General features: G+C 62.0%; 49 protein-coding genes and 6 pseudogenes (1 of these 55 only partly in view). 34 read left to right on the forward strand and 21 right to left on the reverse strand.

The features are described from left to right. Positions 1-198: 198 nt before the first annotated feature. Positions 199-1014 carry a serine protease gene (locus tag AC56QP_RS13705; protein WP_497100451.1) on the reverse strand — a complete coding sequence of 272 codons (816 nt, stop codon included), beginning with the start codon at positions 1012-1014 and terminating at the stop codon, positions 199-201. Positions 1015-1255: 241 nt separating this feature from the next. Further along, positions 1256-3046 carry a nif-specific transcriptional activator NifA gene (gene nifA / locus AC56QP_RS13710; protein WP_497100450.1) on the reverse strand — a complete coding sequence of 597 codons (1791 nt, stop codon included), beginning with the start codon at positions 3044-3046 and terminating at the stop codon, positions 1256-1258. Positions 3047-4347: 1301 nt separating this feature from the next. On the opposite strand from nifA, the gene AC56QP_RS13715 reads away from it, so the two are divergent. The 3 genes and pseudogenes from AC56QP_RS13715 to AC56QP_RS13725 form a co-directional block, all read left to right on the forward strand. Beyond that, positions 4348-5646, forward strand: a complete 1299-nt coding sequence (locus AC56QP_RS13715; RefSeq protein ID WP_497100449.1) for a dicarboxylate/amino acid:cation symporter — start codon at positions 4348-4350, stop codon at positions 5644-5646. A gap of 288 nt (positions 5647-5934) precedes the next feature. Next, complete coding sequence (locus AC56QP_RS13720) at positions 5935-6999, forward strand: LacI family DNA-binding transcriptional regulator (protein ID WP_497100448.1); 1065 nt, start codon at positions 5935-5937, stop codon at positions 6997-6999. A 167-nt stretch (positions 7000-7166) separates the two neighbouring features. Further along, positions 7167-7943: pseudogene (locus AC56QP_RS13725) on the forward strand (TIM barrel protein); the annotation flags it as partial. A 76-nt stretch (positions 7944-8019) separates the two neighbouring features. Here the strand turns inward: AC56QP_RS13725 and AC56QP_RS13730 are convergent. Further along, the gene (locus tag AC56QP_RS13730) at positions 8020-8937 is read right to left on the reverse strand and encodes a LysR family transcriptional regulator (protein ID WP_489859445.1); all 918 of its coding nucleotides are present in this window, start codon (positions 8935-8937) and stop codon (positions 8020-8022) included. A 170-nt stretch (positions 8938-9107) separates the two neighbouring features. Here AC56QP_RS13730 and AC56QP_RS13735 point away from each other — a divergent pair. From AC56QP_RS13735 to fabG, 5 genes and pseudogenes are all read left to right on the forward strand, one after another. After that, positions 9108-9351, forward strand: a pseudogene (locus AC56QP_RS13735) (GNAT family protein); the annotation flags it as partial. A 70-nt stretch (positions 9352-9421) separates the two neighbouring features. Next, positions 9422-9679, forward strand: a complete 258-nt coding sequence (locus AC56QP_RS13740; RefSeq protein ID WP_497100447.1) for a GNAT family protein — start codon at positions 9422-9424, stop codon at positions 9677-9679. 250 nt (positions 9680-9929) lie between these two features. Continuing rightward, positions 9930-10211, forward strand: coding sequence for an acyl carrier protein (locus AC56QP_RS13745; protein WP_489859443.1), 282 nt, complete (start codon positions 9930-9932; stop codon positions 10209-10211). Continuing rightward, on the forward strand, positions 10212-11417 hold the full coding sequence (locus tag AC56QP_RS13750; protein WP_489859442.1) for a beta-ketoacyl-[acyl-carrier-protein] synthase family protein: 1206 nt from the start codon (positions 10212-10214) through the stop codon (positions 11415-11417). Positions 11418-11436: 19 nt separating this feature from the next. Next, positions 11437-12150, forward strand: a complete 714-nt coding sequence (gene fabG / locus AC56QP_RS13755) for a 3-oxoacyl-[acyl-carrier-protein] reductase (protein ID WP_489863606.1) — start codon at positions 11437-11439, stop codon at positions 12148-12150. 187 nt (positions 12151-12337) lie between these two features. Here the strand turns inward: fabG and AC56QP_RS13760 are convergent. After that, positions 12338-12483 (reverse strand): annotated as a pseudogene (locus AC56QP_RS13760) (LysR family transcriptional regulator); the annotation flags it as partial. A 50-nt stretch (positions 12484-12533) separates the two neighbouring features. Between AC56QP_RS13760 and AC56QP_RS13765 the strand changes: the two are divergent. Continuing rightward, complete coding sequence (locus tag AC56QP_RS13765; RefSeq protein WP_489859441.1) at positions 12534-12680, forward strand: hypothetical protein; 147 nt, start codon at positions 12534-12536, stop codon at positions 12678-12680. Positions 12681-13057: 377 nt separating this feature from the next. On the opposite strand, the gene AC56QP_RS13770 is transcribed toward AC56QP_RS13765, so the two are convergent. Then, positions 13058-14032 carry a LysR family transcriptional regulator gene (locus AC56QP_RS13770; RefSeq protein ID WP_489859440.1) on the reverse strand — a complete coding sequence of 325 codons (975 nt, stop codon included), beginning with the start codon at positions 14030-14032 and terminating at the stop codon, positions 13058-13060. Between the two features lie 333 nt (positions 14033-14365). Here AC56QP_RS13770 and AC56QP_RS13775 point away from each other — a divergent pair. From AC56QP_RS13775 to AC56QP_RS13790, 4 genes and pseudogenes are all read left to right on the forward strand, one after another. Further along, positions 14366-14893: pseudogene (locus AC56QP_RS13775) on the forward strand (NodA family N-acyltransferase); the annotation flags it as partial. Further along, a pseudogene (locus AC56QP_RS13780) lies at positions 14883-15551 on the forward strand (ATP-binding cassette domain-containing protein). The pseudogenes AC56QP_RS13775 and AC56QP_RS13780, both read left to right, overlap by 11 nt. A 343-nt stretch (positions 15552-15894) precedes the next feature. Next, positions 15895-16026, forward strand: coding sequence for a hypothetical protein (locus AC56QP_RS13785; protein ID WP_489859439.1), 132 nt, complete (start codon positions 15895-15897; stop codon positions 16024-16026). Then, positions 16023-16656: pseudogene (locus AC56QP_RS13790) on the forward strand (alpha/beta hydrolase); the annotation flags it as partial. The gene AC56QP_RS13785 and the pseudogene AC56QP_RS13790, both read left to right, overlap by 4 nt. A 30-nt stretch (positions 16657-16686) precedes the next feature. Here the strand turns inward: AC56QP_RS13790 and AC56QP_RS13795 are convergent. Together AC56QP_RS13795 and AC56QP_RS13800 are read right to left on the reverse strand one after the other, a co-directional pair. Further along, a complete protein-coding gene (locus AC56QP_RS13795; RefSeq protein WP_489859438.1) occupies positions 16687-17820 on the reverse strand; it encodes a trans-sulfuration enzyme family protein in 1134 nt (377 codons plus the stop codon). Positions 17821-18390: 570 nt separating this feature from the next. Next, positions 18391-19014 carry an MBL fold metallo-hydrolase gene (locus AC56QP_RS13800; RefSeq protein ID WP_489859437.1) on the reverse strand — a complete coding sequence of 208 codons (624 nt, stop codon included), beginning with the start codon at positions 19012-19014 and terminating at the stop codon, positions 18391-18393. Positions 19015-19208: 194 nt separating this feature from the next. On the opposite strand from AC56QP_RS13800, the gene AC56QP_RS13805 reads away from it, so the two are divergent. Then, a complete protein-coding gene (locus tag AC56QP_RS13805) occupies positions 19209-19676 on the forward strand; it encodes an SRPBCC family protein (RefSeq protein WP_497101039.1) in 468 nt (155 codons plus the stop codon). On the opposite strand, the gene AC56QP_RS13810 is transcribed toward AC56QP_RS13805, so the two are convergent. Together AC56QP_RS13810 and AC56QP_RS13815 are read right to left on the reverse strand one after the other, a co-directional pair. Continuing rightward, complete coding sequence (locus AC56QP_RS13810; protein WP_489859435.1) at positions 19660-20502, reverse strand: acyltransferase family protein; 843 nt, start codon at positions 20500-20502, stop codon at positions 19660-19662. The two genes, AC56QP_RS13805 and AC56QP_RS13810, sit on opposite strands and share 17 nt — an antisense overlap. Further along, positions 20484-20675 carry a hypothetical protein gene (locus tag AC56QP_RS13815; protein WP_489859434.1) on the reverse strand — a complete coding sequence of 64 codons (192 nt, stop codon included), beginning with the start codon at positions 20673-20675 and terminating at the stop codon, positions 20484-20486. Before AC56QP_RS13815 ends, AC56QP_RS13810 begins: the two co-directional genes overlap by 19 nt. A gap of 505 nt (positions 20676-21180) precedes the next feature. Here AC56QP_RS13815 and AC56QP_RS13820 point away from each other — a divergent pair. The 4 genes from AC56QP_RS13820 to AC56QP_RS13835 all read left to right on the forward strand — a co-directional run bounded on the left by AC56QP_RS13820 (position 21181) and on the right by AC56QP_RS13835 (position 24558). After that, positions 21181-22281, forward strand: coding sequence for a DUF4432 family protein (locus AC56QP_RS13820; protein ID WP_497100446.1), 1101 nt, complete (start codon positions 21181-21183; stop codon positions 22279-22281). A gap of 178 nt (positions 22282-22459) precedes the next feature. Beyond that, entirely contained in the window at positions 22460-22900 is a 441-nt protein-coding gene (locus AC56QP_RS13825; RefSeq protein WP_489859432.1) for a hypothetical protein, read from the forward strand. A 218-nt stretch (positions 22901-23118) separates the two neighbouring features. Next, complete coding sequence (locus AC56QP_RS13830; protein WP_489859431.1) at positions 23119-23607, forward strand: hypothetical protein; 489 nt, start codon at positions 23119-23121, stop codon at positions 23605-23607. Between the two features lie 603 nt (positions 23608-24210). Next, a complete protein-coding gene (locus tag AC56QP_RS13835; RefSeq protein WP_489859430.1) occupies positions 24211-24558 on the forward strand; it encodes a hypothetical protein in 348 nt (115 codons plus the stop codon). A gap of 58 nt (positions 24559-24616) precedes the next feature. On the opposite strand, the gene ggt is transcribed toward AC56QP_RS13835, so the two are convergent. The 3 genes from ggt to AC56QP_RS13850 all read right to left on the reverse strand — a co-directional run bounded on the left by ggt (position 24617) and on the right by AC56QP_RS13850 (position 30016). Then, positions 24617-26356 carry a gamma-glutamyltransferase gene (gene ggt / locus AC56QP_RS13840; RefSeq protein WP_497100445.1) on the reverse strand — a complete coding sequence of 580 codons (1740 nt, stop codon included), beginning with the start codon at positions 26354-26356 and terminating at the stop codon, positions 24617-24619. A 115-nt stretch (positions 26357-26471) separates the two neighbouring features. Further along, complete coding sequence (gene rhaI / locus AC56QP_RS13845; RefSeq protein ID WP_489859429.1) at positions 26472-27764, reverse strand: L-rhamnose catabolism isomerase; 1293 nt, start codon at positions 27762-27764, stop codon at positions 26472-26474. Between the two features lie 149 nt (positions 27765-27913). Then, entirely contained in the window at positions 27914-30016 is a 2103-nt protein-coding gene (locus tag AC56QP_RS13850) for a bifunctional rhamnulose-1-phosphate aldolase/short-chain dehydrogenase (protein WP_489859428.1), read from the reverse strand. Positions 30017-30200: 184 nt separating this feature from the next. Here AC56QP_RS13850 and AC56QP_RS13855 point away from each other — a divergent pair, with 184 nt between their 5' ends. The 8 genes from AC56QP_RS13855 (at position 30201) to AC56QP_RS13890 (ending at position 38041) form a co-directional block, all read left to right on the forward strand. Further along, on the forward strand, positions 30201-31010 hold the full coding sequence (locus AC56QP_RS13855; RefSeq protein ID WP_256753955.1) for a DeoR/GlpR family DNA-binding transcription regulator: 810 nt from the start codon (positions 30201-30203) through the stop codon (positions 31008-31010). A 55-nt stretch (positions 31011-31065) separates the two neighbouring features. Next, entirely contained in the window at positions 31066-32061 is a 996-nt protein-coding gene (rhaS, locus tag AC56QP_RS13860) for a rhamnose ABC transporter substrate-binding protein (protein ID WP_065005696.1), read from the forward strand. Between the two features lie 114 nt (positions 32062-32175). Further along, positions 32176-33732: a sugar ABC transporter ATP-binding protein gene (locus AC56QP_RS13865; RefSeq protein ID WP_489859426.1), complete on the forward strand. Its 1557-nt coding sequence runs from the start codon at positions 32176-32178 to the stop codon at positions 33730-33732. Next, positions 33729-34706 (forward strand): ABC transporter permease, encoded by a 978-nt coding sequence (locus AC56QP_RS13870; RefSeq protein WP_489859425.1) that lies wholly within the window; start codon positions 33729-33731, stop codon positions 34704-34706. The genes AC56QP_RS13865 and AC56QP_RS13870 overlap by 4 nt, the downstream gene beginning before the upstream one ends. Further along, the gene (locus AC56QP_RS13875) at positions 34703-35698 is read left to right on the forward strand and encodes an ABC transporter permease (RefSeq protein ID WP_489859424.1); all 996 of its coding nucleotides are present in this window, start codon (positions 34703-34705) and stop codon (positions 35696-35698) included. Before AC56QP_RS13870 ends, AC56QP_RS13875 begins: the two co-directional genes overlap by 4 nt. Further along, positions 35698-36015: an L-rhamnose mutarotase gene (gene rhaM, locus AC56QP_RS13880; protein WP_489859423.1), complete on the forward strand. Its 318-nt coding sequence runs from the start codon at positions 35698-35700 to the stop codon at positions 36013-36015. Before AC56QP_RS13875 ends, rhaM begins: the two co-directional genes overlap by 1 nt. After that, on the forward strand, positions 36012-37376 hold the full coding sequence (locus AC56QP_RS13885) for an FGGY-family carbohydrate kinase (protein ID WP_489859422.1): 1365 nt from the start codon (positions 36012-36014) through the stop codon (positions 37374-37376). Before rhaM ends, AC56QP_RS13885 begins: the two co-directional genes overlap by 4 nt. Positions 37377-37534: 158 nt before the next feature. Then, entirely contained in the window at positions 37535-38041 is a 507-nt protein-coding gene (locus tag AC56QP_RS13890) for a hypothetical protein (protein WP_489859421.1), read from the forward strand. Between the two features lie 83 nt (positions 38042-38124). Here the strand turns inward: AC56QP_RS13890 and AC56QP_RS13895 are convergent, their stop codons facing one another. The 3 genes from AC56QP_RS13895 to galE form a co-directional block, all read right to left on the reverse strand. Beyond that, positions 38125-39945 (reverse strand): alanine racemase, encoded by a 1821-nt coding sequence (locus tag AC56QP_RS13895; protein WP_489859420.1) that lies wholly within the window; start codon positions 39943-39945, stop codon positions 38125-38127. Position 39946: 1 nt separating this feature from the next. Beyond that, a complete protein-coding gene (locus AC56QP_RS13900; protein ID WP_489859419.1) occupies positions 39947-41197 on the reverse strand; it encodes a D-amino acid dehydrogenase in 1251 nt (416 codons plus the stop codon). Positions 41198-41303: 106 nt separating this feature from the next. Continuing rightward, a complete protein-coding gene (galE, locus tag AC56QP_RS13905) occupies positions 41304-42299 on the reverse strand; it encodes a UDP-glucose 4-epimerase GalE (protein WP_489859418.1) in 996 nt (331 codons plus the stop codon). 267 nt (positions 42300-42566) lie between these two features. On the opposite strand from galE, the gene hemA reads away from it, so the two are divergent. Next, positions 42567-43844, forward strand: a complete 1278-nt coding sequence (hemA, locus tag AC56QP_RS13910) for a 5-aminolevulinate synthase (protein ID WP_489859417.1) — start codon at positions 42567-42569, stop codon at positions 43842-43844. 155 nt (positions 43845-43999) lie between these two features. Here the strand turns inward: hemA and AC56QP_RS13915 are convergent, their stop codons facing one another. After that, complete coding sequence (locus AC56QP_RS13915) at positions 44000-45166, reverse strand: pyridoxal phosphate-dependent aminotransferase (RefSeq protein WP_489859416.1); 1167 nt, start codon at positions 45164-45166, stop codon at positions 44000-44002. Positions 45167-45277: 111 nt separating this feature from the next. Continuing rightward, the gene (mscL, locus tag AC56QP_RS13920) at positions 45278-45700 is read right to left on the reverse strand and encodes a large conductance mechanosensitive channel protein MscL (RefSeq protein WP_489859415.1); all 423 of its coding nucleotides are present in this window, start codon (positions 45698-45700) and stop codon (positions 45278-45280) included. Positions 45701-45789: 89 nt separating this feature from the next. On the opposite strand from mscL, the gene AC56QP_RS13925 reads away from it, so the two are divergent. Next, positions 45790-45912, forward strand: coding sequence for a hypothetical protein (locus AC56QP_RS13925; protein WP_489859414.1), 123 nt, complete (start codon positions 45790-45792; stop codon positions 45910-45912). 52 nt (positions 45913-45964) lie between these two features. After that, positions 45965-49453: a PAS domain-containing hybrid sensor histidine kinase/response regulator gene (locus AC56QP_RS13930; protein ID WP_489859413.1), complete on the forward strand. Its 3489-nt coding sequence runs from the start codon at positions 45965-45967 to the stop codon at positions 49451-49453. Here the strand turns inward: AC56QP_RS13930 and AC56QP_RS13935 are convergent, their stop codons facing one another. Both AC56QP_RS13935 and AC56QP_RS13940 read right to left on the reverse strand, forming a co-directional pair. Then, the gene (locus tag AC56QP_RS13935) at positions 49454-50113 is read right to left on the reverse strand and encodes a response regulator transcription factor (RefSeq protein WP_489859412.1); all 660 of its coding nucleotides are present in this window, start codon (positions 50111-50113) and stop codon (positions 49454-49456) included. It abuts the gene before it with no gap. 125 nt (positions 50114-50238) lie between these two features. Then, on the reverse strand, positions 50239-50673 hold the full coding sequence (locus tag AC56QP_RS13940; RefSeq protein WP_489859411.1) for a hypothetical protein: 435 nt from the start codon (positions 50671-50673) through the stop codon (positions 50239-50241). Between the two features lie 108 nt (positions 50674-50781). Between AC56QP_RS13940 and AC56QP_RS13945 the strand changes: the two genes are divergently transcribed. Together AC56QP_RS13945 and AC56QP_RS13950 are read left to right on the forward strand one after the other, a co-directional pair. Further along, entirely contained in the window at positions 50782-51132 is a 351-nt protein-coding gene (locus AC56QP_RS13945; RefSeq protein WP_489859410.1) for a DUF952 domain-containing protein, read from the forward strand. After that, on the forward strand, positions 51129-52208 hold the full coding sequence (locus AC56QP_RS13950) for a quinone-dependent dihydroorotate dehydrogenase (RefSeq protein WP_489859409.1): 1080 nt from the start codon (positions 51129-51131) through the stop codon (positions 52206-52208). Before AC56QP_RS13945 ends, AC56QP_RS13950 begins: the two co-directional genes overlap by 4 nt. Here the strand turns inward: AC56QP_RS13950 and AC56QP_RS13955 are convergent. Further along, the gene (locus AC56QP_RS13955) at positions 52201-53541 is read right to left on the reverse strand and encodes an MATE family efflux transporter (RefSeq protein ID WP_489859408.1); all 1341 of its coding nucleotides are present in this window, start codon (positions 53539-53541) and stop codon (positions 52201-52203) included. The genes AC56QP_RS13950 and AC56QP_RS13955 overlap by 8 nt on opposite strands. A gap of 121 nt (positions 53542-53662) precedes the next feature. On the opposite strand from AC56QP_RS13955, the gene AC56QP_RS13960 reads away from it, so the two are divergent. Continuing rightward, positions 53663-54565, forward strand: a complete 903-nt coding sequence (locus AC56QP_RS13960; protein ID WP_489859407.1) for a histone deacetylase family protein — start codon at positions 53663-53665, stop codon at positions 54563-54565. Positions 54566-54569: 4 nt separating this feature from the next. On the opposite strand, the gene AC56QP_RS13965 is transcribed toward AC56QP_RS13960, so the two are convergent. Then, positions 54570-54833 (reverse strand): DUF6460 domain-containing protein, encoded by a 264-nt coding sequence (locus AC56QP_RS13965; RefSeq protein ID WP_256754505.1) that lies wholly within the window; start codon positions 54831-54833, stop codon positions 54570-54572. A 417-nt stretch (positions 54834-55250) separates the two neighbouring features. Here AC56QP_RS13965 and AC56QP_RS13970 point away from each other — a divergent pair, with 417 nt between their 5' ends. Further along, complete coding sequence (locus AC56QP_RS13970) at positions 55251-56240, forward strand: glycosyltransferase family 2 protein (RefSeq protein WP_489863605.1); 990 nt, start codon at positions 55251-55253, stop codon at positions 56238-56240. Continuing rightward, positions 56233-56590, forward strand: partial view of a class I SAM-dependent methyltransferase gene (locus AC56QP_RS13975; RefSeq protein WP_489859406.1) — the 5' portion only. 344 nt of this gene lie beyond the right edge of the window; the window shows 358 of its 702 coding nt (coding positions 1-358); its start codon is at positions 56233-56235; the stop codon falls past the right edge of the window. Before AC56QP_RS13970 ends, AC56QP_RS13975 begins: the two co-directional genes overlap by 8 nt.

Below are 56590 nucleotides of genomic sequence, written 5' to 3' on the forward strand. Positions count from 1 at the left end.
AACAACGGAGTGTTCTCGCTCGCATTCAGCCTGACGCAACTCACATCCCGCGCCGTTTGTCGGACAGCAGAACATCTAGCCTGCACGCCATTCATGGAACGCGGTGAGGGCACCCGGTTAAGCGAACTCCGGTTAGCAGACATTCTGCGCGTTCAGACGCGGCAACGTGACACGCTGCCCGCATCCCGACTCGCCGCCTCAGTCACCGTATCGTGACATAGTCTCCATGATCCACTCGCGATAATATGACACGCGCGTATACACACCGTATGTCTTTCCGCATTCCTCCCCATTCGATACAATTCCAACCAAGATGGCGCTGCCTTCGCTATCGTATTTGATCAGAGGACCTCCACTGTCCCCTTGGCAAGCATCGGTCCCGCCGCTTTCGGTTCCGGCGCACATCATCCCAGGAAGGATCCCTTTATATTTGCGGCTGCACGTTTTGTTGTCGACGTACGGGACCTTGCCCTCCCGGAGCTCGTCTGATGGCTCTCCACGATATTGTGTAGCTCCGAAACCCGTCACGGTAAGGGGCTCGCCAATACGAATGTGCGTCCTGGGGGTAGCAAGGCGAATGGCCACAGCGGGTCGCGTACTGTGCACCCGAACGAGCGCCACATCATGTTCGCATGTGTTCGCTTTATATCCTGGATGAACAATAAGCTCCTTTACATCTAACGAAACGCCACCGATTACAATGGCCTCGACCTCGTTGACTCTTGCATCCGCTAAACAGTGCGCCGCTGTGAGGATCCATCGCTTTCCGATCACCGATCCACCGCACACAGCTGAGCCAATGGTGAGTTCGGCCTGCCAAGGATGATCTTCGAACGTGGTCGGCTTGCCGAGAACGATTTTCTTTCGAAAAGGACTCGTGGGCTCCAGCGTTGAGTCGGCTGGCTCGCAAGATACAGAATTTTGAGCATGGGCGTGTTTTCCACCAAAAAGGACAGCGAGCGCGCAGAGGGCAGCGAGCGCGCAGAGGGCATGACGACGGGTGAGCGGTAGCATCGGTTCCTCGTACTATTTTGCTTTTGGGGCCAACTAGGTCGAAATAGCTAAATTGGCCCTCCTGCCCGCCCATCTCATGGCTAGGTAGCAACGCCTCATCTCGGGTGAGACCCCAATGTTCTTGCCTGGGATCAAGGCGGGCTGGTTCGATCGAATCGGAATTGGCATTGACGCGGGGGGCCCACATCACTCGTCTCAAGGGGCCAAAGCACCAAGGCTTGATGTGGTTCGGTCGATTGTTTCACAGACGCTTGATCTCGATACCGTATTTCCTCAGCATGTAGCCAATCTGGCGCGGCGTCAGTCCAAGCAGGCGTGCCGCCTTTGCCTGGACCCAGCCACATCTTTCCATGGCCGCGATGACACCTTCAGCATCGATCATTCTCGCACCGTTTAAGTGGGCTGTCCCGGTAGGGCCCAGCGGCGGCTGTCCTGTGCTCTCAGACGGGAAGGCGACGGCGGCAGAACTGCCGGCAGCCTGCGGTATGGCCCGAACAGGTGGCATCGGCACGAACGGCTGGGTTTGCGGCGCGAGGTTGTCAGACCTGATCTTATGCAGCGCCGCAGCGAAGCATTGGCCCCGGCAGCATGCAAAGTCGCCTCTCCCGATTGATGCTCCCGCGGCCAGAACCGCTGTCCGATACACGCAGTTTTCGAGCTCGCGAATGTTGCCGGGAAAATCACAGTTTGTCAGTACTTCAATCGCACTGGGATCGAAGGTCAGCATACCGCCGTTCTCATCGTTGAACTTCTTGAGAAACTCGGCTGCGAGGAGCGGAATATCAGTGCGCCTTTCGCGTAGTGCCGGCACCAGCAAAGGAACCACATTGATGCGGTAATAGAGGTCGGCACGGAACTCATTCCTGGCAACTGCTTCTTCCAGGTTCTTGTTCGTGGCGGCAATGATGCGAACATCGACTTTAATGGTCTGGTTGCCGCCGACGCGCTCGAACTCCTGCTCCTGCAGCACGCGCAAGAGCTTTACCTGGAACGATGGCGAGATCTCGCCGATCTCATCCAGGAACAACGTCCCCTTGTCGGCGAGCTCAAAGTGCCCTTTACGTGAGTTGAACGCGCCTGTGAATGCACCCCTCTCATGACCGAATAATTCGGATTCCAGGAGTGTCTCGGACAGCGCCGCGCAATTGACCTTGATCAAGGGCCGCTTGGCGCGCGGCGAAAACTCGTGGATAGCCTTGGCGACCATCTCCTTCCCGGTACCGGATTCGCCTCGCAACAGAACCGCAATCTTGGCCTTGGCTACGACCGCGACCTCCCCAAGCAGATCGCGGAACACCAAGCTGTCGCCGATCATCCCCTCGACGTGAATCTTGTTACGCTGCCGCGCCGGGTGGTTCTGCTTTGGTAGCAAGTCCTGCTGTGCCATCGGTTGCTCGCGGTCGCCCACGAAAGAGCGATGCAACTTCACTGTCTGTCCTACCAGGTTGGCGATTAGGTTGAGCAGATGGAGGGTGTAATCGAGCCAAACTCTTGAGCCGTTGTCCAGTACGTGGTCGATGGTCAGTGTGCCCACGACATTCGCATCGACGCGAATGGGAACGCCGATGAAGGACACTGGTATGTTGTCGGAGACCCCGAGCACGTCCATGTCGGCGGCGGTGAAAGCCGAATGAACCGCGATGTTCTCGATGACCAGAGGCGTTTCCGTCGTCCTAATCTGGTCGATTGCCTTGCGCGGCAGAGACAGCCGGCGGCCCTCACTGCAGCTCTCGCTCCAGCCGGCGCCGACGGCGATATCCACTTCGCCATCACTGTCGACGAGAGAGATGATGCCGTGCCGCATCGGCAGAAACGATCGCAGAATATCCACGACCTTCGCCAACGTGACTTCGAGCCCGGAGGGGGCGGTGAGCGCTGTCGATATTTTCGATATGCCGGCGAGCTCGCTCTCGCGCGACGGCAGAATAGCGGATTCTACGTCATCCCTTTTCGCGTCGTGAAGCGCTGTGCCGCATGACGGCGCCTGCTCAGCACTTTCTTCAGATTGGCGATTCTTGTCCTGATCTAGCATGTCATCCTCGATTTCGGGCCGCGATATCAACTTCGCGCCATGTGGGCCTGCGACGTCGCTGGGCGTAGACGCCCTCGTCAAACGGTAATCTGGGCCCCAGCCACCGTTGGCCGGAGCCAGCATGAGTTTCTTCGCCGCGCAGGCCGCCGCGGATTGGCGCGCTTGCTGGCGCGTGGAAGCCACTCATCGAAGTGCTTAGACGTTGCTAGAGACAATCGGACGCAGCGTTGGCGGCAGCACGCCGGACTTCCGCAGCCGGCATAAGATGAAAAATGGGTCTCACGGTTTTGGGCGTCGGTCAGGCCCCCATGAGTGGCAAGCACGACCAATGCCGGAGGCGATGGTTGATCCACGGCTTGGCTATCCTTCCTGAAGCGGGCGCCGATCAGGCTCCTCACGAACGCAACACACGTAGCCCTACAGAGCGGCTAGTCAATTGGGCCGTCCTTTCATTTCTGATAGGGAAGAAACAGGCTATGATAGAATCCCATCAGTCCAGATTTTTACCAGCAGGTCGATTCGGAACGGCACAGATGTTTGCCCCGACGCTCTACGGGAGCCTGGCGCGCTGAGCGTACCGAGCGCATTGCGCGCTTCTATCGCCCCTAAGTGGTGCGGAAGCGGCAATCGCTGCCGACGCCCTCCTGGTCGGCTCGCTGAGTGGATCGCGACAATCGTTCTTTCCCTCGCTATTGATGCCATGGCAAGAGAACAGGCTACGGCGCGTGCCATGGCGCGAAGTTGTCGTCGTGCGGGGCTTCAGTCTTGCTCCGAAGTATCTCCTCAATCACACCATTGCGCCATGACCGGCGGGATCAATCGGTCTGTCGACGGCGGCGCCTTTGAGACGCTCAGCTTCGGCGGGAGCGCGGCCAGAGCACGCTCGTGTAGGGAATCCTCCACTCCGGTGCTCGGTCCGTCGCAAATACGACAAGGAAGCGAGGGGCGTCGGGGCGCCAGAGACACGAACGGCGACCGCTCTACCAGGCAAAGCAATTAGTGCACGGCGCCCTGTCAATCCTCCTCCCTCTTCTACCGGACAGCATTGCTTCAGACATGGAACAATGCCGAGCCTTAAGTACGGGATTTCGCCCAGAATGGAGGCAGCCAGTGCGGAAACCCGCACAAGCCTCGCGGACACCGGGTGGCCGAGCGTATGAACACGCATGATTGGGCGCGGGATTTCCACTTGGCACGACGCTTGCGGCGGAGACGACAGCAGCGCTCGACCGGAGCGCCGCGATGGGAGAAGGCGCGGGAAGGGGGAGGCCCACCCGGTCCGGTCAGGGAGAGAAAAGCTGTTGGCTCCACCAATTCGAAGCGCGGGTCCCCCAGCCCGCAAGGCCTTCTACGCCCAACTGTACGTGCAGGTGCTTGCCGCCATAGCCCTCGGTGTCGCAGTCGGCTATTTCTATCCGGGCACCGGAGAGGCTCTGAAGCCGCTCGGCGATGCTTTCATCAAGCTCGTGAAGATGATTATCGCACCTGTGATCTTTCTAACCGTAACGACCGGCATTGCAGGCATGAACGATCTCAAGAAGGTCGGCCGGGTCGCCGGCAAGGCGATGATCTATTTCCTCACCTTCTCGAGCCTCGCATTGATCGTCGGTCTCGTTGTCGCAAATGTCGTTCAGCCAGGTGACGGCCTCAATATCGATCCGGCCTCGCTCGATGTCCAGGCGGTGCAGGGTTATGCCGCCAAGGTCCACGAGCAGTCCGTGACCGGCTTCCTGATGAACATCATCCCGTCAACGATCGTTGGTGCCTTCGCCGAAGGCAACATCCTGCAGGTCCTGTTCTTCTCGATTCTGTTCGGCAGCGCTCTGGCGATGGTCGGAGACACGGGCAAGCCTGTGCTTTCCTTGCTTCAAGCGCTCCTCGCGCCGGTGTTCAAGCTGGTCGGCATTCTGATGCAGGCCGCGCCTGTCGGCGCTTTCGGCGCCATGGCCTTCACCATCGGCAAATATGGCATCGGTTCAGTGGCCAACCTCGCCATGCTGGTCGCGACGTTCTATTTCACCGCCTTCCTTTTCGTGTTCGGGGTCCTCGGCGCGGTCTGCCGGTACAACGGCTTCTCGATCTTTTCACTCGTCCGGTACATCAAGGAAGAGCTGCTTCTGGTCCTGGCCACGTCCTCCTCCGAGGCTGCGCTGCCCTCGCTCATGGAGAAGATGGAGAAGGCCGGCGCCAAGCGTTCCGTCGTGGGTCTCGTTATTCCGACTGGGTATTCCTTCAATCTGGACGGCACCAATATCTACATGACGCTCGCCGCCCTCTTCATCGCCCAGGCGACGAACACGCATTTGTCGGTTACCGATCAGATTTTCCTGTTGCTCATTGCGATGCTTTCCTCGAAGGGTGCGGCAGGTATCACAGGGGCCGGCTTCATCACCTTGGCCGCTACGCTCTCCGTAATACCAAGTGTTCCCGTTGCTGGGATGGCTCTAATCCTTGGAGTGGACCGCTTCATGTCCGAATGCCGAGCGCTGACCAATGTCGTCGGCAACGCAGTGGCCTCGCTCGTTGTCGCCCGCTGGGAAGGCGAATTGGACGAAGGGCGCATGAAAGCCGCCTTCTACGGGAGCCTGCCGAGGGATTGAACGGGCTAACCCCGGCCCAGCAAGATGCAGCAGCACGACCTATCGAGGCGCCGGCTGTCACCAGCACGAAACAATCGGCTCGCTGGCTCCAACAGCGCTTCGCGGGCCAATGAATCAGAAGCGCCAAAATGCGGTGAGTACAAGAAACATGGACGCCTTATGCAAACGAACCGTAGATCGACACGCGCCCGGTTGCGCCTGGAGCGCGGTTCATCGGATAGGCTGTCGCTCGTCGAGAATGCCGAAATCTCCACTTTGCCGCCCCGAACCGTCGCGGGGATGCCCCCGATGACCGAGAGACCGCCGATCGGAACTGGAGCGACGACCAAGCGCCCCACAATTGCCGATCTCGCCCGCGAAGCCGGGGTGAGCGTGGCAACGGTCGATCGGGTGCTGAACGCTCGCCTTCCAGTGAGGGAGGAGACCGCGCGGCGGGTCCACGAAGCCGCTCACGCGATCGGCTATCAAAACGCGGGTCTCATCAAACAGCGCTGGCGACCGGACCTGCCGCGGTATCGGCTGGGCTTCATCCTGAGAAAGCCGGCCCAGCATTTCTACCAAGAATTCGTGCGCGAGGTCGAAGCAGCGGTTAGTTCGGCCGAGTCCTTCGTTGGCAGGCCTTCCATCGAATTCGCGCGCTCACATTTGCCCGAGGACCTGGCGGCTACCCTCAAGGATCTTGGTAGGCGCTGTCACGCGATAGGCATGGTGGCTCCGGACCATCCTAAGATCACGGCAGCAGTCGAGGAGCTCAAGGCTAAAGGCATCCCGGTTTTCTCTCTGCTTTCTGACTTCGCCGCTGGCGTGCGCGAGGGTTACGTCGGTCTCGACAACCGCAAGGTCGGGCGCACGGCAGCTTGGATGTTCTCCAAAGCCGCCAAACGGCCTGGCAAAGTGGCGGTGTTTGTCGGCAGCCACCGTTTCCAGAGTCATGGCCTGCGGGAAAGCGGCTTTCGTTCCTATTTCCGTGAGAACCAGCCAGCATTCGAGGTGCTCGATACGCTCGTGAACCTTGAGAAACGAGAGATCACTTACGAGACGCTACTGGATCTTATGCAGCGGGAACCTGATCTCGTCGGCTTCTACATGGCCGGCGGTGGCATGGAGGGTGCCATCTCCGCGCTCCGGGACGAGGGCAAAGGTCAAGATCTCGTCGCGATCGTGAATGAAATCACGCCGGAGTCACGGAGGGCCCTCGCCGACGACGTCATTACGATGGCGCTCGCCACGCCACTGCGCCGACTTTGCCAGGAGCTGATGCCGCTTATGGACAACGCCATCAAGACCGGCACGGCGGAGACAGCGGGGCAGACATTGCTGCCGTTTGAGATTTATGTATCGGAAAATATCTGAATGACGTAATTCTATCAGAGGCTGGGACATTTCTATCATAAATGCAAGAATCGCGCAATTGACTCGCCTGCTTCATTCAGGTTTGTGCATCGGCCTGTGGTGGGGGCGCGCGGAGAAGCCAGACAAAGCGAAACTGGCGCCGCACTTCTGGAAGGAAAGCCAACCCTATGCGCCAGGTATCTCCCCGCTTTGCGCTCGACCACATGACCGCGCCCTCACTAGACGTCAGTGCAATTTTCGCACTTGCTCGTGACCACGGCCTGACCGAGGTTCAAATTCGTGACCATCATTTCAGCAATCCTGTTACACGCGCCATTCCGGCTGCGGACGTCCGGTCTGCTGCTACCAAAGCCGGCGTCACGATAATCTCCATCAACGCCTTGCAGCGCTTCAACGACTGGACTCCCACGCGTCAGGCCGAGGCGAGCAAGCTCGCCGACTATGCGGCGGCGTGCGGGGCTAAGATGGTCGTGCTGGTGCCGGTCAACGACGGCTCGTGGGCCGGCAACGGCGAGCGCCATGACAATCTCCGCGTCGCTCTAAATGCGCTCAAGCCGATCCTCCAGTCGCGCGGTCTAATCGGCCTCATCGAGCCGCTGGGCTTTCGAACCTGCTCGCTGCGATCAAAGAAGGAAGCGGCCGAGGCCATTGCCGCAGTTGATGGCCAGTCCGTCTACCGCCTCGTGCACGACACGTTCCACCACACACTGGCCGGGGAGATATCCTTGTTCTGCGAGCTTACTGGCCTGGTGCACATTTCAGGCGTGAACGACCCGACCTTCTGGATTTACCCGGATCGCTTCCTTGGAGGGTCCGACAATGGCAGCCAGATCCAGGCGCTGCTTGATGGCGGCTACGCGGGACCCTTCTCATTCGAGCTGGTCGAGGAAGTCCGCACGCTGGACGATCTCGCAGGCGCACTTGCCGCCAGCATTGACTTCATCAAACGCGCTATGTTGACGCAAAAGCAAGTGCTGGCAGACGTAGTAAATCTAAGTGCGCCTAGAGCCTCCCGTGGTGTCACAGCGGAGCAGCCATCCGAGATGCCTCCTGCATCATTATCTCCCGCATCCAGATGCTTGCCGGATCGCTATTGTGCAGAGCCGGCCATCGGACGGTTTCGGTGAAAGCGGGGAGCGGCAGCGGAAGTTCGACGACCTGAAGGGGGAACGTTTTTTCGAAATGCCTGACCAGCCGCAAGGGCATGGTCGCTATACGAGCCGTGCCGGACACCATAGGCGGGATCATGCTGAAGCCCTGCACGACGACCTCGACACGTCTCTTAAGACCATGCTCAAGCAAAAACCATTCCTCGATGGAGGGCTTCAGCAAACGTCCGAACCTGACGCAGACGTGCCTCATCGACATGTATCTCTCGAATGTAAGCTGCCGTGGCAGCTGCTTGTTCGTGGGACAGCCTACGCAAACGAGCCTCTCGTTGAACAGCGGCACGCTTGAATGCGCACTCGACGTGAACAAATCCGGGAGAATTAGAAAATCGACGTCACCGCGCCGGAGGAGCTCATCGGGGCTATCGTCGAGAGGCAGCAATTCGAAGTTGACGGCGGGGGCTTCCCGGGCAACACGCTCCACGACTTTTTCAAAAAACACGAGCGTGGCGAAATCGGAAACAATGATCCTGAAGCGGCGGTCGGATCGAGCTGGGTTAAACGGATCCGAAGAAATAATCGAGGACTGGATGTGCAGGAGAGCGTCGCGGACTGCGGGGGCAAGTGCTGCTGCACGTGATGTCAGAATACGTTCTCGGCCGCTCATGCTGAACAGTTCATCGCCGAAAAAATCGCGCAGCCGGGCGACGGCCGAACTCATGGCCGGCTGACTGAGGTTGATGCGGCGTGCCGCCGCCGAGAGATTGCGCTCGGCCAGCAGCGCGTCGAGCACGACGAGAAGGTTCAGATCCAGCCCTTTGAACCGCATGTCGTCAGCTATCCATAGCGTGAATGCGTTTCATCGAAACAAACGATTTTATCATCGTTCTGAAATCTTGCATGGACAAACACCTGACGCATCGATCACCCGCTGCCTCTATGCCGTGATGAGCGTCTTAAGGACAACACGAAAGGAGAAATTCTTCCAGGCGCTCTGAAGTGCGGTGGAGGTTATGCTGGGAAAACGACCTGCAATTGGCCGACCATATCGAACTCTCCGACTTCTTGCGAAACACCCATGGACGGACTTGCGCCTTCCACGCAAAGCCATTCGAAGGCGGCCGCAGTTGGGCTGGCGCGAGGTCGGAACTTCGGCTAATCGCCAGCGACGCGGATGGTGTAGCAGCACACATCGGCATACTACGCCGCTTCATCAAGGTTGGCGAAGCTTTTAGTGGCTGAGCTGGGGCTGTACGGCGTTCGTCCGAATCTTGAGAAGCTCGGATCAGCTTTTCAATGCGCGTTCTGTACCCATGCTGCAGAAGCTGGCCGTTCCATTTGCTTCGGCACGGTTCGGCACGCAATGCGTAACCATGTGGAGAGGTTCTGCAGAGGGGGGCGTGGCGACCATAGTGTCGGGCGTTCGCGTACGGTCGAGCTGCCCAGATGTGCATCCCGACCTGCCGTCCACGCGCCTGGAGGACGTGCTCGTCTTTGTTTCGCCGATTGGACGCTCAATGGACGAGTGGCCCTCCGGCACCCTGATCGACCGCAACGGTCCGGAGCTATGAAACTCCGGGACTGCATATCTGTCCCGAGTGGCTGCGTGGGCGGCACGGTACCAATCCACGTTTCGTGCCGCAGATCATTATGTGCTTGCTCAAAATTGGGCCCCAGCGACGTTCCTCGTCATCGGAGCCTACTCCGCAGACCGGCCGGACTCATCCGGTTCAAGTTGCACAAGCCTAATGGCTAATTTTCGCGACTCAAGGAGTTGAGTCGCGTCCACGTCAAAACAAGTTGAAATGGAAACAAACAGAAATGGCTGATCAACTCACAACGGAAATCATAGAGATAATGAGGAAGCGCGTCGAATCGGAGCGAGCCGAGGGGACGACTGCACCATCCGTCGGCGAAATAACGACTGCGACGGAAGTGACTGGGCTCGGCATCGATTCACTGGGATTAGCGGACGTTCTCTGGGACCTGGAGCAGGCCTACGGCATCAGGATAGAAATGAACACGGCCGAGGCGTGGTCTGATCTCCAAACTGTCGGCGACTGGGTGGAAGCCATCCGCGGCTTGCTTGCTCAGGAGGTGTGAATGGACCGCCGCGTCGTGATTACTGGGATCGGCGGGCTCTGCGGGCTTGGGACCGACGCAGCCTCCATCTGGACAGGGATGCGCGAAGGCCGCTCCGCCATCGGCCCAATCGTCAACTCCGAGCTCCATGAATTGAGGGTCAGGATCGGTGCCGAGATCAAGGCGCTGCCGGAGCATGACATCGTCGGCAAGCAGCTCGTCTCCATGGACCGTTTCAGCCTGCTCGCTGTGATTGCGGCGCGCGAAGCCATGCGTCAGGCCCGACTTTCCTCCAAAGTGGGAAATAGCTATCGCTTCGGTGCGACGGTGGGCGTTGGCGGCTGCGGCTGGGATGCGATCGAGCAAACCTACCGCGCCCTGCTTCTGAGTGGTAAGCGTGCCGCCCTCTTGACTGTACCCAAGGCGATGCCGGGCGCCGCTGCCGGCCAGGTCAGCATGAGTCTCGGCCTGCGCGGGCCGGTCTTCGGCGTCACGTCCGCCTGTTCCTCGGCAAACCATGCGATTGCTTCCGCGGTGGACCAGATCAGGCTCGGCCGGGCCGACGTGATGCTTGCCGGCGGTAGCGAAGCGCCGCTCATATGGGGTGTGCTGAAGGCATGGGAAGCGATCCGCGTGCTTTCGCCCGATACTTGCCGGCCATTCTCGGCCGACCGCCAGGGCCTGTCGCTCGGTGAAGGCGCCGGCATGGCGGTGCTGGAAAGCTACGAGCATGCCGTGGCTCGGGGCGCCACCATCCTTGCCGAAATTGCCGGTGCCGGCCTTTCCGCCGATGCCTCCGACATCGTCGCGCCGACTGTCGAGGGGCCGGAGGCAGCAATGCGCGCCTGCCTTGCCGATGCCGGGCTGAATGCCGAGGATGTCGACTATCTCAACGCGCACGGCACCGGCACCAAGGCCAACGACCAGATCGAAACGGCAGCGATCAAGCGCGTCTTCGGCGCCCATGCCTACAAGCTTTCGGTGTCCTCGACCAAATCGATGCATGCCCACTGCCTCGGCGCGTCCGGCGCGCTGGAAATGATCGCCTGCGTCATGGCGATCCGCGAAGGCATCGTGCCGCCGACCGCCAATTATCGGGAAGCCGATGCCGACTGCGATCTCGACATCACGCCGAACGTGGCCCGCGAGCGCCCGGTGCGCGTGGCACTGAGCAACTCCTTCGCCTTTGGCGGCACGAACGCGGTTCTGGCATTCAGGCAGGTGTAGAAGCCATGAGAGATGCCTTCTGCAAAGTCCTTCCGGTCGCGGCGGCATCGGCGAGGCGATCGCCCGGGTATTGCATGCGCAAGGCGCTATCATCGGCCTGCACGGCACACGCATCGAGAAACTGGAGGCGCTGGCGGCCGAGCTCGGCGAGCGGGTTAGGCTGTTCCCGGCGAACCTTTCCAATCGCGACGAGGTCAACGCGCTCGGCCAGAAGGTCGAGGCCGACCTCGAAGGCGTCGACATTCTCGTCAACAATGCCGGCATCACCAAGGACGGTCTGTTCATACGCATGGCGGACGCCGACTGGGATACGGTGCTCGAAGTCAATCTGACCGCCGTGTTCCGGCTGACCCGCGAACTGACCCATCCGATGATGCGGCGCCGGCATGGCCGCATCATCAACATCACTTCAGTGGTCGGCGTCACCGGCAATCCCGGCCAGACCAACTACTGCGCCTCCAAAGCCGGCATGATCGGCTTTTCCAAATCACTGGCGCAGGAGATCGCCACCCGCAATATCACCGTCAACTGCGTCGCCCCGGGCTTCATCGAATCGGCGATGACCGACAAGCTCAACGACAAGCAGAAAGAGGCGATCATGGCGGCGATCCCGACGCGCCGCATGGGCACCGGTGCCGAGGTCGCCTCTGCCGTCGCCTATCTCGCTTCCAACGAAGCGGCCTACGTCACCGGCCAGACCGTTCATGTCAACGGCGGTATGGCGATGATTTGAGCACGGGATGACCGGAGCCTACCTGTTATGAGGCGGTCGCGACCTACGCAACCACACTACCTGCCACGTGATCTGGGAGTCATTCAGCATCAGGGCCGCCGGCCGCCTATGGCCAAGAAACCACCGGTGGTCGCGGACGAGATTGTGCGTGAGATGGCTTGTTGGCATCACGCGAGGTCTCACCGCCGCGGACTGCGGGGCACGTGCTGCCGCAATGCGGATAAAAACGTTCGCGGCCACTTGTCGTAAATAGTTCACCGCCGAACAATAGCGCAGCCGGGCGACGGCTGCACTCATGGCCGGCTGACTGAGTTTGATGCGGCGTGCCGCCGCCGCGCAAAAGGGAGACTCAAAGCCGGGCCATAGGCCGCTCCAATGGCGGCATGACTACCAGGATTCTTGCGCTGACCGATGCGCTCGGCAGCCAGGACATCGTTTCGATACGGGGGGCGTCGCCCCACTCGTCGACGGTCTCGCCTTCGGCGGGCTACTCGCTGGCCTTCGACGGCAACACCATCATTGCCATCTGAACGAGCGCGGCGCCAAGATCGTCATCTCGCAGCATCCGAGGCGCGCCTTGCCGCTGTCTCTCGATCTCGAACTCTACAAATGGCGTCATCTCATCGAGAACTTCTTCTGCAAACTCAAGGAGTTCACATATTCGCCATGCGAGCTGACAAGACTGACCAGAGCTTCAACGCAATCGCCCATCTCGCAGCCGCCGTCATAAAGTCACGATGGATCTCGACAAGCCTTAGATCAGGGCCAGCCCGAGCTGAAAATCCGGATGCGGTAGCCGACCTGCGGATGAGAGACCGTGGTCTCTGAACTCCACTCCTCGCCTGGTGAGCCTCAAGGGCTCCAAGCGCAACACCTGCCAATCAGCTGATCTCTCGATCTGTCGCCTTCATTCTTGACAGAGAACATGAGGGCGGGCGGTGACAGCCGGAGTAAATCCAGGAGCACCGGGAGCCTCCCGTGGCCGAGATGCCTCCTGAATCATTATTTCTCGCATCCAGATGCTTGCCGGATCGCTATTGTGGAGAGCCGGCCACTGGGCGGCTTCGGTGAAACCGGGAAGCGGCATCGGAAGTTCGACGACCTGAAGGGGAAACGTGTTTTCGAAATGCCTGACCAGCCGGAGGGGCACGGTCGCTATACGAGCTGTGCCGGACACCATAGGCGGGATCATGCTGAAGCCCTGCACGACGACTTCGACACGTCTTTTAAGACCATGCTCAAGCAAGAACCCTTCCTCGATGGAGGGCTTCAGCAAACGTCCGTACCTGACGCAGACGTGCCTCATCGACATGTATCTCTCGAATGTAAGCTGCCGTGGCAGCTGCTTGTTCGTGGGACAGCCTACGCAAACGAGCCTCTCGTTGAACAGCGCCACTCTTGGATGCGCGTTCGACATGAATACATCCGGAGTGACTAAAAAATCGACCTCACCACGCCGGAGGAGCTCATCGGGGCTATCGTCGAGAGGCAGCAATTCGAAGCTGACGGCGGGGGCTTCCCGGGCAACACGCTCCACGACCTTTTCAAAAAACACGAGCGTAGCGAAATCGGAAATCATGATCCTGAAGCGGCGGTCGGATCGAGCTGGGTCAAACGGATCCGACGAAATAATCGAGCCCTGGATGTGCAGGAGAGCCTCGCGAACTGCGGGGGCGAGTGCTTCCGCACGCGGTGTCAGAATGCGTTCGCGGCCGCTCATCGTAAATAGTTCGTCGTGGAAATAGTCACGCAGTCGCGCGACGGCCGCACTCATGGCCGGCTGACTAAGGTTGATGCGGCGTGCCGCCGCCGTGAGGCCGCGCTCACTCAGCAGCGCGTCGAGCACGACGAGAAGGTTCAGATCCAGCCCTTTGAACCGCATGTCGTCAGCTATCCATGGTGTGGATACGTTTGATCGAAACACGATTTTACCGATTTTGCATAACGCCGCATAGGGGAATTCAAGGAAGCGCTAAAGGAAGTTTGTTTATGTTTGCGTTGGCTCCGAAGAGCACTTTCCGGTGTAGGCCTTCCCATGTGCGCCGAACATCAACCAAATTGCATGTTGGTGATCTGCGCAAGCAGCATCGCGTCAGCTCGACGCGACAAGTTCCCCAATGATTCGGCGCTTACCTCAAGAAAACACGAACAAAGATGAGGTCTTTCCATGCGCTCTGACGTGCAGTGGAGGTTGTGCTGGGAAAATGAGTTGTAACTGGCCGACCATATCGAACTCTGCGACTTCTTCCGAAAGACTTATGGACGGACTGGGGCCTCCAACGCAAAGCCATTCGAAGGCGGTCGTAGTTGGGCCGGTGCGAGGCCGGAATTCCGCGCAATCGGCTACGATGCGCATGGCATAGCGGCCCACATTGGCGTGCTGCGCCGCTTCATCAAGGTTGGCGAGGTCGATCTGTTAGTGGCCGAACTGGGGTTGTACGCGGTGCGTCCGGATCTTGAAGGATTTGGAATCAGCTTTTCACTGGGCGTTGTCTATCCAGTACTTCAGCAGCTTGGGGTTCCATTCGTCTTCGGCACGGTTCGGCACGCGATGCGGAACCATGTTGAGAGGTTCTGCCGAACCGGCCTGGCGACCATTGTATCGGACGCTCGCGTACGGTCGACCCGGCCGGAAGTGTATCCCGACCTGCCGCCCACGCGCTTGGAGGACGTGCTTGTCTTCGTTGTGCCGATTGGACGCTCGATGAGCGAGTGGCCGTCCGGCACCCTGATTGATCGGAGTGCCTGTGCCGGCACGGGCTCGCTTGGCACGCCAGGGCATCGGCGTGGTTCCGCAGTTCGACAACCTCGACCTGGAATTCACGGTACGCGAGAACCTGTCGGTGTTCGGGCGCTACTTCGGCATGAGCACAAGCAAGATCAAAGCGGTCATCCCATCTCTCCTCGAGTTCGCCCGCCTCGAGAGCAAGGCGGATGCACGTGTCGCCGAACTATCGGGCGGCATGAAGCGGCGCCTGACGCTGGCACGTGCGCTGATCAACGATCCCCTTCTACTCATAATGGACGAGCCGACCACGGGCCTCGACCCGCACGCGCGACACCTGATCTGGGAGCGCCTGCGATTCCTGCTGGCGCGCGTCAGATTGTCAATCGCTGACTGCGAGGCTTACTTCAAAGCCGCGGACGATTTTTCACGCTCGCGTCGAGCACTCGTTCACGTCGACCAACCTGCACGTCGTCGAATACGAGAGCCTTCTTCACGAACCCGCTGCTTGCTTAGGAAAAGTTTGGGATTTCCTGGGCGCTCCAGCGCTAGAGCTATCTGATCGCGCCACCCTTCGCGCCAGGAAACGCGACCGCTGGACCAAACGGTGCAGAATTTTGATGAGTTGCGGCTCCACTTCGCGGATGGACCTTACGCGCGATTCTTTGACGTCTGACTGGCCTTCGCAGCCAGAAGCGTTCTTCGGTGTCTCCGCCAGCCACACAACGCCGGAGACATGATCCAAATGCACCCTCCATGGCCGCCATGCTGCGCAAAGCCGCCATCCCTTCCAATTTAGTCGTTAGCGTTCACAGACGGTCCTCGTATCCCAGCCCTAGCCCTCGCTTGCCCGTATCTGCAAAGCTCTATTTTTCAGTCCCATAGGGACGAGGTCGAAAGACGTGGATGCTGCTGGACGAGCATCGCCATGGTCCTCGAGACATCATTGCTTGCAGCGGCGACTGCTACTTTGAAGCGCCACTTCGCCGACTTTGGTTCAAGCCGCCGTGAGAGTTTTCATGACAGAAGAAGCCGATAGTAATATCGACACCCTCATCGAACTCACCGCCGATGTCATTCTTTTGCTTTTGGCGCATCTGCGATTGTATCTGACCTGCGCCCATGCCGGCACCCGGTCAAATACCGTATGACCGATCTGTTTCATCAGACCCCAGGCAATCCGCTGCCGGAAAACGCAGCCGGCGGCTTCTTCACCACGCGCGACGGCAAGAAGATCCGCTATGGGCTGTTTGCCGCGGTTAGCCGTCCGTTGACGGGCACCGTGGTCGTCCTGACCGGCCGCAACGAGTCCATCTAGAAGTATTTCGAGACCATTGGCTTGCCGACCGGGCTTTGGCGTGGCAACCCTCGACTGGCGCGGCCAGGGCGCTTCCGACCGGCTGATCGGTGACCGACAGCGCGGTTACGTCCGGAGCTTCTTCGACTATACCGGCGATCTGGAGCAGTTCTTCGAAGAGATCGTGCTGCCCGATTGCCGGGGACCCTACTATATACTGGCCCATTCGACCGGGGCGCTGATTGCGCTGCTCGCTGCGCCCTCGATGGCGAACCGCGTGCGCCGCATGGTGCTGATCGCACCGTTCTTCGCCGTGCCCGACCTGTCGGTTTCGATAAAAACCGTTCGCCGCATCTGTTCGCTGTTCTGTCTTCTCGGCCTCGGCCGGCCCTATGCCGCATGGGGTCCGCCACCAAAGGAATCATGCACGGCTCTCTGGCCGTTCTTGAAGCGCGTTCTGCTGAAGCGATTGTGTCAATGGGCTTCTGTGCCGCGGGCGAAGTTCAGAGCGTCGTCATTTGACCACCGACAAAGCCTGATAGAGGTCGTCAATGATATCCTGTGGATGCTCGAGCCCGACGGAGATGCGCAGCAGCCCCGCCGGCGCCAGCGACTTTGGCCCTTCGACCGAGGCCCGATGTTCGATAAGCGTGTGCGTACCGCCCAGACTTGTGGCCCGCGCCACGATTTTAAGGCCGGCGGCAACCAACATGGCTGCTTCAGCGCCCCCATTTACGACAAAAGAAAACATGCCGCCGTACCCGGACATCTGCGCTGCAGCCAGGGCATGGCCCGGGTCGTGGGGCAATCCCGGATAGAGAACACTGTCAACAGCCGGATGCATGCTGAGCGCTTCGGCCACCTTCTGGGCGCCGTCGCAGTGGGCGCGCATCCGCACCGGAAGGGTTTGGAGCCCGCGCAACGCGAGCCAGCAGTCAAAGGGAGCGGCGACGCTGCCCTTGTGCTTCTGGATCATGCGCAACGGGCGTTCGAACGGCGATGCCTCCGGCACGACAACAATCCCTGCCATCAGATCGGAATGGCCGCCAATGTATTTCGTCGCCGAATGCATCACCGCATCGGCCCCGAGCTCGAACGGGCGCTGGAGGATCGGCGTCGCCCAGGTATTGTCCACCACCGCGGGGGCACCGGCCTCGTGCGCGATTTTGCAAGCCGCCCGGATATCCACGACGCGTATGAGCGGATTGGAGGGGGTCTCGATCCAAACAAGGCCGGTGGGCGCGGCCCCGACGGCTGTGCGCAACGCCCCCAGGTCGCGCATGTCAACGGCGACGAAGTCGAACCGGTGCCCGATGTCGGTCTCCTCGATCAGCGACCGGATGCCGAAATACATGTCGTCCGGCACGACGATGCGATTACCCCTGCTGGGACGCGCCTCGAATACTGCGGTAATCGCGGCCATGCCGGAGGAAAAGGCTACCGCAGCGCAACCCCCTTCGAGCGCCGCCATCGCCGTCTCGAACGCGTGGCGAGTCGGGTTGTCATCCCGGATGTATTCGTAGCCGGAGGGAAAGGATCCGTCCGGACCGCGCTCGAAGGTCGTACTGGGATGCAAAGGGATGGTGACGGCCCCTGTGGAAGGGTCGACATCCCGACCCGCATGTACTGCCTTGGTTTCTATGTGCATCGGAACCTCCTTACGTGGAGTTGAGAAGAAGATTGCAGGGATGACTGGAGCAGCCCGATTTCTCTAGGATGAAGCCCTCCCGCGGCCAAGCTGGCGATCATCACGCTCACGCGCCGAACAATAGGAATAAAGTTCGCCCGAATGGCGATGCTCGCCCGCTCGCCCGATTTGCGGTCGAGCATCCTGCTGAAACGTCATGGCCTTGCCGGCGCCAGGCGGGGCCATCCTTCATCAATCCCTCGGCTCGAGAGGCGCGGCTGAATGGTGTGCACCGGTTATCATAGTCACCATAAGGGATCGAGAACTCTGCCCGGGAACTTGCTCCGATCAACTGTGCCATTTTTTTCATATCTACCCGGTCCAGTGTCCGTGGTTGGCTGTTCACAGTCACACGTGCACGGCCGTTGGCCGTGTCGAGATCTCGTGCGCCTGACCGGGTCTGCACCGGTCAGCAATGCTGGTTACGAGTTCATAGCCGGCCAACACCTCATTCAGCGGTGCCGAGAAATCGAGTGTTGACTCAATGCTGCGACGTGACAGCCACTGAGTAGAGAAACCTAGTTCTGCTTCCTATCCTTCAACAGGAACTGCGCCGAGGTCAGATAGTAGTTTCGGGCGGTAGCGTTGAGTTGGCGTTCGCCCAGTCCGCGTTTCGCTCTCCCCGCTGAAAGTGCGTGTCGGCGGCAGGAACCCTCCCCGCGTGTGCGGCGTCACCCGGCCGTATTCGAGCTGCGTCGCTGCATTGATGAACAGATCATCGGGCAGCTTTGTGCCGAATACGTCGCCGCCGCCGCGTGGCCCCCTTCCGAACTCTGGGTCGGAATCCACCAGCGTCCTATGACTGTAAATTTCCGGACTGTCGTTTCCGGCAAACACCTGCGCGCCGCCCGAATGGTCCGGATGGTTGTGCGTGTAGATGATCGCCCGGACCGGGCGCACCAGGCCATCGCCGAAAGCGTCTACGATCGCCTTCGCGTCAACAGGGTTCGCGGACGAGTCGACAGTGATCGAACCGCGGTCGCCCTGAATCAGCGTGACATTGCTTGCCGAGTACCCCACCGCGGCAAAAACGCCGTCCGTGACTTCGATGACTTCCTTCCGGAACTCTGCCGAACTTGCACGCAGTTGCTCACGGCCGGCAAACTCACCTGCCAATGCGGGCGACGACAGACCCAGATCTGACACGACCATCATAGCATTCTTCCTCACGGCTCCACGAATCGAGTGACGTGAACCAGCGATGTCCGGTCCACGCTTCGGGGCAGCGTCGCAGCCCGACCGGCATCACCACTGCCCGGACACTGGCCTGATAGACAGAGCCAGTTTTGGCGAGTCTTCCTGATCCAGTTGGCGATTCCGCGACGGCTCGGCGGCGTCCCCGAAAACACATCCCCGACCGCACGCCACTGGAAGTGTGGGAGGTGCTCTCGGATGCCGAACTGCTGCCGCTCTGGTGGGGTGACGTCTACAAGGAAGTGGTGCCGCTGGACAGGAAGGGAAAGGCGACCGTTGGCTCACGCGCCAAAGCACGGGCTCGCGGCGCCCTGCCCTATGAGCTGAACTTCATCATCGAGGCAGCGGAACTCGACCCCGGCCGGCTGGTGGTGGTCAAAACCCTCGGCGATTTCGACGGGCTGTGGCGAGCGGAATTGTCTCTGTCGGGCACCGGCACCCATGTGCAGTTGACCTGGCAGGTCACGGTCGGGAGGCCGATCCTCAAATTCCTCGCACCGTCGCTACGCCCGGCCTTCGCCTGGAACCATCGCTGGACAACGCCGCGCGGCGAAGCCGGCCTGCGACGCAATCTTAGGGCGCGGAAAACAGCGCCTCGGCCTGACTTCACCAATTGCGGTTGAGCCATTCGCGCGATGGTCGCTCGATGACGTAGTAGCTGCAGAGCGCGCAAGCGAAGACGCCGGCCAGCATCGGGATCGGCGCGCTGCCTTGCTCATAAACGAATTTGTAGAAAGGCTGCTGCCACAGATAGAGCGAATACGACCACAGCCCCAGCGTCGCCATCGGCCAGGAAGACAGCAACCCGGTCAGATGCCGGGAGCTGAAATCGAGCGCGTTGACGGCCAGCGCCAGCAGCGGCACCGCGAACAGATAGTGGATCGGCGTCGGCACCGGATCGAGGAACAGCACAATCGCGCAGATCGATGCTGCCAGTGCCACGTACTTGCCTCTGAAGACCGCCGGCAGCCTGTTATCGGCCTTGAGCAGGCAGATCGAAGCCGACAGCAGGATCGAGGCGATATGCACATCGGTGCGCCAATAGGTGGTTTCGTAGTCCATCCCGAACACCCAGTACGAAACCGCGCCGTTGGCCATGGCAAGCAAGGCCAACGCCAACAGCAGCAGGATGACGCGGGAGCGGCTTGAAACGATGACGCTGATCAGCGCCAGGATGATATAGGCGTGCTCCTCGATGCAGAGCGAGCAGATATGGTCGAGCGCCCCCGCCCGCGTAACGAGAATGCCGGCATAATTGTAAGGGAATGTCAGCGCGGTCAGCGCCGCCTTCCATTTGAAGGCGATGAATGTACCGGAGAGCGCAATCGTCGCAACGACGACGACAACCAGAAGAGCCGGGTAGATGCGGGAGAAGCGGCGTTTGAAGAACTTCTTCAGCGGATAGCGCTCGACAAACAGAATCTCGCCCATCAGCCGGCCGCTGAGCACGAAGAGACACCCAGCACCCCGAGATTGATTCCGGGAACGGGAAAGAAATGGCCTATCAGCACCAGGGCGATCGACAGGCCGCGCCAACCGTCGAGATAGGCTAGCCTTGTTCTGGCCGACCTGTCGGCGACGGATCGGGATGGGACGACATGCGCCGCGGAGATGTCGGTCATGCTGATCCTTTCGCATTGGTCACGCGAAAGGGCACAGCGGTATGCATTCCGAACCCGACTCGCATTCCCGCCCGAAATCATATTGCAGTGCAAGATAAGTTTGTGCAAGTGCGAGATTGCCGCCGGGGCAGTTTCAGGGGCAGTACGCGGCCGGAACTGCCTCAAGCAAAGGAGGCTAGCTAGGTGGCGTCGCCAGGCGAACAATATGCGGGAATAGAACCAATCCAAAGAAATATTTTGTTGGTATTTTCGTTGGATAAGATCGCCGGGGGCGAATAGTCAACTATCTGGAAACAAAAGCAGATTTCCTTCACTTGGATTCCGCCTCTGGGCACCATCACCATCCTGGTCCATTCCGGACACACGGGTTACAGTTTATACCGGAGACATGGGTAACACTCGCGCGTCGGCAAGCGAGACGCACTGCCGTTGATTTCCGGACGTTTCCTGCGACTATCGGCAAGTCCATGCAACCCGAACGCAGTCCGCGCGCGGAGTCGAAACAGTGTCCCCCGAGCATTCAGATTACGTCTTCATCGACCTCGTGCCGGAGCAGTTTGGCCCATCGGAAACGGTCGTCGCGCGATATGCCGGACTTGTCGCCAAGGCCTTTCGCTACCGATCTGGCGTCGCCGGCCTTCGGATCAGCTGCGAAAAGGGCGAAATCGTCATGCTGCCGTTCCAGGGGCAGCAAATCTGGGACGCAACGTTTCTCGGCCGCTCCTTGACCATGCGCTCGATGTTCGACGAGCCGGTTGCCACCCGCGACTATCTCTCCAACTACGGCGCGTTCTTCCTTCACTGCGGTGCAACCGCGATGGGTAACCCGGCTCCGAATGACAGCCACCCGCTTCACGGCGACCTGCCCAATGCGCCCTACAGAGATGTGCAACTCATAGTCGGGGATAATTCGGAAGGGCCTTTCATGGCCCTGACCGGCCGCTGCCGCCAGACCGTCGCCTTCAGCCACGACTATGTGATGAAGCCGACCGTGCTGCTGCAGCGCGATGCCACCAGCGTGGCCGTCGACATCGTCATCGAGAACCGGAAGCACTCGCCCATGGAACTGATGTATCTGGCGCACATCAATTTCAGGCCGGCGGATGGCGGGCGTCTGGTCGACAGCGTGGCCGATGATCGCACCGACATCGTCGTGCGCCAGGTGCTTCCACCCTTTTTCACGCCGAGCGAAAACTACCTTGCCTACCGCGATGCGATCGTCGCCGATCCGTCGCGGCATCGCAAATTGACCAAAGGCGAGCCGGTCGATCCCGAACTCGTGCTGACGATGAAGGCGAAGGCGGATACCGAGGGCTGGGCGCACGCCTTGCAGATCCATCCAGACCAGACGGCGGATTTCGTCAGCTTTCGTCCCGCCGAGCTCAACTATGCCGTTCGCTGGATCACGCGCGGCGCCGACCAGGATGCACTTGGGCTGGTACTGCCAGCGACCGCCGAGCCCGACGGCTATCTCGCGGCCAAGGAAAGGGGCCGCCTGGTTGTTGTCGCTCCGGGGGAAGCATTCCGCTGTGCCCTGCGCTTTGGCGCGATGAACAGGGACGCAGCCGCAAAACAAGAGCAGGCCATCGCGAAGATGAGGGGCTGAAGGCGCCTGGCCGGTGCCGGAACGGGTCCAAAGAGTTCAGCCTGATGGGATCGCTCCCGACACGTCACAGATCGCCGAGCGAAATCACTTTGCTCGCGTCGGGTTGCCAGCGGATTTGATTTGCTTGGTGATCCCCCATCCTTAGGGCAAACTGCCTGTCGGGGCTGCAGGAGGAGAAATGAGAGCACGCGCAGCAACGCTCGGGGATCTGGAGGACGTCTTTCGTGATCTGTCCAAGCGGATGTCGGACGAGTACGCGGCGGCGGGCAAGGACAGCAAGATCGCCTACGACAATCTGATGATGAACTTGAAGGAAGGCCGCGCTCACGCGCTTGTCGAGGGCGAGAAGGTCGTGGCGATCATCGCCTGGCATGAGAACGGCGACGCAGCCGATACGCTGTTCGCCGCGCAGGAGGATTTCTTCCGGGCCTCCACCGTCCGTTTCTGCAAGCAGCACATTCGCCACATTCAGGCGCTTGCCGGCAACCTTCCGATCCATTCGCGCAGCTGGCTCCCGGGACCTGACGTCGCCAGATGGTTTCGCGTGATCGGCTACATCGAGCAGGGTCGGGAGAATGGAGCCACTCTATTCGAACTGCCGCCGGTTCGCTCCAGCTAAGGAACCCTGGCTGGTAGAGGTCTTCCTCCTTGCCGCAAACGCGGCCTGCACCATCGCCCGCGCAAATTCATCGATACGGGTCACCGTCTTCGGCTCCAGGCTAGGCGGGCTTATGGACTGCTCAGCAAGCTGCTTGCGCCAGGCGTCGATTGGCGGGATGTTATAGGAGGGCAACCGGGGGCAAACCGGCACGCCGAGATCGATATGGCTGCTGGAAAATGTCGCGAGCTTGCTTCGCCTTTCTTGCCTTTGTTGCCTTGATGAAGCCGGTAGAGGCAGGCGAGCGGATGTCTCATCTGCTTGACCGCTCCAGCCTGACGACGGCCTATTTTCGCCAAGCGGATCTTGTGACCGCATACACTACCGCAATGGCGCGTTTCCGTCTGCAGCTCGCAGGGCGCACCGGCGAAGCCAACCTTGCCGTTCCTCTCGAACCGCTGCTTTTGCGGACGGAATTCCGTGCGCGGACATGGCGCTCGGCGGATGGCAGCCTATTGCAAGGCTTCGCCGGCAAGGGCGGCTTCCGGCTGACTGTCGGGAACTGCCTGGCGCGCATCTGTGCTGCCAGCGAATGCAGCGATGCCGGTTGGCCCGTTTATACCTGCAGCGACGGAGGCAAGCGCAAGATGTCCCTCACGGATTTTGTGACGGCAAGCTTCGGCGGCGTCTCTTACCGTCGATTGAGCGCCTCCCCTTCACAGGAATGATGGCGCGAGGCGCCGACCATCTTGCTGAGTCAGGCATTCGGCAAAGAGCGGTATCCTTTTCCCTCACCGCAAACGCTGCCTGCACCGCACGGTTGACCGTCACCGGCAGCATAGACATGCGGTTCTCGCCGGCATGCAGCTCTGGCGTGCACGCCAGGGAAGGTGCCAAGGCGCTCCGCCATTGCCCGCGCTGATTCGTCAGTGCGTGTCAGAGCAATGCCGGGAGCGGCGATGAGAGCGGCCGGAATCTGGCGCGGAAAGATCGCGGCCGCGCAACTCGTTGACGCTAGCGGCAAGGCGATTCGGCCCGTCACGCCCCCTGTGCGACGTCACGCCCCACTGAAAATCTCCATCGGTGCCGCCAACCCCACCCGGCATCATCTTTCTTCCACGAATAGGCGCCATATTAATGGTACACGGTCGCCTTCAGGCAGGCGCGCCTTGGGTTGCCTTGGACAAAAAAGACGATAGGGCAGGAACCAAAAAGCAGGCTGCAGGCTTCGGTCGGAAGGTGTTGAAGACCGTGCCGAACGCATCAAGCGCAGTGCGATCGGGTTGCGCTCGGCAAGGCTTGATGATTTGTTGCCGCTATACGGAGAACGAATGATGCGAGAGCCTGTCGGTCAAGACGAATATGGGTCGACCAGCCCCTTCGACCCGGACGACCTTTCGAGGTTGAACGCGATCGGTCCAAGCATGGGAAGCGGCAACGATTTCGAGAAGTACGCCGTCGCGGTGATCATCGTGTTCGGCGCACTGATCATTGGCGGGCTGATGGCGGCGTCGATGACCTTCGGGCACCGCAATGGCTTCCTCTACGCGCTTGGCGGCGCCACGTCAGCCTGGATATCCGGAAACGCGCTGCTGCTCGACCGGCCGCGCATCTATGCGCTGTTCGTCGGCATCGCGGCCCTGATGCTGGTTGCGTCGACCATCACGCTGGTCTTGTGACGATCCCCTGGAGCAGCGGGCGATCAACCCCAATCGCCGCGCTCCAGCCTTTCCGATCCTAATATCCCAGCGCCTCGCCTGACGCGGCGCGGCTGTCGATGGCGCCATTGTAGCGGGCGCCGCCACCCTTCTCGATTTCCGCCAGGCTCTTGCCGCCGACCAGTATGCCGGCCGCCTGGCCCCAGGTCGCGTCGCTTGGATCGAGGTGGTAGCCCATGCCGGCGAGCAGCTTTTCGGTGTCCGGCGAGAGTCCAAACGGCTCGATGTAAACCGTGTCGGGCAACCACTGGTGGTGGATGCGCGGCGCGTCGATCGCCTCCTGGATGTTCATGCCGTGATCGATGACGTTGACGATGGCCTCCAGTGTGATGGTGATGATGCGCGAGCCACCCGGGCTGCCAATGACCATGAACGGCTTGCCATCCTTGGCCACGACTGTCGGGCTCATCGATGACAGGGGGGTCTTTTTCGGCTGGATGGCGTTGGCCTCGCCCTGGACCAGACCATAGAGGTTGGGCACGCCGGGCTTCTGGGTGAAATCGTCCATCTCGTTGTTGAGCAGGATGCCGGTGCCATCGGCGACGACGCCGGCGCCGAAGGAACCGTTCAGCGTATAGGTGACGGCGACCGCGTTGCCGTCATTGTCGATGATCGAATAATGCGTGGTCTCCTTGCTCTCGCCAAAGCCCTTCGGCATCAGATCCTTCGACACGCCAGCCCGGAACGGATCGATCTTTTCCCGGATGTCCTTGGCATAGGTCTTGTCCAGGAGTTTCGAGACCGGATTGTCGACGAAATCGGGATCGCCGAGCGCCGAATTGCGGTCGACATAGGCATGGCGCATCGCCTCGACCATGACATGGACGGTCTCGGCCGAGCCGGCGCCGAGATAAGACAACGGATAGCCCTCCAGCACGTTGAGGATTTCGCAGATGATGACGCCGCCGGAGCTCGGCGGCGGCGAGGATGTGATCTCGTAGCCGCGATAGGAGCAGGTCACCGGCTTGAGTTCACGGACCGCATATTGCTCGAAATCCTGCCGGGCCAGGATGCCGCCCTTGGCGCCGCTCGCCTTGACGATGGCGTCCGCAATGGCGCCTTTGTAGAACGCATCAGGGCCTTTTTCGGAAATGGCGGCGAGCGAGGCGGCAAGATCGGGTTGAACAAGGCGCTCGCCAATGGCGTAGCTCTTGCCATCCGGCTTCAGGAAGATAGCGGCAGCGGCAGGATCCTTGGCCAGCCGGGCGGCGCTGCTGGAAAAGGAGGCTGCGTCACCCTGATTGAGGGTGAACCCGTCCTTGGCATAGCTGATTGCCGGCGCCATAAGGTCTTGCCGGGACAAAGTGCCATATTTTTCGCGCGCCATCTCGAAACCAGCCACCGAACCAGGCACGCCGACGGCGAGATAGCCGTCCAGACTGGCACCCTTCACCGGGTTGCCGTCCTTGTCGAGATACATGGTTTTGGTCGCCGCCAGCGGCGCGCGCTCGCGGAAATCGAGGAAGGTCGATTTGCCATCCTTGAAACGGATGGTCATGAAGCCGCCGCCGCCGATATTGCCGGCATTGGGGTAGACGACGGCGAGCGCATAGCCAACGGCCACCGCCGCATCGACGGCATTGCCGCCCTTCTTCAGGACTTCGACGCCCACTTCCGATGCCAGATGCTGGGCCGTCACCACCATTCCGTGCTCGCCCTTCGCCGGCGCCGGAGAAGCCGCGAAGACACTCGTCAACGGCGCGAAGGCAAAGGTGATGGAAAGACTGGCGGCGATCAATGTTCGACGGGTGAGATACATGGCGGGTTCTCCGGGCGGGGGACGCCTAGAAGACCCTCTCGGACCAATCGAGTCCATTCACAAAATGGCCACCTCACGAAGCAAACCGGAGAGGCAATATGGGCTGAGAGTTCGCCTACACAATGCCGCCGGAGCCACCGGCGACCGCCGGGCGTTCCGCCGCGACCTTGGCGCGGTAGCCCGCCGCGCGGTAAGCGGCGACCGGGTCGATGGCGCCGCCGGTTTTCAGCCGCGCCATGGCAAGGATCGGCTCGACATCGGTGCGGTAGGCGGCTTTCAGCGTCTGCGTCGCCATCAGCGCGTCATTGCCGTCCTGGAAGCCTTCCAGCGCCTTGCGGTCGACCAGCAGTGCCTGTGCATAGGCGCGCTGCACCTCGACCGCCGACAGCATCAGGCTTTCGATCGGATCGGTGACGTTGTGGCTCTGGTCGAGCATGTGTGCCGGATCAAAACCCTCGGCACCGGAAAGCTCGGCATCGACCAGTTCGTTGAAGACGAGGAACAGCCGGTAGGGATCGATCGAACCGGCATCGAGATCGTCGTCGCCATATTTCGAATCGTTGAAATGGAAGCCGCCGAGTTTCCTGAACTGGATCAGCCGCGACACGATCATCTCGATGTTGACGTTGGGCGCATGGTGGCCAAGGTCGACCAGGCAGAACGCCTTGTCGCCCAGCTCCTTCGCAATCAGGTAATTGGTGCCCCAGTCCTGCACGACAGTGGAATAGAAGGCCGGCTCGTACATCTTGTGCTCGGTGAACAGCTTCCAGTCCGCGGGCAGGCCGGCATAGATCTCCTTCATGGCGTCGAGATAGCGCTCGAAGGCCCTGGCGAAATTGACCTGGCCGGGGAAGTTCGAACCGTCGCCGATCCACACCGTCAGCGCCTTGGAGCCCAGCGTCTTGCCGATCTCGATGCATTCGAGATTGTGCTCGACCGCTTGCCGGCGCGTCCCGGCGTCGGCATGCGACAGCGAGCCGAATTTGTAGGAGAGCTTCTGGTCCTTCGCATCCGAGAAGGTGTTGGAGTTCATGGCATCGAAACCGAGGCCGAAACGCGAGGCGGCCTGTTTCAGCCGGTTCGGGTCGGCCTTGTCCCACGGAATGTGCAAGGAGACGGTCGGGGTCGCCTGCGTCAGTTGCTGGATGACGGCGCAGTCCTCGATCTTGTCGAAGATGTCACGCGGCTCGCCGGCTCCAGGAAAGCGGGCAAAGCGGGTGCCGCCGGTACCGACGCCCCAGGAGGGAATAGCCACCGCGAATTTTTCGACCTTGTCGCGGATGGCATCGATGGCAATGCCGCGACGGTCGAGCCGTTCGCCAAGCGAGGCGTAGTCGCGCTCGAGGTCAGCCTTGCGCGCGGCATTGTCCTTGTCGACGACATCGGCGGAAATGATGGTTTCGGACACTGAGGTTTCCTCCCAAAATGCAGCTTTACCCTCCCCCTTGTGGGGAGGGTGGCCCGCAGGGCCGGGTGGGGGGACCCCCGCCCCGGCAAGCACTCACCGCTTCGCGGCGATTGCCTGCCGACCCTCCCCACAAGGGGGAGGGTAAGAAATTATCGCGTAAAGCTCTGCGCGTTGCCCGCGTCGACATTGATGATGTTGCCGGTGGACTTGGCCGACATGTCCGAGGCGAAGAAATAGATCGCTTCGGCGATGTCTTCGGGAAACACCGAACGCTTCAGCATCGAGCGTGAGCGGTAATGCTCCTCCAGATCGTCGGTCGACATCTTGTAGGCTGCGGCGCGCTGTTCTTTCCACTCGCCGGTCCAGATCTTCGAGCCGCGCAGCACGGCGTCCGGATTGACGACGTTGACCCTGATCTGCGCTTCCGCGCCTTCCAGCGCCAGGCAGCGCGCCAGATGGATTTCGGCGGCCTTGGCCGTGCAATAGGCGGCGGCGTTGGGCGATGCGGCGAGGCCGTTCTTGGAGGCGACGAAGACGACGTTGCCGCCGATCTTCTGCACCCGGAACAGCCTGAACGCCTCCCTGGAGACCAGGAAATAGCCGGTCGACAGGATGTCCATGTTCTTGTTCCAAAGCGCCAGCGTCGTCTCCTCGATCGGCGCCGAGGAGGCGAGACCGGCATTCGACACCAGAATGTCGATGCCACCGAACTCGACCGCCATCTCGGCGAAGCCGGAGATGACCTGGTCCTCCGAGGTGACGTTGATCACCACCGGTCGCACGAAATCCTTGCCGTAGGCCTTGGCCAGTTCGTCATTGGCGCTGGCGAGCGCTGCCTCGTCGATATCGGCCAGCACGACGCAGGCGCCCTCGCGCAGCAGGCGGCTGGCGGTCGCGCGGCCGATGCCGCCGGCGCCACCGGTGACCAGCGCGATCTGGCCGGCGAGCGCCTTCGGCTTCGGCATGCGCTGCAGCTTCAAATCCTCGAGCAGCCAGTATTCGATGTCGAAGGCTTCCTGGGCGGGCAGGCCGACATAGGACGAGACGGTGGAGGCGCCGCGCATGACGTTGATGGCGTTGACGTAGAACTCACCCGAAATGCGCGCCGTCGCCTTGTCGCCGGCGAAGGTGAACATGCCAACGCCGGGCATCAGATAGACCACGGCATTGGGATCGCGGATGGCCGGCGAGTCGGCATGCTTGCAGCTGTCGTAATAGGCCTGGTAGCCGACACGATAGGCAGCAATGTCGTCGGCAAGGCGGGCAATGACCGCATCGACGTCGGGCTTTGCCGGATCGAACTCGATGACCAGCGGCCGGATCTTGGTACGCAGGAAATGGTCCGGGCACGACGTGCCGAGTGCGGCCAGCGGCCGCAAATCCCTGGAGTTGACGAATTCGAGCACGGCGGGCTGGTCGTCGAAATGACCGAGCTTGTGGCTCTTCTCCGAAATCAGGCCGCGGATTTTCGGCATCAGTTTCGCGGCGACGGCGCGGCGTGCGGCGGCGTCGAGCGACTTGACCGCTTCGCCACCAAAAATGGGGAGGCCCTCTGACCGGCGCTCGAACCATTCGATCGCCTGATTGATCACCGAGATCGTCGTCTCGTAGCATTCCCGAGGCGTGTCACCCCAGGTGAACAGGCCGTGGCTTTCCAGGATCACACCTTTGGCGTCTGGATGTTCGAGGCAGAATTTCTCCAGCCACAGGCCGAGTTCGAAGCCCGGACGCTTCCAGGGCAGCCAGCCTATGGCGTCGCCGAAGATCTCCCTGGTCAGCGCCTTGGAATCCTTCGCGGCGGCAATCGCAATGATCGCGTCGGGATGCATGTGGTCGACAAAAGGCTTCGGCACGAAGGCATGCAGCGGCGTGTCGATCGAGGCCGCGCGCGGATTGAGGTTGAAGGTGCAGTGCGGCAGGAAGCCGACCATCTCGTCTTCATGCGCGAGGCCGCGATAGAGGCCCTTCAGTGCGCGCAATTTGTCCATGTAGAGCGTGGCAAAGCCGTCGAGGCTGATCGAGGCGCTGTCGCCGCCCGAGCCCTTGACCCAAAGCACTTCAACGTTCTCGCCCGTGAGCGGGTCTTTCTGCCAGATCTTCGAGGACGTGTTGCCGCCGCCATAGTTGGTGACGCGCTTGTCGGAGCCAAGCACATTCGAGCGGTAGACGAGCCGTTCCGGCTCGCTCATCGCTTGAGCCTTGGCCTCGTCCCACAGATTGGCGAGGCGCGCGCCGGTGCGCTTGTCGAGCATAGATATCCTCCCTGGGACGCAAAAAGCCGCAGTCCATTTTGCCGGGAATGTCTACGCAAGCTGGCCGCTTGTCAATCACAAACGATCAAGATCAATCATATTGCACTGCACAATGAAATTATATGATCGGAAATGATTGACACTGCGCGTTTTGGGTGCCTAGATGTTCAGGCAGGGAGGAACCATGCACGAAAAAGAGCGCCACAGGATCATTCTGTCAGCCGTCCAGGAAAAGCCTGTGGTGACGGTGCAGGAGATGGTCGACCTGACGGAGTCCTCCGAGGCGACGATCCGGCGCGACATCGCAGCTCTCCACGTCCAGAAGCGCCTGCGCCGGGTGCGCGGTGGCGCCGAAGCAATATCGCCGCCGCAGTTCATCGGCCTCGCCGGCCGGCCCTTTTCCGTCAACGAGACAATCAATGCCTCGCAGAAGCGGGCAATCGCACGCGAAGCGGTTGAGCTTTGCAAGGACGGCGAGCCGATCATCATCAATGGCGGCACCACCACGTTCCAGATGGTGCATTTCCTGACCGGCCGCCGCATGCCGATCTTCACCAATTCCTTCCCGATCGCCGAGCACTTGCTCAAGCACTCCAAGAACACGGTGATGCTGTCGGGCGGCACGATCTACCGCGAGCAGAACATCATCCTGTCGCCCTTCGACAATGACGTGACGCGCAATTTCTACGCACGCCGTATGTTCATGGGTGCGCAGGGCCTCGGACCGCTGGGCCTGATGGAAGGCGATCCGCTCTTGATCCAGGCGGAGCAGAAACTGATCGACCAGGCCGACGAACTGGTGGTGCTGGTCGATTCCTCGAAATTCCGCAAACGCTCCAGCCTGATCCTGTGCGGCCTGTCGCGCATCGCCACCGTCATCACCGATGACGGCATCGAGGATCGCGAAGCCAAGATGTTAGAGACCGCAGGCGTGACGCTGATCGTCGCCCGCAAGTCGGCAACCAACAAGGAAGAATCTTCACTGCAGGCCTGAGGCCAACTCGCGCCCGCAGCGGCGATGGAATGCAACGCTCAAGGGAGGATATTCGATGAGCTTCTTGAAGAAATTGATGGTTACGGCGGCCTTTTCAGCCGCCATGTTCGTGAATGCCGCCTATGCCGAGAACGTCAAGATCGCGCTGGTGGTGAAGTCGCTCGGCAATGGCTTCTTCGATGCCGCCAACAAGGGCGCCGAAGAGGCAGCCAAGGAACTCGGCGATGTCGACATCATCTACACCGGCCCGACCAAGGCGACCGCCGAAGCGCAGATCGAAGTGGTCAACTCGCTGATCGCCCAGAAGGTCAACGCCATCGCCATTTCGGCCAATGACGCCGACGCGCTGGTGCCGGTGCTGAAGAAGGCCATGGAACGCGGCATCACCGTCATCTCCTGGGATTCGGGTGTCGCCAAGGAAGGCCGGCAACTGCATCTCAACCCATCCGACACCGGCCTGATCGGCGAGACCATCATCAAGCTCGCCGCCGACTATCTGCCGGAAGGCGGCGACGTCGCCATCCTGTCGGCCTCCTCGACCGCGACCAACCAGAATGCCTGGATCGACGCGGCCAAGAAGATCCTGCCGGAGAAGTTCCCCAAGATCAAACTCGTCGCCACCGTCTATGGCGATGACGATTCGGCCAAGAGCACGGACGAAGCCAAGGGCCTGTTGAAGTCCTATCCGAACCTCAAGGCGATCATCGCGCCGACCACCGTCGGCGTCGTCGCCGCGGCCCAGGTCGTCACCGACGAGAACCTGATCGGCAAGGTCAATGTCACCGGTCTGGCGCTGCCGTCCGAGTTCAAGAAGTTCATCGACAACGGCGCCAGCCAGGCCGTGGCCCTGTGGAACCCGATCGACCTCGGTTATTCCGCCGTCTACCTCGCCCATGATCTGGCGGTGAAGAAGGAAGAGGCCAAGCCCGGTGCGACGCTGTCGATCGGCCGCGTCGGCAAGGTCACGCTCGACGACACCAACTCGGCTGCGATGGCTCCGCCCTTCCAGTTCGACAAGACCAACATCGAGAAGTTCTCCAAGATCTATTGATCTAGGGCGCTTGCACCCTCCCCCTTGTGGGGAGGGTCGGCGAGGCGGTCTTGCGAAGCAAAACCGGCGAGACGGGGTGGGGGTGGCGACATCTCCACGCACCAGGACCTTGATATGCTAGACAATCCCCACCCCGCTCACGTCGTTCGCGACCCTCCCCACCAGGGGGAGGGTAAGGCAGCCCCACGCCTGACGCTGTCCGGCATCTCGAAGAGCTTTCCCGGCGTGCGCGCGCTGCACAATGTCAGCCTGTCGCTCTATCCGGGCCAGGTGACAGCACTTATCGGCGAAAACGGCGCCGGCAAGTCTACGCTGGTCAAGATCATGACCGGCATCTACCAGCCCGACGCAGGCACCATCAGCATTGACGGCCAGACCGTCACTCTGCCCAGCGCGCACGCCGCCTTCGGCCATGGCGTCACCGCCATCCATCAGGAAACCGTGCTGTTCGATGATTTGACGGTCGCCGAGAACATCTTTCTCGGCCACGCACCGCGCACGCGCTTCGGCACCATCGACTGGCGTACGATGCGCAAAAGTGCGCGCGAAGTTCTCGACACCATGCATGCCGGCCACATCGGTGCCGACGCGCGGCTGAAGGACCTCGGCATCGCCAACAAGCATCTCGTTGCCGTCGCCCGCGCGATGTCGATCGACGCGCAGATCGTCATTATGGACGAGCCTACCGCGGCGCTGTCGATGAAGGAGATCGAGGAACTGTTCCTGCTCATCGAGTTCCTCAAGGGCGAAGGCAAGGCGATCCTGTTCATCAGCCACAAGTTCGACGAGATCTACCGCATCGCCGACCGCTACACGGTGTTCCGCGACGGCGAGATGGTCGGCGAGGGCCTGATCAAGGACGCCGGCCAGAGCCAGATCGTGCGCATGATGGTCGGCCGCTCGGTCGACCACATCTTTCCGCAGCGCAAGGCCGAGATCGGCGCGCCCGTACTCTCCGTCACCGGCCTGTCGCACCCGACCGAGTTCAACGATATCGGCTTCGAGCTGCACAAGGGCGAGATCCTCGGCTTTTACGGCCTTGTCGGCGCCGGGCGCAGCGAGGTCATGCAAGCGATATCGGGCATCACCCGCACGTCAAGTGGCACGATCACGCTGGAAGGCAAGACGATCGCGCCGAAATCGGCGGCGGATTCGATCGATGCCGGCATCGTCTATGTGCCGGAGGAGCGCGGCAAACAAGGCGTGGTGATCGGCCTGCCGATCTTCCAGAATGTCTCGCTGCCTTCGCTCAAGCGCACCTCCAGATCAGGCCTCTTGCGGCTGGCGGAGGAGTTCTCGCTGGCCCGCTCCTACACCGAGCGGCTTGACCTCAGGGCCTCCTCGCTCAGCCAGGATGTCGGAACGCTGTCGGGCGGCAACCAGCAGAAGATCGTCATCGCCAAATGGCTGGCGACCGCGCCCAAGGTGATCATCCTCGACGAGCCTACCAAGGGCATCGACATCGGCTCCAAGGCCGCCGTGCACGGCTTCATGGCCGAGCTGGTGGCGCAGGGCCTGTCGGTGATCATGGTGTCGTCGGAACTGCCTGAAATCCTCGGCATGTCCGACCGCGTCGTCGTCATGCGCGAAGGTCTCGTCGCGGCGGTCTATGACAACAAGGGACTGGATGCCGAGACACTGGTCAGGACGGCAGCAGGAATCGCGGCATGAAGGCTTTCTTGAAATACCGCGAAATCTGGCTGCTCGCGGCCATCGTCGTGCTGATCGGCCTGATCTCGACACGTTTCCCGGCCTTCGCCGACCCCGGCAATCTGCGGCAGGTGTTCAACGACACCTCGATCCTGATGATCCTGGCGCTCGGCCAGATGGTTGTCATCCTGACCCGCTCGATCGACCTGTCGATGGCGTCCAACCTCTGCTTCACCGGAATGGTGGTGGCGATGCTCAACGCGGCGCACCCGGCAATCCCGATCCCGCTGCTGATCGTCATTGCGCTGGCCGTCGGACTGGTGCTCGGCGCCATCAACGGCCTGCTGGTGTGGCGGCTGAACATCCCTTCGATCGTGGTGACATTGGGCACGCTGACCATCTATCGCGGCGCCACTTTCGTCCTGTCCGGTGGCGCCTGGGTCAATGCCGACAAGATGAGCCCCGACTTCATCGGCTTTCAGCGCGCGGCCTTCCTCGGCATCCCGGTTCTGTCCTGGATCGCCATCCTGATCATCGCGCTGTTCTTCGTGTTGATGACGCGCACGGCGCTGGGCCGCTCGATCTATGCCATCGGCGTCAACCCGACGGCGTCGGTCTATGCCGGCATCGATGTCGGCCGGACGAAATTCATCGTCTTCTGCATCTCCGGCATGATCGGCGGACTCTCCGGCTATCTCTGGATCTCGCGTTATGTGATCGCCTCGGTGGAGGTCGCCAACGGCTATGAGCTCAACATCATCGCCGCCTGCGTCATCGGCGGCATCTCGATCGCCGGCGGCATCGGCTCGGTCGGCGGCGCGGTGCTCGGCGCGCTGTTCCTCGGCATCATTTCCAACGCCCTGCCGGTCATCAACATTTCGCCCTTCTGGCAGATGGCGATTTCGGGCAGCGCCATCATTCTCGCCGTCGTGCTCAACGCGCGCGGCGAACGCCAGCAGGGCCGCATCATCCTGAGAAAGATGGAGGCGGTATGACCGAAATCCCTGCCCCGCGCCATATTCCCGACCGGCTCGACAAGCCGTTCAGTTCGGCGATCTTTTCCTGGGAAGCACTGCTGGTCGTGGTGGCGGTCGCCATCTTCGCCATCAACAGTTTCGCCTCGCCCTATTTCCTTGACCCGTACTCGCTGTCGGATCTCACCTTCAACTTCACCGAAAAGGGCCTGATCGCCTTCGCCATGGCGCTGCTGATCATTTCGGGCGAGATCGACCTGTCGGTCGCCGCGATCATCGCGCTTGCCTCGACCATGATGGGCATGGCGGTGCAGGCCGGCGCCGGCACACCGGTGCTGGTGCTGATCGGCATCGTCGTCGGGCTCGGCTGCGGCGCCTTCAACGGGCTGCTCGTCACGAGGCTCGGCCTGCCATCCATCGTCGTCACCATCGGCACGATGAGCCTGTTTCGCGGCATCGCCTTCATCATCCTCGGCGACCAGGCCTACAAGGGCTATCCGGAAAGCTTCGCTTTCTTTGGCCAGGGTTACGTCTGGTGGGTGGTGTCGTTCGAACTGGTGCTCTTCCTGATCGCGGCGGTTGTCTACTGGTTCGTGCTGCACCGGACGAGTTTCGGGCGCCGTGTCTTCGCCATCGGCAACAACCCGGTCGCGGCGCAGTTTTCCGGCGTGCGCGTCGGTCGCATCAAGTTCATCCTGTTCTGCCTGACCGGCTTGATGTCGGGCATCGCCTCGGTGCTGATCACCTCGCGGCTCGGCTCGACACGGCCGTCGATCGCGCAAGGCTATGAGCTCGAAGTCATCACCATGGTGGTGCTCGGCGGTGTCAGCATTCTCGGCGGCGCCGGCAGCATCCTAGGCGTCGTGCTCGCCGCCTTCATCATGGGGCTGGTGACTTTCGGGCTGGGCCTGCTCAACGTACCCGGCATCGTCATGTCGATCTTCATCGGCCTGCTCCTGATCATCGTCATCGCGCTGCCGATCGTCTGGCGGCGGCTGCGCGGAGGGCGCTGATGCCGGAGAAATACGCGTTCAAGATGAAGCTCAAGCCCGGCATGAAGGCCGAGTACAAGAAGCGTCACGACGAGATCTGGCCATCGCTGGTCGCATTGCTGAAACAGGCCGGCGTCTCCGATTACTCCATCCATCTCGACGAAGAGACCGGCACTCTGTTCGGCGTGCTCTGGCGGCGTGACGACCATGGCATGGACGAATTGCCGAAGGATCCGGTGATGCAGCGCTGGTGGGCACACATGGCCGACCTTATGGAGACCAGACCGGACAACGAGCCGGTGGCCGTGCCGCTGGAAACCGTGTTCCATATGGCATGAGCGCGATGCGCCACATCGCCGTCATCGACATCGGCAAGACCAACGCCAAGGTGGCGCTGGTCAACCTCGCGACGTTGAGCGAGGTGGCGCTGCGCCGCATGGCGAATGCGCCGATTCGGCGAGCACCTTACCCGCATCACGATGTCGAGGCCTTGTGGACGTTCATCCTCGACAGCCTTGCCGGGATCAACCGCGAACAGCGCATCGACGCCATATCGATCACCACCCATGGCGCGACGGGGGCGCTGATCGATGCCTCGGGCGAGTTGGTGCTGCCGGTCCTCGATTACGAATTCGATGGCCCCGACAGGCTGGCGCCGGACTATGACGCGATCCGGCCGCCTTTCGCCGAGACCGGCACGCCGCGCCTGCCGCTCGGCCTCAACCTCGGCGCACAATTCTTCTGGCAGCAGAAAAGCTTCCCGGCGGACTTCGCTAGGGCCACGGCGATGCTGATGTACCCGCAATACTGGGCCTTGCGGCTGACCGGCGTCGCCGCCAACGAGGTGACATCGCTTGGCTGCCACACCGATCTGTGGGATCCGTGGACAGCGGATTTTTCATCATTGGTCGACAGACTGGAGTGGCGCCGTCTGATGGCGCCGGTACGGCCAGCCAGGGACCGGCTCGGCCCGATCCTGCCCGCGCTTGCCGCGCGAACCGGGCTCCACCCGCTGACACCGGTGTTCTGCGGCCTGCACGATTCCAACGCCTCGCTGCTGCCGCATCTCCTGTCCGACACGCCGCCCTTCTCCGTGGTCTCGACCGGCACCTGGGTGGTGTCCATGGCGGTCGGCGGCAATCAGATTGTTCTCGATGCCGCGCGCGACACGCTGGTCAATGTCAACGCGCTCGGCAATCCCGTCGCCTCGGCCCGCTTCATGGGCGGCCGCGAGTTCTCAGTACTGACGGAAGGCCAGCCGGAGACGTGGACCGAAGATGATGTCGGCGCCGTGCTGGCGCGAAAGACATTGCTGCTGCCATCGACCCAGCAAGGCTCCGGGCCGTTCCCACATCGGGCCGCGACTTGGCTCAACGCTGACGGGATGAACAGCGGCCAGCGCTTTGCCGCCATCTCGTTCTATCTGGCGCTCATGACAGCGACCTGCCTCGAGCTGATCGGCGCCGACGGCCCGACCATTGTCGAAGGTCCCTTTGCCCGCAACCGGCTCTTTGTCGGCATGCTGGCGGCAGCGACAGTGCGCGCCGTCGTCGCTTCGGAGGCCGCCACGGGCACCAGCATCGGTGCCGCGCTGCTCGCATCGGGCCCGGTAGCGGCACAAGGCGAAGGCCAAAGAACCGAACCGCCGATCGATCCGACATGGGCAAGCTATGCGCGCTCGTGGCAAGAGGCCTTCTAGACTTCTATTATTTAATTAAACTGCAGAATTTCCAAGAGGCAATCGAGAAAGAAGTGTGAAGCCGATCATATAATGAGCTCATGTACAGGCTCAGTACTTGTATCGCCGCTCAATTCAAGCGGCGATCAGTGCTAACCCGCCCTTACAAGGAGGCTGAAATGGCATCCACATTCAAGCCTACGCATATTGATTTCGCCGACGGCAAGAAGCGTGTCGATGAAGCACTTGCAAAAGTCGGACACAAGATGAACTCTCGGATACTCACTTCAAGAGACAAGGAGGCCGTTGCGTTGTGCAATCTCCTTGGCGTCCCGCGCGAGCAACTTCCTGGCGGTTTCACGAAGTGGCAGCTGCCATTCTACCTGGACGGCGGCCAATTCTTCATCACCGCCACCGCACCAAATGCGGAAGTGGGGGAACATTCGCACGATAACGACGGCGTTCGTTTCATCATGTCCGGTTCGGTCTACTACGACGGCATCGAACTGAACGCGGGAGATTGGATGTATATCCCGAAGGACAAGCGCTACTCTCTTAAGATCGGGCCGCTTGGAGCAAGCATGTGCTATTGCTACTGCTGCTGCTGCGCCGGCCGTGAGCTCAACCCAAACGATTTGATCGATCCCGCGCCATTCGTGCGCGTTCGAAAATCTCTGCAGCGATAGGCTGCCGGGAAATGCATCGCGGCGATGAAGCTGCGTCATCGCCGCGATGGGATGAGATTTGCCTAGACTTGGCGAGCGGCCGATCAAAGGATCCGCTTGCCGAAAGCCGACATGACGAAGTTGATCACGTCGGTGCCGATCCGTGGCTCGAGATCCGCGGTCACGCCTGAAACATCCATCGACAGCAGACCGCCGGAAAGTGCGATCGCCTCCATCGCCTGGTGCGTTTCGCGCACCGTGAGCCCGCCGGAGCCTGCGGCCCAGCCGGCGAATTCGGTCGCCGTCGGCGAATAGCTGACATGGAAGCCCTGCGTGCCAGAAGTGGCGATGCGAATCGCCTCATGCATCAGGTCGCGCATGCCCATGGCGTCGATATCGGTCATGGTGAAGGCCGAAACGCGCGAATCCTTCAGCACCCTCGCCTCGGCCGGGTCGGCGTGGCGCAGGCCGACGATGACGACATTTTCCGGCGACAGCTGCGGCTGCAGCGCGCCCGGCTTGTGATCGAGGCCGAGCGTGCGGGCCAGCACCGACCCTTCCGGCAGATCGATGCCGTCCTCGGGCATGAGGGCCGCGATGGAATCGATCCAGATCAGACCGAAGGAATGCGTCGCGCGTGCCGTTGCGGTCAGCGCCTTGTGTGCAATGCGACGATCAGTGCCGGCGCTCAGCCGGATCAGCCCCGAGGGCGGCCGTTCGACGTCGGCGAGTTCCACCACGTCGAAATTCATCGCTTCCAGCCGCGCGCCGGTGCGCTCCCGGGCCAGGATGCCGGCGGCTTCCTGTTCGGCGGATATCGATACCATCTTGCGACCGGAAAAGTCCTCGACGTCGTGCATTGGGGCCTTCTCGACATATTCCGAGGTCATCGCCAGAAGCATGGCGCCGTAGCTCATGCGGAAGGCGACGCGGTCGCCGACGGCCGGCAGCGGGTCGGCATCCTGCACATCCAGCAGCAGATGATCGCTGGAAGCGCCGAGCACCCTTATCCCCTTGGCAATCGGAGTCAGCCCTTCGACCAGCACGTCCTCGCGGCCGATATTGGCGATGGCGCGCAGCCTGTCACCCTCGTCGGGGAAGACCGGCTGGTTGCCGAAGGCGTCGTAGCCGGACTGGCCGATCGGCCGTGACGGCTTCAGCTTGACTTCGATGATGTCGCTGGTCAGCCGGCAGGCATCGGGTTCGAGTTCCGCCCATGGCGTGTCGCGAAAGGTCTCGACGCCGCCTTGCAGGATCGCCTCGCCGACGCGCAGATTGTTGATACCGGCCGGCAGCTTGCCTTCGAGCAGCAGCGGCAGCGACGACGAGGCTCCGCCCGAAATCCAGTCGAGGCTTTTGCCGGACAGGCGTTCGGTCTTGTAGGCATGGGCGACCAATTGCCCGAGGTTTTCCTCGGTCGGCATGATGGCGCCGAAACAGCCGAGATTGGTGCCGATGCCGGCGATGCGCACGCCCTTGAGCGCCAGGATCTGCTCGACCGTCGGGATCAGGTCGCTCGGCCAGATGCCTTCGCGGAGATCGCCGAGATCGATCATCAGCATGATGTCGTGGACGCGGCCCATGCGCTCGGCGATGCGCGAGATCTCGCGAATGGTGCTCAATTCCGATTGCAGGCTGATGTCGACGGTGCGCACCACCTCCTCGACGCGCGCCATCGGCGGGCTGCGCAGCAGCATGATCGGCGCGTTGATGCCGCTGACGCGCAGCCGCCGGATGTTCTCGAAGCGGGATTCGGCGATGCCGGCGACACCGCCGCGCAGCATGGCGCGCGCCACCTGTGGCATGCCGCAGGTTCCCTTGGTGACGCCGAAGACCTTGATGCCCGAGAGCGCGCAGCGCTCGACGATGGTGCGGGCGTTGCGCTCGATGCGGCCAAGGTCGATGGCGACTTGCGGTCCCGACATCCTATCCCCCGTAGACCAGCCCTTGCGGGTCGATCTCCGGCTTGCGGCCGGCGACGAGGTCGGCAAGGAATTTCCCCGAGCCGCAGGCCATGGTCCAGCCGACATGGCCATGGCCGGTGTCGAGATAAAGGTTCCTGTAGCGCGCCTGGCCGATGACCGGCACCGAATTCGGCATCATCGGCCGCAGGCCCGCCCACAGCTCGGCCTTCTTCTCGTCGAAGGCGCCTGGGAACAGGTCCTTGCCGGTCCTGAACATGGCGGCGAAATCGCTCGGCCGGAAGGTACGGTCGAAACCGGTGAATTCGGCGGTCGAAGCGAGCCGCAACCGGTTGCCAAGCCTGGAATAGGCGATGAGCTGGTCCTCATCGGCGCCGCCCATGGTCGGACCCTTGCTCTCGTCCTCCAAGGGAACCGTCGCGGTATAACCCTTCACGGGATAGACAGGCAGGTCGATGCCGTAGCGGCGCCCGAGCAGGCCGCTTTCCGGCCCCATCGAGATGACCACGGCATCGCCGAGAACCGGCCCGGCCGAGGTCATGACCGCGCGCACCCGGTCACCCTCTATGTCGAGGCCCTCGACCGTCGTGCCGTAGAGAAACATCACGCCGAGTTTCCCGGCGGCGTGGGCGGCGAGCTTTTCCACGAACTGCCGGGAATCGCCGGTCTGGTCGATCGGCGAATAGACGCCGCCGGCGATCTTTTCCTTTACTCCGGCAAGACCCGGCTCAAGCTCGATCAGCCGGTCGCGGCCGACGATCTCGATCGGCAGGCCATGCTCGGCCAGATAGCGATAATTGTCGGTGCCAGTGTCGAGACTGTGCTGCGAGCGAAAGAAATAGAGGATGCCCTTCTTGCGCTCGTCATAGCCGATGCCCGTGTCGGCGGAGACGGCGTTGATGCAGTCGCGCGAATAAAGCGCCAGGCGCAGCTTGACCCGGCTGTTGGCGCGCAGGCGCTCTTTTGTGCACTGTCGCAGGAAGCGCAGGCTCCAGGCGAGGAAATAGGGATCGAAGCGCAGCCGAACCTTGATGCCGAGGTCGTGATTGTAGAGCCCGCGCAGGAACGTCTTCAGCGCCGCCGGTGAAGCCCAGGCGGTAGCATCGCCAGGTGACACCAGGCCGGCATTCGACTGGCTGGTGCCGCGCGCCGGCGCCGGATGGCGCTCGATCACGGTGACCTCATGGCCGTCGCTGGCCAGATAATAGGCCGCCGCCGTACCGACAACGCCGGCTCCGAGCACCGTGATTTTCATGCCATCCCCCAAGAATCCCTCGCGGCGCGACGCCTCCACGCCTTGCGAATGCCTTCAATAGCGCTTCGCTGAGCGCCTTGCGAGCCCTGGGGGAAAAGCCGCCGGCTCAGCCGCGTGCGGAGTTCTTCCCGGTCAGGATACGCTCCCAGGCGAGCGCATCGGCAACGATCTGGTCGAGATCGTCGCGTTGCGGGGTCCAGCCGAGTTCCGCGCGGGCGAGATCCGAATTGGCAACCACCGCCGCGGCGTCGCCTGGGCGCCGATCGCCCATCTTCACCTCGAGATCATGGCCGAAGACGCGGCGTACGCTGTCGATGACCTCGAGCACCGAATAGCCATGGCTGTAGCCGCAATTGGCAACCAGGCTCGTGCCCCCGGCGCGCAGCCGCTGCAAGGCAAGGCGATGCGCCGCCGCCAGATCGCTGACATGAATATAGTCGCGCATGCAGGTGCCGTCCGGCGTCGGATAGTCGGTGCCGAACACCTGCATGAAGGGGCGCTTGCCGAGCGCCGTCTCGCAGGCGACCTTGATCAGATGGGTGGCGCCCGGCGTCGACTGGCCGGTGCGACCCTTCGGATCGGCGCCGGCGACGTTGAAGTAGCGCAGCACGGTATAGCGCAGGCCGTGCGCGATCGCCGCGTCGCGCAGCATCCATTCGCTCATCAGCTTGGACAGGCCATAGGGCGATTCCGGCGCCAGGCGGGCATCCTCGCGCACCGGCTCCAGTCCGGCGCCGCCATAGACGGCGGCGGTCGAGGAAAAGATGAAGTTGGGCACGCCTTCGCGCACCGCGGTTTCGATCAGCGTGCGCGTCTTGGAGGTGTTGTTCTCGTAATAGCCGAGCGGGTCGGCGACCGATTCCGGGACCACGATCGAACCGGCGAAATGGATGATCGCGTCGACCTTGTTGTCCCTGATGATCGAGCCAACCAGTTCCCTGTCGGCGACGTCGCCGACGACCAGCTTCGCCTCCGGCGCCACCGCCCATTCGAAGCCGGTCGAAAGACGGTCGAGCACGACCACACTCTCGCCGGCATCCAGCAACTCCCAGACCATGTGGCTGCCGATGTAACCGGCACCGCCTGTCACCAAAACCGTCATCCGCTTCCTCGCATCTCAAGATTTATCGGAAACTGTCTCAAACACCGCCTTACTGGAAAGCCTGCCGGATGGCCACTACAAGCCGTGGTAACCGGCATGGTCGGCATGTGGCATCATCCTGAAACAAAGTTGATCCACATCAAGGGAATAGGCCACGATCCGTGGTCGTTAGGAACAGGACCGGGGCGTGGCATTTTGACCAAAAAGGCCCGGTGGACGACCAATAGGGCAATGACTATGATCCCGCGCAAAAATTGGGAAGCCGACATGAACTATCAGCGGTTCTTCGAGGAAGCGATCGACCAGCTCCATGCAGAGCGTCGCTATCGCGTCTTCGCCGACCTGGAACGTATCGCAGGCAAGTTCCCGCGCGCCATCTGGCGTGCCAACGGCCGCGCCGAGGAAATCACCGTCTGGTGCTCCAACGACTATCTCGGCATGGGCCAGCATCCCGACGTCATCGCCGCGTTCCAGAACGCGGCCGGCCGGATGGGGTCGGGCGCCGGTGGCACCCGCAACATTTCGGGCACCAGCAACCCGCTGGTCGAGCTCGAAGTGGAGCTTGCCGACCTGCACGACAAGGAAGCCGCACTCGTCTTCACCTCCGGGTTTGTCTCCAACGAGGCCTCGATCTCGACCATTGCCCGGCTTTTGCCCAATTGCCTAATCATCTCGGACGAACTGAACCACGCCTCGATGATCGAAGGCGTGCGGCGCTCCGGCGCCGAGAAGAAGATCTTCCGCCACAATGATGTCGCGCATCTGGAAAGCCTGCTGCAGGCGGCGGGCCGCGAGCGCGCCAAGCTGATCGTCTTCGAGAGCGTCTATTCGATGGATGGCGACATCGCTCCGATAAAGCAGATCGTCGAGCTCGCCGAGCGCTACAACGCCATGACCTATATCGACGAGGTCCATGCCGTCGGCATGTACGGACCGCGCGGCGGCGGCATCACCGAGCGTGAGGGACTGGCCGACCGGATCGATATCATCCAGGGCACGCTGGCCAAGGCGTTCGGCACGCTGGGCGGGTACATCACCGGCACAAGCGCGGTGATCGACGCGGTGCGCTCCTATGCGCCGGGCTTCATCTTCACCACGGCGCTGCCGCCGGCGATCGCCGCCGCCACCACCGCCTCGATCCGCCACCTGAAACGCTCGCAGGCCGAGCGCGATGCCCAGCAACAGCAGGCGACGCGAACCAAGCAGATCCTTTCCGCCGCCGGTCTGCCGGTGATGGAATCGCCGACCCACATCGTGCCGCTGCTGGTCGGCGATCCGGAACTTTGCAAGATGGCGAGCGATCGCCTGCTTGGCGTGCACGGCATCTACATCCAGCCGATCAACTATCCGACCGTACCGCGCGGCACCGAACGGCTGCGCATCACGCCGACGCCCTTCCATACCGACGCGCTGATTGCCGCACTGCAGGATGCGCTGGTCGAGACCTGGGATGCGCTGGGCATCCCCTATGGTTCGGCAGGCAGGCCCTCGGTGGCCGAGAGCGACCGCGTCATTCCCTTGCTGGTGCCCAAGTCCGGCGGCTGAAGCCCGTCTGAAACTCTACTGCGACGGCCATCTGACGCGGGTTTCTGCGCTTCCGGTACTCACGGACCTGAATGTCCGCTGTGCTCCGGTCCGCGAAACCCACGCCAGCTCACTCGCCGGAGCGATTTTCAATCCGGGCTTCGTCTGCGGCTTGGCTAGACGGCCTTCATCCACTTTGCCAGCCGGTGCGCTGCTTCCTCGACCTGGTCGAGGCGGCGGTGGAAGCACAACCTGAGGAAGGCTTCGCCGCCGGGGCCGAAGGCTGTGCCGGGCGCCAGGCCGACATTGGCCTTGTCGACGATCTCGAAAGCGGCGGCGCGTGAATCGGTAATGCCGTCGACCGTGAAGAACAAATAGAACGCGCCTTGCGGCACGGTGAACCGGGCGCGGCCGATGGCACCGAGGATGCCGCAGACCAGGTCACGCGCCGCACGCGCCCGCTCCACCTGTTCGGCAATGAAGGCATCGCCCCCATCGAGGGCGGCGATTGCACCGCGCTGCATGAACTGGGCGACGCCGGAGTTCGAATACTGGATCAGGTTCTCGAACACCTGCTGCAAGGCGGGATGGGTCTTGATCCAGCCGACACGCCAGCCAGTCATCGCCCAGTTCTTGGAGAAACTGTTGACGAACAGGATGCGATCTTCCGCCGTCGCTATGTCGAGGAAGGATGGCGCACGACCATGACCATAGTGAAACAGGGAATAAATTTCGTCGGCGATGATCCAAAGGTTCTTCGCGCGGGCAAGATCGAGGATCGCCTGCAAGGTCTCATGATCGGCGGTCCAGCCGGTTGGGTTCGACGGTGTGTTGATGAACAGTGCCTTTGTGCGCGGCGTGATCGAAGCCGCGATCTTCTCGACATCGCAGGACCAGCCATTGCCGGACTGGTCGAGCGTTACCGGGACCGGCACGGCTCCCGCTATCGCCGCAGCGGCATCGAAATTCGGCCAGGCCGGCGACAGATAGACAACTTCGTCACCGGCGCCGGCGACCGCGTCGAGCGCCAGCTGGATGGCGTGCATGCCCGATCCGGTGACGATGAATTCGTCTTCAGGGAAGGTCTTGCCGAAATGCCTTGCATAGTAGCGGGCGAGCGCTTGCCTGAGCTCCGGAATGCCTTTCTGCCAGGTGTAGAATGTCTCGCCGCTGGCCAATCCCCGGGCAGCGGCGTCGCTGATGAAGGCGGGCGTCGGCAGGTCGCCCTCACCGGCCCAGAGCGGGATCAGGCCCTCGCGCAGGCGGCCGTGGTTGACGACGGCGACAATGCCGCTCTCTGGCGCCGCGCGGGCTTCGGCGCGCAAACTTTCGATCAAGGTCATGGACGGATCCGTTCCGGTCTCAGGCGTTGGCTAGCGCTCCTTAACAGATGCGAAAACAGAAAACCCCGGCCGCGAACGACCGGGGTTTTGGTCCAGAAGAACCTGAACCGTCTATCTCTTGGCGAGCAGGTCGCGGATTTCGGTGAGCAACGCGACGTCGGCGGGCGGCGGCGCAGCGGGAGCTGCCGGCTTCTCGCGCTCAAGCCGCCTACGCATATTGTTTACCGCCTTGACCATCAGGAAGATGATGAAGGCAAGGATAAGGAAGTTCAATACCGCGGTAATGAAGCTGCCATAGGCGAAGACCGCGCCTTGCTTCTTGGCATCTGCTAAGGATGTCGCATTGACGGCCGAGGAGAGCCCGAAGAAGTAGTTGTTGAAGTCCAGCCCACCGAAGATCGCGCCGACGATCGGCATGATGACGTCGTCGACCAGCGACGTGACGATCTTGCCGAAGGCGGCGCCGATGATGACGCCGACGGCCAAGTCCATCACGTTACCCTTGGAGATGAATTCCTGGAATTCTTTCAGCATTCTACCCTCCTTGCCATGACCGGCCGCACCATGTCCCATCCATGCGGCATCGACCCAGAGGCAACATAACAAAAACCTGAGGTTGCAACATGGGCAAAAGCGAGAAAACAACCGCTTTTTCCTTCCTTCCCCGCACCTTGGTTGTGCTGTCCGAATGCCGCAACAACGGTCATGCTTCCAAAGCCGCGATGGACTCGGACGCCAAGCTGTGATTGCGTTCGGGCAAGCCGGATAAAAAGACGGCAAAGGGAGGAAATTGCAGGCGTGCAAGGCTTGTTCATCGTCTTCATCGCGATCGCCTATGTGACGCTGCTGTTCGCCATTGCCAGCCTGGGCGACCGCCGCTCGGCGATATCCGGGCCCGGCCGAGCCCGGCCCTTCATCTACGCGCTCAGCCTTGCCATATACTGCACGTCCTGGACCTTCTTCGGTTCGGTCGGCCTCTCCTCCGAACGCGGCCTCGAATTCCTCGGCATCTATACCGGCCCGGTGCTGGTGTTCGTGTTCGGCTTTCCGCTGCTCAACCGCATCGTGCGGCTGGCCAAAACCGAGAAGATCACCTCGATCGCCGACTTCCTCGGCGCCCGCTATGGCAAGAGCTTTACCGTCTCGGCGATCGCCACGCTGATCGCCACGATCGGCGCGGTGCCCTATATCGCGCTGCAGTTGAAGGCGATTTCCGGCTCGGTCAGCCTGATGGTCGAGCACTATACCGGCTCGCCGCCCTCCTTCGATCCGTTCGTCAGCGACATCTCGCTGGTCGTCGCCATGCTCTTGGCGCTGTTTGCGGTGCTGTTCGGCACACGCCACGCCGACGCCACCGAACACCAGGACGGGCTGGTGCTGGCGGTGGCGGTCGAAACCGTGGTCAAGCTCGCCGCCTTCCTGGCGATCGGCCTGATGGTCACCTTCCTGATCTTCGGCGGGCCAGGCGACATGTTCGACAAGCTCGCCCAGAACGCGCAGGTCCGGCAGGCGATGAGCTACAACACCTCGCTCGCCACATGGCTGGTGCTGACGGGCCTCAGCGGCTTTGCCATCATCATGCTGCCGCGGCAGTTCTACGTCACCATCGTCGAGAACCGCGGCGAGGCCGAGTTGCGCACCGCGACATGGGTGTTTCCGCTCTACCTCGTGGCGATCAATCTGTTCGTGCTGCCGATCGCCTTTGCCGGCCTGTCGCTGGTCGGCACCGGAACCAGCAGCGATCTCTATGTGCTGTCGCTGCCCCTGTTCAGCGGCCACGACGTGCTGGCGATGGCGGCTTTCATCGGCGGTCTGTCGGCGGCAACGGCGATGGTGATCGTCGAAAGCGTGGCGCTGTCGATCATGATCTCCAACGACCTCGTCATTCCGCTGTTCGTGCGCCGCCTGCTCAAGACCTCCACCTCCGAGACCGAAGACTGGTCGACGCTCATCCTCAATGTGCGGCGCGGGGCGATCTTCATCCTGCTGTTCATCGCCTTCCTCTACTACCGCCAGAGCACCAACAGCGCGCGCCTGTCGTCGATCGGCCTTATGTCCTTCGCGGCCATCGCCCAGTTCGCGCCCGCGCTGATCGGCGGGCTGATCTGGCGCGGCGCCAACGGCAGGGGTGCAGCACTTGGCATGATCGCCGGTATCCTCGTCTGGGGCTACACACTGCTGTTGCCCTCGCTCGTCGCGCCCGATACCGATATCATCGTGCAGGGGCTGTTCGGCTTCGAGGCGCTGCGGCCGCAGGCGCTGTTCGGCACCGTCGCCGAGCCGCTGAACCACGGCGTGCTGTGGAGCCTGTCGATCAACGCGGTGTTCTTCGTTCTGGGCTCCCTCTCGCGCGCGTCGGTACCGCTGGAACGCATCCAGGCGTCGATCTTCGTGCCGCGCGATGCCGGCCCGATGCCCAGCCTGCGCCGCTTCCGCACCGCCATCACCGTCAATGACCTCAAGGACACGATCGGGCGCTATCTCGGGGTCGAACGCACCGAGCGTTCCTTCCAGTCTTTCGAAAAGACCAGCGGTACCTCGCTGCACGGCAACGAACAGGCGAGCATGGACGTCATCCGCTTCTCCGAGCAGTTGCTGGCCAGCGCCGTCGGCTCTTCCTCGGCGCGGCTGATCCTGTCGCTGTTGTTCCGGCGCCACGACCGCGAATCACGGGATGCCTTCCGCCTGCTCGACGACGCCACCGAGGCGCTGCAGCACAACCGCGACCTCTTGCAGATCGCGCTCGACCAGATGGAGCAAGGCATCACCGTCTTCGACCGCGATTTCCGCCTGATCTGCTGGAACCGCCAGTACCGGGCGCTGTTCGACCTGCCCGACGAGATGGGCCAGGTCGGCGTCTCGCTCGACCGCATCCTGCGCCATCTCGCCGAGCGCGGCGACATTCCCGCCGATCAGCGCGTGGCCATGCTCAACCGGCTGACCAGTTTCGTCAGCCCTTGGCAGATGGAGCTGAAGACCAGCGGCCGCATCCTGGAATTGCGGTCCAACCCGATGCCGGACGGCGGCATCGTTGCCACCTACGCCGACATTTCCGGGCGCGTCGAACAGGACCTGGCGCTGAAGCGCGCCAATGAATCGCTGGAGCAGCGCGTCAAGATCCGCACCATCGAGCTGACCCGGGTCAACGAGGAACTGGCGCAGGCACAGATGCTGGCCGAAGAGGCCAATCTCGGCAAGACGCGCTTCCTCGCCGCCGCCGGCCACGATATCCTGCAGCCGCTGAACGCCGCCCGGCTCTATTGCTCGTCGCTGATCGAAAAGGCCGGCAAGGGGCCTGCCGGCAAGGCGGCGGTCAACATCGAATCCTCGCTGGAATCGGTCGAGACCATTCTCGGCGCCGTGCTCGACATCTCCCGCCTGGATGCCGGCGCAATGAAGCCGGACGATACAGCCTTCAACCTCGACGGATTGCTGCGCCAGATCGGCAATGATTTTCGGCCAATGGCCGCTGAGAAAAAGCTCGGCCTGACGATCATGCCATCGTCGGTGACGGTGATGACGGATCGCAACCTGTTGCGCCGCCTGATCCAGAACCTCGTCTCCAACGCCATCAAATACACGCGCCACGGCCGTGTGCTGGTCGGTGTGCGACGGCGTGGCGAACTGGCCGAGATCCAGGTGATCGACACCGGCATCGGCATCGCCGGCGACAAGCTGAACACCGTCTTCCACGAATTCACCCGGCTGGACGAAGGTGCCCGCGAAGCCGAGGGGCTCGGCCTTGGCCTCTCCATCGTCGACCGCATCGCGCGGGTTTTGCGCCTGGAAATCCGGATCTTTTCAAATCCGGGCAAGGGCACACGTTTTTCCGTCATACTGCCCGTGGCGGCCGTGCAGGAGCCGCGCCGCGAGATCGAGACCAGAGCCCCTGCCCGTGCGACCGCTTCCCTGGCCGGGCTGCACGTGCTCTGCATCGACAACGACGCCCGCATCCTCGAAGGCATGCGGCTGCTGCTCGAAGGCTGGGGGTGCAATGTCGACACGGTGTCAGGCTCAAAGGAACTGGAGAATGCCACGATACACCGCCCCGACATCGTCCTTGCCGACTATCATCTCGATGGCGAAACCGGTCTCGACATCATCATGAAGCTGCGCGCGACCCATGGCGACGACCTGCCGGCCGTGCTGGTCACGGCCGACCGCTCCAACGAGGTACGCACGGCCGCGGGCGGGCTCGAGATACCGGTGATCAACAAGCCGCTGAAGCCGGCCGTGCTGCGTTCGATGATGGCCAGGGTCAGGCCGCTGGCTTCGGCCGCCGAATAGTCAGCTGGTTGCCTGCAGCGGGTCGCTGCCGATCTTGGACAGCAGGATCACCGCCTGGGTGCGGCTGTCGACGCCGAGCTTCTGCAGGATGGCGGAGACATGCGCCTTGATGGTGGCCTCGGAGACACCGAGTTCATAGGCGATCTGCTTGTTGAGCAGGCCCTCTGCCAGCATGCCGAGCACGCGGGTCTGTTGCGGGGTCAGCGCCTGCAGCCGCTTGATCAGGTCGGAAATCTCGGGATCGCGCTCGACGCCGAGATCGACACCGACGGGTGCTGCAATGTCACCAGCAAGCACCGACTGCACGGCATCGCGGATTTCTTCCATGCTGGCCGACTTGGAGATGAAACCGGACGCGCCGAGATCGAGCGCTCGCCTGATGGTCGCCGGATCGTCATGCGCCGACACCACCACCAGCGGCACCTCCGGATGGATGCCGCGTAGCGAGATCAGGCCGGAGAGGCCGCTGGCGCCCGGCATCGACAGGTCGAGCAGCACCAGGTCGACATCCTCATTGGCCACGAGCAGCGCCTTGGCGCTTTCGAAATCTCCGGCCTCGTGGATCGCGGCGACGTCGCCGATGCCAGCAAGCGCTTCACGCAGCGCACCGCGAAACAGCGGGTGATCGTCGGCGATGACGAAAGAATAGCCTGACGGCAAATGTTCCTCCCCGAATCCCCCGATGATTTTCTGCTTTTTCCGGGATCAGATGAACGATTATGAGGGGCTGCGCGCTGTTTTCAAGCGGCAAAGCCAGCGCGCCGCGTTTTCCCTACTTCAGACGCTCATGTCTTCTGCGAGTTGAGCTGGGCGCCGCCGCCATTGTCCTTGTCCATATCCTTGACGATGCCCATGAAGCCGCGCAGGAAGCGCTCCATGTAGTTCATGGTCTTGTTGAAATCCTCCTCGCTAGGCAGTTTCGATTCGAGGCGGGCGGAGAGCGAATTCTCGAGCTTGGTGACGCGCTCGTCCATCGCCTTCATCGAGGTCTGCAGGCGATCGACCTCGTCCTGGAAAGCGGCGCGTTCGTCGGCCGCCATCTTGCAGACGAGCTGACCGGAGCGCTCCTGGCAAATCGACATCGCGCCTGTCTGCGTATCCATGCGGACATAGCCGTTGTCAGACTTTTCCAGCCGGTAGCGGTCGGTTTCTTCGGAAAAAGCGGATGCCGCGACCAGCGAAACGAGTGCGGCGGGGATCAAGATGTGCTGCGGACGCATGTTGTTCCTCCATGGCCAAAGTCTGAAATATCGCATGTTTGCGCCGGAAATGGGGAAGACCCCTGGCGTGGCCTTTCCCGCGTGGCTGGTTCGGACTATAGCGCAACCATGTCTCAGATTATCTACAAGATAACCCCGGAAGCGCCCTGGCGCGAGGCCGAAACAAATGGCCGCTTCACCGGCGCGCCGATCGATGTCGCCGACGGCTTCATCCATTTCTCCACGGCGGCGCAGGTGAGGGAAACGGCGGCAAGGCATTTCGCCGGCCAGACCGGCCTGCTGCTGGTCGCCATCGACGGCGCCAGCCTGGGCGGTGCGCTGAAATACGAAGTTTCGCGCGGCGGCGCGCTGTTTCCACATCTTTACGGCGTGCTGGACCTGAAAGCCGTGCTGTGGGTCCGACCATTGCCGCTTGGCGCCGACGGTGCTCACCAGTTCCCGGCACTGGAGGGCGAATGAGCGTGCTCGACCGGCTCGGCCAGAAGCTGCTGTTCACATTCGATCCGGAAACCGCGCATGGCTTGTCGATCGCGGCGCTGCGGTGCGGCCTGCCGGTGACCGGGCGGCCGACACGCGACGCCAGGCTGAAGGTCAGCGTCTGCGGCATCGACTTCCCCAATCCGCTCGGCATGGCGGCCGGCTACGACAAGAACGCCGAGGTGCCCGACGCTTTGCTTGGGCTCGGCTTCGGCTTTGCCGAGGTCGGCACGATCACGCCGCTGCCACAGGCCGGCAACCCGAAGCCACGCATCTTCCGACTGACGGCGGATGAAGCGGTGATCAACCGGCTGGGCTTCAACAATGAAGGTCACGCGGCCGCCGAAAGACGCCTTGCTGCGCGCAAGGGGCGTTCCGGCATCGTCGGCGTCAACATCGGCGCCAACAAGGACAGCACCGACCGCATCGGCGACTATGAGCGCGGCGTCGCCCGCCTTGCACCCTACGCCAGCTATCTGACGGTCAACATCTCCTCGCCCAACACGCCCGGCCTGCGCAACATGCAGGCGCGCGAGCAGCTCGGCGAGCTGCTGTCGCGCGTCATGGCCGCACGCGCCTTGGCAACAGCGCAGCCGCCGGTCTTCCTCAAGATCGCGCCGGACCTGGTCGAGGCGGAACTGGAGGACATCGCCGCCGAGGTCACCGAGAAACGGATCGACGGCGTCATCGTCTCCAACACGACCATCTCCCGGCCAGCACTGCGCAGCGGCGACAGCGCGCGCGAGACCGGCGGGCTCTCCGGCAAGCCGCTGTTCGAACGCTCGACCATCGTGCTGGCCAGGATGCGCAAACTGCTCGGACCCGAGCTTGCCATCATCGGCGTCGGCGGCGTCGATTCCGCCGATACGGCGCTTGAAAAAATCCTTGCCGGAGCCGATCTCGTACAGCTCTACACCAGCATGATCTATGCCGGCCCTGCATTGCCGGGGCGGATCGTCGCCGGGATGGCACGCTTTGTCGAAACGTCGCGGCTCAAGTCCATTCGCGAATTGCGCGACGGCCATCTCGATCAATGGGCGACGAAGCCACTCAGCTGAACACAGTCCGCACCCGCAGCCGCAGAATGGCCAACAGGCTGAAGCCGCGCGCGAGCAGGAAGACGTGCAGCGCCGCCCACAGCCCATTGTTGCCGAAGGCCGGCGCCAGCGTCAGCAGCGCAATGCTGAAGGCAAGAAACGACAACAGCATCATGTTGCGCATGTCGCGCGACCAGGTGGCGCCGATGAAGACGCCATCCATCTGGAACGCCAGCACACCGCTCAGCGCGGTGAACGCCGCCCACGGCAGGTAGATGTCGGCCACGGAGCGGACCTCCTCCGACGTCGTGACGAGGGCGACCAGATTGGCCCCGGCCATCAGCAGCACGAGGGTCGCCGTCCCGGCCAGCCCAAACCCCCAGAACAGGGTCAGCCTGACGGCCCGACGGAAGGGGATGGCCGCGCGCGCGCCAACGGCACGGCCGGCGAGCTGTTCGGCGGCCGTGGCAAAGCCGTCGAGGAAATAGCCGGCTACGAGGAAGAAATTCATCAGTACGGCATTGGCGGCCAGAGTCACCGTGCCGAACTGCGCACCCTGGCGGGTGAACAGCGCGAAGGCTGCAAGCAGCGAGAACGAGCGGATCATGATGTCGCGGTTGAGCGACAGCATGCGCAGGAAGGCGGCCATATCGAGCAGACGATGGCGCGGCAAGGGCGGCGTCGCCCGGAAGCGCCTGACAACGATGGCGAGACCAAGCAGCATGGCAAGGAATTCACCGGTGACGGTCGCCCAGGCGACGCCGGCGACACCCCAGCCGAGTTTCAGGCCGAGCAGGAAGCAGAGCGCGATGTTGATGCCGTTGAGGACCAATTGCAGAACCAGTCCGAGCCCGCCTTCGCCGCGCCCCAAGACATAGCCGAGGATGGCATAGTTGATCAGCGAGAAGGGTGCCGCAAGCAGCCTGATGCGGATGTAAACGGCCATCGCCTCGCTGACGCGCGGTTCGGCACCCATGAATTTCTGCCCGGCGATGGCGACCAGAGGAGCAAGCGCGGCGAGGATGATGCCAGCGACGACCGCGATCAGCACGGCGCGCCAGAACACCGCCTGTTCCTCCAGGGCGTCGCCGCGCCCGAAAGCCTGCGCGACGAGGCCGGTGGTTCCCGAGCGCAGGAAATTGAAGGTGGTGAAGACGACGTCGAAAACAAGCGCTCCGGCCGCCAGGCCGCCGAGCAAGGCGGCGTCGCCGAACTGTCCCACAACCGCCGTATCGACCAAGCCGAGCAGCGGCGTCGTCAGATAGGCAAGCGTCATCGGCACCGCGATGGCGAGCACGGAACGGTTGGTGACGACAAAGGATCTCGCGTCGGCTGGGATTGCACCCTCGTCCAAAGGTCTTCTGCCTTGCTGTTTGCGGCTTGATCGGGCACCCGATGTGCCCCACTTTGCTCGCATCGCGCAATCATTCATCCGATAACGGCCAATCGATTCCCTGACCCTGGCGCGAGCTCTGATGCCCCTGCAGATCGTCCATCATCCCGACTATGACGCCGGCTTCGCCGTCAACCATCGCTTTCCGATGAGCAAGTATCCGCTGCTGATGGACGCCTTGCGCGCACGCGGACTGGCCGGACCCAACGCGCTCAACACCGCCGAGCCAGCGCCGGCGTCATGGCTGAAGCTTGCCCACGCGGCGGACTATGTCGATCAGGTGCTGGCCTGCACGGTACCCGAGAAAATCGAACGCGAGATCGGTTTTCCAGTTGGCCCCCGCGTCTCGTTGCGCGCGCAGCTTGCCACCGGTGGCACGATGCTGGCAGCGCGACTGGCCTTGCGGCACGGCATCGCCTGCAACACCGCCGGTGGCAGCCATCATGCGCGGCGCACGCAAGGCGCCGGCTTCTGCACCTTCAACGATGTCGCCGTCGCCGCGATGATGTTGCTGGCCGAAGGCACGGCACAAAAGATCCTGGTCGTCGATCTCGACGTGCATCAGGGCGACGGCACGGCGGACATTCTGAGCGATGAGCCCCGCGCGTTCACCTTTTCCATGCATGGCGACCGCAACTATCCCGTGCGCAAGATCGCCTCCGATCTCGACATCGCACTGCCCGACGGCACCGGTGACGCCGCCTATCTCGAGACGCTTGGCGGCATCCTGCCGGAGCTGGCCGCCAAAGCGCGCTGGGATATCGTGCTCTACAATGCCGGCGTCGACGTCCATGCCGAGGACCGGCTGGGCAGGCTGTCGCTGTCGGATGACGGTCTGCGCGCCCGCGACGAGATGGTTATCCGCCACTTCCGCGCGCTCGGCATTCCTGTCTGCGGCGTCATCGGCGGCGGCTATTCGACCGATGTGGCCGCGCTAGCAGCGCGGCACGCCATCCTGTTCGAGGTGGCTTCGGGTTATGCCTGACGGTTCATTTGCGGTAGCTGGCGATCCTGAGCAGGATGAAGGCCGGCACGACGATTGCCGCACCCAGCAGGATATAGCCAAGGAAACGGTCGATGGCGTGGAAGCCCAGGTTCCATAGGTCGATGAAGAATTTCTGGATGCCGTAGAGCACGTCCATCGGCGACCAGCCGAAGGCGTTCATGACCAGGCCGACGAGGAACGACACCACCAGCAGCTTCAGGATCACCCTGAGCGGCGAGTCGCCGAGGAAGCGTGTCAGTGCGGACAAGGCCTGTCTCCAGCTTCGGTCGCCCCGATTCGGGGGACAGGCCCAGAGATACGCACTCGCCGGCCATCCATCAAGCCGGCGCGGCTGTCGCGTGGAACCGGTGGGTCGAGCCAGTAGCGCTGTCACGCGAGAGTTGGGCAACTGGCGAGCCCCCCGCATCTCGAACAAGTGGACGCGGATCCTCGGCAGGCGCGCAATTGGCGGGGTCATGGCGTGGCGCCCGCATCCGCATGGAGCTGCCGGTTCGTTGGTGACGGGGCTTACGGCGTCAACCGCATGGCGGAAAGGCGGCAGCCGACGGCCGCGGTCGATCCCGCTGGCTTATCTGTTTTCTAACCAATTGCCGCTATTCCCAATCAAATAGCGGGAGCCAGGCTTTTGGTGGAGACGGAAAACATCACCACGCGACGCGCCGTCATGTTGTCGGTGGTCGTCCCGTGCTACAATGAACTGGATGGGGTGGCCGAACTTCACCGGCGGGTGACGGCCGCATGCCTGGAACACGGCCCTTCCTACGAGATCGTCCTGGTCATCGATGGCGCGACCGACGGCACGCGCGAAGCCATTTTCCAGATGGCCGAAAAGGACGACCATGTCGTCGCCATCGACCTTGCCCGCAACTACGGCCACCAGATCGCGTTGACCGCGGGGCTCGAATTCTGTCGCGGCCAACGCATTCTCATTCTCGATGCCGACCTGCAGGATCCGCCGGAACTGCTCGGCGCGATGATGACGAAGATGAATGAAGGCTTCGATGTCGTTTACGGCCAGCGGCTGACGCGCGACGGTGAAAGCTGGTTCAAGCTGGCTTCTGCCTCGATGTTCTATCGCTTGCTGGGCCGGATGGTCGACGTCGACATAGCACCGAATTCCGGGGACTTCCGGCTGATGAGCCGCCGCGCGCTGGACCATCTCAACGCGATGCCTGAACGCTACAGGTTCATTCGCGGCATGGTGAGCTGGATCGGGCTGAAACAGGTGGCTTTCCCCTATGAAAGACACCGGCGCTTTGCCGGCACCACCCACTATCCGCTGAAGAAGATGGTTCTCCTGGCGATCGACGCGATGACCAGCTTCTCCATCGCACCGCTAAGGTTCGCCTCGCTGCTCGGCATGATGTTCGGACTTCTGGGGCTGGTCGTGCTCGGCTACACCCTGTTCGAATGGACCGCCGGAAACGTCTTGCCCGGCTGGACGAGCCTTGCCGCGATCATGCTGATCCTCGGCAGCGTCCAGCTCATGGTGCTTGGCATCTTCGGCGAGTATCTCGGGCGCATGTACATGGAGACAAAGCGGCGACCGCTCTACCTCGTCAACGAGATCGTTTCGCGCAGCCAGGCAGCCGAGGACAAGAACCTGCCTGTCCATCGCCTGCAGGAGATGGCAAAGAGGGCCGCGCGTGCTTGAGGCGGAGTTCGACCAGTTTGCGCGCGAGTATCAGGAACAGCATGCCGCGAGCATAAGGCTGAGCGGCGAAACGCCGGACTTCTTCGCCAAGTACAAGATCGACGACGTTGCCGCGACCCTACGGCGGGCCGGTGTGAAACCGCGACGGATACTCGACTTCGGCGCTGGCGTCGGCAATTCGCTCGGCCATATGCGCAAAGCGTTTCCAGACAGCGAGATCGTCTTGCTCGATCCTTCGCGGGAATCGCTCGACATCGCCCGCAAGCGCTTTCCCGGCCAGGCCTCATTCACGCATTTCGACGGCAACACAATTCCGTTCGCCGACGGCAGCTTCGACCTGGCCTTCGCGG

This window comes from Mesorhizobium sp. RCAM 05104 (assembly GCF_059683645.1).

What these genes read in the sequence shown, in the direction of transcription:
- AC56QP_RS13855 (WP_256753955.1), top strand. Translation starts at nt 30,201, where the DNA reads ATGCACGAAAAAGAGCGCCACAGGATCATTCTGTCAGCCGTCCAGGAA.
- AC56QP_RS13750 (WP_489859442.1), top strand. Translation starts at nt 10,212, where the DNA reads ATGGACCGCCGCGTCGTGATTACTGGGATCGGCGGGCTCTGCGGGCTT.
- AC56QP_RS13895 (WP_489859420.1), bottom strand. Translation starts at nt 39,945, where the DNA reads ATGTCGGGACCGCAAGTCGCCATCGACCTTGGCCGCATCGAGCGCAAC.
- nifA (WP_497100450.1), bottom strand. Translation starts at nt 3,046, where the DNA reads ATGCTAGATCAGGACAAGAATCGCCAATCTGAAGAAAGTGCTGAGCAG.
- AC56QP_RS13925 (WP_489859414.1), top strand. Translation starts at nt 45,790, where the DNA reads ATGGGCAAAAGCGAGAAAACAACCGCTTTTTCCTTCCTTCCCCGCACC.
- galE (WP_489859418.1), bottom strand. Translation starts at nt 42,299, where the DNA reads ATGACGGTTTTGGTGACAGGCGGTGCCGGTTACATCGGCAGCCACATG.
- mscL (WP_489859415.1), bottom strand. Translation starts at nt 45,700, where the DNA reads ATGCTGAAAGAATTCCAGGAATTCATCTCCAAGGGTAACGTGATGGAC.
- AC56QP_RS13870 (WP_489859425.1), top strand. Translation starts at nt 33,729, where the DNA reads ATGAAGGCTTTCTTGAAATACCGCGAAATCTGGCTGCTCGCGGCCATC.
- AC56QP_RS13885 (WP_489859422.1), top strand. Translation starts at nt 36,012, where the DNA reads ATGAGCGCGATGCGCCACATCGCCGTCATCGACATCGGCAAGACCAAC.
- AC56QP_RS13765 (WP_489859441.1), top strand. Translation starts at nt 12,534, where the DNA reads ATGACTACCAGGATTCTTGCGCTGACCGATGCGCTCGGCAGCCAGGAC.
- AC56QP_RS13960 (WP_489859407.1), top strand. Translation starts at nt 53,663, where the DNA reads ATGCCCCTGCAGATCGTCCATCATCCCGACTATGACGCCGGCTTCGCC.
- AC56QP_RS13835 (WP_489859430.1), top strand. Translation starts at nt 24,211, where the DNA reads ATGATGCGAGAGCCTGTCGGTCAAGACGAATATGGGTCGACCAGCCCC.
- AC56QP_RS13850 (WP_489859428.1), bottom strand. Translation starts at nt 30,016, where the DNA reads ATGCTCGACAAGCGCACCGGCGCGCGCCTCGCCAATCTGTGGGACGAG.
- AC56QP_RS13875 (WP_489859424.1), top strand. Translation starts at nt 34,703, where the DNA reads ATGACCGAAATCCCTGCCCCGCGCCATATTCCCGACCGGCTCGACAAG.
- AC56QP_RS13745 (WP_489859443.1), top strand. Translation starts at nt 9,930, where the DNA reads ATGGCTGATCAACTCACAACGGAAATCATAGAGATAATGAGGAAGCGC.
- AC56QP_RS13940 (WP_489859411.1), bottom strand. Translation starts at nt 50,673, where the DNA reads ATGCGTCCGCAGCACATCTTGATCCCCGCCGCACTCGTTTCGCTGGTC.
- AC56QP_RS13705 (WP_497100451.1), bottom strand. Translation starts at nt 1,014, where the DNA reads ATGCTACCGCTCACCCGTCGTCATGCCCTCTGCGCGCTCGCTGCCCTC.
- AC56QP_RS13915 (WP_489859416.1), bottom strand. Translation starts at nt 45,166, where the DNA reads ATGACCTTGATCGAAAGTTTGCGCGCCGAAGCCCGCGCGGCGCCAGAG.
- ggt (WP_497100445.1), bottom strand. Translation starts at nt 26,356, where the DNA reads ATGTATCTCACCCGTCGAACATTGATCGCCGCCAGTCTTTCCATCACC.
- AC56QP_RS13830 (WP_489859431.1), top strand. Translation starts at nt 23,119, where the DNA reads ATGTCGCGAGCTTGCTTCGCCTTTCTTGCCTTTGTTGCCTTGATGAAG.
- AC56QP_RS13900 (WP_489859419.1), bottom strand. Translation starts at nt 41,197, where the DNA reads ATGAAAATCACGGTGCTCGGAGCCGGCGTTGTCGGTACGGCGGCGGCC.
- AC56QP_RS13865 (WP_489859426.1), top strand. Translation starts at nt 32,176, where the DNA reads ATGCTAGACAATCCCCACCCCGCTCACGTCGTTCGCGACCCTCCCCAC.
- AC56QP_RS13770 (WP_489859440.1), bottom strand. Translation starts at nt 14,032, where the DNA reads ATGCGGTTCAAAGGGCTGGATCTGAACCTTCTCGTCGTGCTCGACGCG.
- AC56QP_RS13825 (WP_489859432.1), top strand. Translation starts at nt 22,460, where the DNA reads ATGAGAGCACGCGCAGCAACGCTCGGGGATCTGGAGGACGTCTTTCGT.
- AC56QP_RS13785 (WP_489859439.1), top strand. Translation starts at nt 15,895, where the DNA reads ATGACAGAAGAAGCCGATAGTAATATCGACACCCTCATCGAACTCACC.
- rhaS (WP_065005696.1), top strand. Translation starts at nt 31,066, where the DNA reads ATGAGCTTCTTGAAGAAATTGATGGTTACGGCGGCCTTTTCAGCCGCC.
- AC56QP_RS13795 (WP_489859438.1), bottom strand. Translation starts at nt 17,820, where the DNA reads ATGCACATAGAAACCAAGGCAGTACATGCGGGTCGGGATGTCGACCCT.
- AC56QP_RS13730 (WP_489859445.1), bottom strand. Translation starts at nt 8,937, where the DNA reads ATGCGGTTCAAAGGGCTGGATCTGAACCTTCTCGTCGTGCTCGACGCG.
- AC56QP_RS13890 (WP_489859421.1), top strand. Translation starts at nt 37,535, where the DNA reads ATGGCATCCACATTCAAGCCTACGCATATTGATTTCGCCGACGGCAAG.
- AC56QP_RS13970 (WP_489863605.1), top strand. Translation starts at nt 55,251, where the DNA reads ATGTTGTCGGTGGTCGTCCCGTGCTACAATGAACTGGATGGGGTGGCC.
- AC56QP_RS13945 (WP_489859410.1), top strand. Translation starts at nt 50,782, where the DNA reads ATGTCTCAGATTATCTACAAGATAACCCCGGAAGCGCCCTGGCGCGAG.
- AC56QP_RS13815 (WP_489859434.1), bottom strand. Translation starts at nt 20,675, where the DNA reads ATGACCGACATCTCCGCGGCGCATGTCGTCCCATCCCGATCCGTCGCC.
- rhaM (WP_489859423.1), top strand. Translation starts at nt 35,698, where the DNA reads ATGCCGGAGAAATACGCGTTCAAGATGAAGCTCAAGCCCGGCATGAAG.
- AC56QP_RS13800 (WP_489859437.1), bottom strand. Translation starts at nt 19,014, where the DNA reads ATGATGGTCGTGTCAGATCTGGGTCTGTCGTCGCCCGCATTGGCAGGT.
- AC56QP_RS13950 (WP_489859409.1), top strand. Translation starts at nt 51,129, where the DNA reads ATGAGCGTGCTCGACCGGCTCGGCCAGAAGCTGCTGTTCACATTCGAT.
- hemA (WP_489859417.1), top strand. Translation starts at nt 42,567, where the DNA reads ATGAACTATCAGCGGTTCTTCGAGGAAGCGATCGACCAGCTCCATGCA.
- AC56QP_RS13740 (WP_497100447.1), top strand. Translation starts at nt 9,422, where the DNA reads ATGCTGCAGAAGCTGGCCGTTCCATTTGCTTCGGCACGGTTCGGCACG.
- AC56QP_RS13720 (WP_497100448.1), top strand. Translation starts at nt 5,935, where the DNA reads ATGACCGAGAGACCGCCGATCGGAACTGGAGCGACGACCAAGCGCCCC.